Origin of the sequence: Streptomyces sp. NPDC058459 (genome assembly GCF_042721685.1) — a bacterium.
GTDB lineage: Bacteria > Actinomycetota > Actinomycetes > Streptomycetales > Streptomycetaceae > Streptomyces.
Genome location: NZ_JBHXLV010000037.1, coordinates 1 through 40,749, shown reverse-complemented (window position 1 = coordinate 40,749; position 40,749 = coordinate 1). Strand labels below are relative to the sequence as shown.

31 protein-coding genes and 1 pseudogene are annotated in these 40,749 nt (G+C 73.4%); 7 read left to right on the top strand and 25 right to left on the bottom strand.

Translation table 11 applies throughout. From position 1 onward, the window contains the following. The 4 genes from ACFWN1_RS10420 to ACFWN1_RS10405 form a co-directional block, all read right to left on the bottom strand. The coding region (locus ACFWN1_RS10420) for a PDZ domain-containing protein (protein ID WP_384359707.1) at nt 1-1,059 on the bottom strand (1,059 nt) is incomplete at its 3' end. A gap of 50 nt (nt 1,060-1,109) precedes the next feature. Next, nucleotides 1,110-1,283 carry a hypothetical protein gene (locus tag ACFWN1_RS10415; RefSeq protein ID WP_384359706.1) on the bottom strand — a complete coding sequence of 58 codons (174 nt, stop codon included), beginning with the start codon at nt 1,281-1,283 and terminating at the stop codon, nt 1,110-1,112. A 137-nt stretch (nt 1,284-1,420) separates the two neighbouring features. After that, nucleotides 1,421-1,882: a molybdenum cofactor biosynthesis protein MoaE gene (locus ACFWN1_RS10410; protein ID WP_384359705.1), complete on the bottom strand. Its 462-nt coding sequence runs from the start codon at nt 1,880-1,882 to the stop codon at nt 1,421-1,423. Between the two features lie 145 nt (nt 1,883-2,027). Next, a complete protein-coding gene (locus ACFWN1_RS10405) occupies nt 2,028-3,155 on the bottom strand; it encodes an SDR family oxidoreductase (protein WP_384359704.1) in 1,128 nt (375 codons plus the stop codon). Between the two features lie 191 nt (nt 3,156-3,346). On the opposite strand from ACFWN1_RS10405, the gene ACFWN1_RS10400 reads away from it, so the two are divergent. Then, nucleotides 3,347-4,855 carry a zinc-dependent metalloprotease gene (locus ACFWN1_RS10400; protein ID WP_384359703.1) on the top strand — a complete coding sequence of 503 codons (1,509 nt, stop codon included), beginning with the start codon at nt 3,347-3,349 and terminating at the stop codon, nt 4,853-4,855. Further along, the gene (locus ACFWN1_RS10395) at nt 4,852-5,373 is read left to right on the top strand and encodes an NUDIX hydrolase (RefSeq protein WP_384359702.1); all 522 of its coding nucleotides are present in this window, start codon (nt 4,852-4,854) and stop codon (nt 5,371-5,373) included. Before ACFWN1_RS10400 ends, ACFWN1_RS10395 begins: the two co-directional genes overlap by 4 nt. 73 nt (nt 5,374-5,446) lie before the next feature. On the opposite strand, the gene ACFWN1_RS10390 is transcribed toward ACFWN1_RS10395, so the two are convergent. The 4 genes from ACFWN1_RS10390 to ACFWN1_RS10375 all read right to left on the bottom strand — a co-directional run bounded on the left by ACFWN1_RS10390 (nt 5,447) and on the right by ACFWN1_RS10375 (nt 9,338). Then, entirely contained in the window at nt 5,447-6,202 is a 756-nt protein-coding gene (locus ACFWN1_RS10390) for an AIM24 family protein (protein ID WP_384359701.1), read from the bottom strand. Between the two features lie 15 nt (nt 6,203-6,217). Continuing rightward, nucleotides 6,218-6,898: an AIM24 family protein gene (locus ACFWN1_RS10385; protein WP_384359700.1), complete on the bottom strand. Its 681-nt coding sequence runs from the start codon at nt 6,896-6,898 to the stop codon at nt 6,218-6,220. Nucleotides 6,899-6,909: 11 nt separating this feature from the next. Continuing rightward, nucleotides 6,910-8,574 carry a TerD family protein gene (locus tag ACFWN1_RS10380; RefSeq protein ID WP_384359699.1) on the bottom strand — a complete coding sequence of 555 codons (1,665 nt, stop codon included), beginning with the start codon at nt 8,572-8,574 and terminating at the stop codon, nt 6,910-6,912. Between the two features lie 113 nt (nt 8,575-8,687). Further along, complete coding sequence (locus ACFWN1_RS10375) at nt 8,688-9,338, bottom strand: M48 family metallopeptidase (RefSeq protein ID WP_384359698.1); 651 nt, start codon at nt 9,336-9,338, stop codon at nt 8,688-8,690. A 238-nt stretch (nt 9,339-9,576) separates the two neighbouring features. Between ACFWN1_RS10375 and ACFWN1_RS10370 the strand changes: the two genes are divergently transcribed. Both ACFWN1_RS10370 and ACFWN1_RS10365 read left to right on the top strand, forming a co-directional pair. Next, nucleotides 9,577-10,842, top strand: coding sequence for a TOMM precursor leader peptide-binding protein (locus ACFWN1_RS10370; RefSeq protein WP_384359697.1), 1,266 nt, complete (start codon nt 9,577-9,579; stop codon nt 10,840-10,842). Beyond that, nucleotides 10,835-12,313: an ABC1 kinase family protein gene (locus tag ACFWN1_RS10365; RefSeq protein WP_384359696.1), complete on the top strand. Its 1,479-nt coding sequence runs from the start codon at nt 10,835-10,837 to the stop codon at nt 12,311-12,313. The genes ACFWN1_RS10370 and ACFWN1_RS10365 overlap by 8 nt, the downstream gene beginning before the upstream one ends. A gap of 166 nt (nt 12,314-12,479) precedes the next feature. Here ACFWN1_RS10365 and ACFWN1_RS10360 read toward each other — a convergent pair whose 3' ends face one another. The 4 genes from ACFWN1_RS10360 to ACFWN1_RS10345 all read right to left on the bottom strand — a co-directional run bounded on the left by ACFWN1_RS10360 (nt 12,480) and on the right by ACFWN1_RS10345 (nt 16,138). After that, a complete protein-coding gene (locus tag ACFWN1_RS10360; protein ID WP_384359695.1) occupies nt 12,480-12,806 on the bottom strand; it encodes a hypothetical protein in 327 nt (108 codons plus the stop codon). 11 nt (nt 12,807-12,817) lie between these two features. Then, nucleotides 12,818-13,186, bottom strand: coding sequence for a WhiB family transcriptional regulator (locus tag ACFWN1_RS10355; protein WP_384359694.1), 369 nt, complete (start codon nt 13,184-13,186; stop codon nt 12,818-12,820). 176 nt (nt 13,187-13,362) lie between these two features. Next, nucleotides 13,363-13,686: a hypothetical protein gene (locus ACFWN1_RS10350; RefSeq protein ID WP_384359693.1), complete on the bottom strand. Its 324-nt coding sequence runs from the start codon at nt 13,684-13,686 to the stop codon at nt 13,363-13,365. A 139-nt stretch (nt 13,687-13,825) separates the two neighbouring features. Then, complete coding sequence (locus ACFWN1_RS10345; protein WP_384359692.1) at nt 13,826-16,138, bottom strand: ATP-dependent DNA helicase UvrD2; 2,313 nt, start codon at nt 16,136-16,138, stop codon at nt 13,826-13,828. A gap of 122 nt (nt 16,139-16,260) precedes the next feature. On the opposite strand from ACFWN1_RS10345, the gene ACFWN1_RS10340 reads away from it, so the two are divergent. Beyond that, on the top strand, nt 16,261-16,518 hold the full coding sequence (locus ACFWN1_RS10340) for a mycoredoxin (protein WP_086695487.1): 258 nt from the start codon (nt 16,261-16,263) through the stop codon (nt 16,516-16,518). A gap of 58 nt (nt 16,519-16,576) precedes the next feature. Here ACFWN1_RS10340 and nudC read toward each other — a convergent pair whose 3' ends face one another. From nudC to ACFWN1_RS10315, 5 genes are all read right to left on the bottom strand, one after another. After that, nucleotides 16,577-17,521, bottom strand: coding sequence for an NAD(+) diphosphatase (gene nudC / locus ACFWN1_RS10335; RefSeq protein ID WP_384359691.1), 945 nt, complete (start codon nt 17,519-17,521; stop codon nt 16,577-16,579). A 160-nt stretch (nt 17,522-17,681) separates the two neighbouring features. Continuing rightward, entirely contained in the window at nt 17,682-19,085 is a 1,404-nt protein-coding gene (locus tag ACFWN1_RS10330) for a dipeptidase (protein ID WP_384359690.1), read from the bottom strand. Nucleotides 19,086-19,095: 10 nt separating this feature from the next. Beyond that, a complete protein-coding gene (locus ACFWN1_RS10325; RefSeq protein ID WP_384359689.1) occupies nt 19,096-22,500 on the bottom strand; it encodes an ATP-dependent helicase in 3,405 nt (1,134 codons plus the stop codon). A 166-nt stretch (nt 22,501-22,666) separates the two neighbouring features. Beyond that, entirely contained in the window at nt 22,667-25,975 is a 3,309-nt protein-coding gene (locus ACFWN1_RS10320) for an ATP-dependent helicase (RefSeq protein ID WP_384359688.1), read from the bottom strand. A 172-nt stretch (nt 25,976-26,147) separates the two neighbouring features. Then, on the bottom strand, nt 26,148-26,519 hold the full coding sequence (locus ACFWN1_RS10315) for an MGMT family protein (protein ID WP_384359687.1): 372 nt from the start codon (nt 26,517-26,519) through the stop codon (nt 26,148-26,150). 184 nt (nt 26,520-26,703) lie between these two features. On the opposite strand from ACFWN1_RS10315, the gene ACFWN1_RS10310 reads away from it, so the two are divergent. Both ACFWN1_RS10310 and ACFWN1_RS10305 read left to right on the top strand, forming a co-directional pair. Further along, entirely contained in the window at nt 26,704-29,508 is a 2,805-nt protein-coding gene (locus ACFWN1_RS10310; RefSeq protein WP_384359686.1) for a YbhN family protein, read from the top strand. A 127-nt stretch (nt 29,509-29,635) separates the two neighbouring features. After that, a complete protein-coding gene (locus ACFWN1_RS10305) occupies nt 29,636-31,180 on the top strand; it encodes an alpha/beta hydrolase (protein WP_384359685.1) in 1,545 nt (514 codons plus the stop codon). Between the two features lie 86 nt (nt 31,181-31,266). Here ACFWN1_RS10305 and moeZ read toward each other — a convergent pair whose 3' ends face one another. The 8 genes and pseudogenes from moeZ to ACFWN1_RS10265 all read right to left on the bottom strand — a co-directional run. After that, on the bottom strand, nt 31,267-32,445 hold the full coding sequence (moeZ, locus tag ACFWN1_RS10300; RefSeq protein WP_384359684.1) for an adenylyltransferase/sulfurtransferase MoeZ: 1,179 nt from the start codon (nt 32,443-32,445) through the stop codon (nt 31,267-31,269). Nucleotides 32,446-32,509: 64 nt separating this feature from the next. Further along, nucleotides 32,510-33,158 (bottom strand): annotated as a pseudogene (locus ACFWN1_RS10295) (phage tail protein). After that, nucleotides 33,146-34,105 carry an NAD-dependent epimerase/dehydratase family protein gene (locus ACFWN1_RS10290; RefSeq protein ID WP_384359683.1) on the bottom strand — a complete coding sequence of 320 codons (960 nt, stop codon included), beginning with the start codon at nt 34,103-34,105 and terminating at the stop codon, nt 33,146-33,148. The pseudogene ACFWN1_RS10295 and the gene ACFWN1_RS10290 overlap by 13 nt, the downstream one beginning before the upstream one ends. Before the next feature lie 246 nt (nt 34,106-34,351). After that, the gene (locus tag ACFWN1_RS10285) at nt 34,352-35,530 is read right to left on the bottom strand and encodes a hypothetical protein (RefSeq protein ID WP_384359682.1); all 1,179 of its coding nucleotides are present in this window, start codon (nt 35,528-35,530) and stop codon (nt 34,352-34,354) included. Continuing rightward, a complete protein-coding gene (locus ACFWN1_RS10280; RefSeq protein ID WP_384359681.1) occupies nt 35,527-37,014 on the bottom strand; it encodes a DUF3492 domain-containing protein in 1,488 nt (495 codons plus the stop codon). Before ACFWN1_RS10280 ends, ACFWN1_RS10285 begins: the two co-directional genes overlap by 4 nt. A gap of 214 nt (nt 37,015-37,228) precedes the next feature. Then, nucleotides 37,229-38,818 carry a dipeptide ABC transporter ATP-binding protein gene (locus tag ACFWN1_RS10275; protein ID WP_384359680.1) on the bottom strand — a complete coding sequence of 530 codons (1,590 nt, stop codon included), beginning with the start codon at nt 38,816-38,818 and terminating at the stop codon, nt 37,229-37,231. Then, nucleotides 38,815-39,813, bottom strand: coding sequence for an ABC transporter permease (locus ACFWN1_RS10270; RefSeq protein ID WP_384359679.1), 999 nt, complete (start codon nt 39,811-39,813; stop codon nt 38,815-38,817). The genes ACFWN1_RS10275 and ACFWN1_RS10270 overlap by 4 nt, the downstream gene beginning before the upstream one ends. Then, nucleotides 39,810-40,749 (bottom strand): ABC transporter permease (locus tag ACFWN1_RS10265; protein ID WP_384359678.1); only part of this gene is annotated, 940 nt, incomplete at its 5' end. The genes ACFWN1_RS10270 and ACFWN1_RS10265, both read right to left, overlap by 4 nt.

Here is a 40,749-nt window from a genome sequence, read left to right as displayed (position 1 = left end):
GTCCTTCAAAGCGTCTAGGGCGTCGCCGATCTTCTTCACCTTGACCAGGGTGAGGCCGCCCGGGGTGTCCTTGGCGGCGGAGGCGCAGTTGTCAGCGGGGGTCAGGAAGTACTGGGCGCCCTTGTCGCGCGCGCCGACCGTCTTCATCTCGATGCCGCCGATGGGGCCGACCGTGCCGTCGTCGTCGATGGTGCCGGTGCCCGCGATGAACTTGCCGCCGGTGAGGCTGCCCGGGGTGAGCTTGTCGTAGATGCCGAGCGAGAACATCAGGCCCGCGCTGGGACCGCCCACGTCGGCGAGCTTGATGTCGACGGTGAACGGGAAGGTGTGGTCGGTCCCGGCGGAGATCCCGACGATGGCGCGCCGGGCGCCCTTGCCGGCTGGGCTCCCGGAGGAGCCCGTGGTGGTGATCGTCACGTCCCGCGTCCTCGTCGCCGTCCGGTGCGCCTTCTCGGCGGCCGCCTGCTCCTTGGCGGGGACGACGGTGAAGACGACCTTCTGGCCCGGCTCGTGCCTGGTCACCAGCTTGGCGACGTCCGCGGGCTGCTTGACCGGCGTGCCGTCGACGGCCTTGATCACGTCACCGGCGTGCAGCGTGCCCTCGGCCGGGGAGTCCTTGATCACCGTGGAGACGATCACCCAGGACGTCACCGGGATGTGCAGCTGCTCCAGGGCGGCGACCTTGGCGCTCTCCTGGGACTGGCTGAACTCCTCGGCGTTCTCCTGGGTGGACTGCTCCTCGGTCTTGCCGTCCGGGTAGAGCGTGTCGTGCGGGACGACCTTGGTGTCGTGGGCCAGCCAGCCGTAGACCGCCTCGACCAGGTTCATCCGGAAGTCGGCGCTGGTCACCCGGACGGTGGTCATGTTCAGATGACCGTCGGCCGGATAGGTGCGGTGGCCCGAGACCTGGAGCACCGGTTCGCCGTCGTGGTCCCCGAGCGTGTTCACGGTCGGCCCCGGCGACATCTCCGCGTACGGCACGGGGATGAGCACTCCCGCGCAGAGCAGCGCGATCAGCATCAGGGTGGACGCGAGCATCGTCGCGGTACGGCGTGGCATGGCACGACAGTACGGGACACGTGTGTCAGCGCCCCGTCAGGGCACCCCTGTCAGGCGCCGGGAGCCCCTGTGTGGGACTTCTCCATGGCCTCGCGGAACCGCGCGTAGCCGTCGAGTTCGGGTCCGTCCCCGCGGGTTCTGCGGGTCCGGTTGGCCCAGCTTCCCCACAGACCGGCCGCGACCGCGGCGATCAGCGGAATCAGCAACCAGGCGAGCACCGCCATGCCGGCCTCCCAACCCCATGAGCATCCGCGAACTGAGTGATCAGCAGATTAACCATTCGCAGGATCAACGCTCACGCGCGGGGTGCGGTTACGCAACCGGAGCACCCGATGGGCCGAACGTCACCGGCCCGCCCGGGTCAGCAGGCGCCGACCCATTCCTCGGTGCCGTCCGAGAACCGCTGGTGCTTCCAGACCGGCACCTCGTGCTTGATGTCGTCGATGAGCTTCCGGCAGGCCGCGAACGCCTCGGCCCGGTGCGGGCACGACACGCCGACGACGACGGCCAGGTCACCGACGGCCAGCTCACCCACCCGGTGGACGGCCGCCAGGGCCCGCACCGGGTACTCCGCGACGACCTTCTCCGCGACGCGCCGCAGCTCGTCGGCGGCGGTGGGGTGGCAGGAGTAGCCGAGGGCGTCGACCTCCGCGCCCCCGTCGTGGTCGCGCACGGTGCCCACGAACAGGGAGATGCCACCCGCCGCCGCGTCCCCGAGGGCGGCGAACACCTCGTCCACCGAGAGCGGCGTGTCCCGGATGCCGATCAGCCTGATGGGGCTGGGGGCCGCCTGCTCACTGGGGTGTTCGTTCGCGAGTGCCATGTCTCCATGGTGCCGCACGCCGCACGGCGCCATGTCCGCGTGGTGCCGCGTGCCTCGCGGCGCCATGTCTCCGTGGTGCCCGTGCCGCGTGCCGCGCGGGAGGCGGGGCGTGAGGTCCGGCCGGGTGGGGGCGGCCCGTCGGCGCTCAGACCCGGCGCCGTGCCTTGCGGGCCCGGCGTACCACCGCCGCCGCGCCCAGCAGGGCCACGGTCGCGCCCGCCGCGCCCGCCGCCGTGGCGTCCTTGCGGCCGAGCCTGCGTCCGGCGACCGTGTGCCGTCCGGCGACCTCCTCCAGCAGCTCCGCGAGCACTTCCTCGTTGGTGCGGCTCGGCCGCCATCCGGCCGAGTGCAGCCTGCTCCCGCTGACCACCCACGGGTGCATGGTGTACGCCAGGTCGCCCGCCGGGGACGGGGTGAGCCCGATCCGGTGCAGCCGGGCGGCGGCGCCGAGGGCCACCACGGAGGGCAGCTCCATGCGCCGGATGCCGCTCAGCTCCTCGACCTCCTCCTGTTCCAGCCAGCCGTCGCAGCCGACGGCCAGTTCCCCGTCGACCTTCTCCAGCACGGCGTACTCCAGCGCCGAGCACAGGTCGTCGACGTGGCAGAACTGCCAGGCGGGCCGCGAGTCGGCGACCACGAGCAGCCGGGGCGACTCGAAGTACCGGGTCAGCGCGGTGTCCGTGCCGCCGACCAGCAGCGCGGGGCGCACCACGGTGACGTTCAGGCCGGGGTGCGCGCGGGGCGCGCGGCGGGCCAGGCGTTCGATCTCCAGCAGGTCCGCGACCCCGGTGGCGTCGGCGGTCGCGCGCAGCTCGGCGTCCTCCGACAGCGGCAGCTCGTTGTCCGGGAGCGCCCCGTAGACCATGGCGGACGTGCACAGCACCACCCGGTGCACCCCGGCGGCGGCCGCGGCGGTCAGTACGGTCTGGGTGCCGCGCACGTTGTAGGCGGTTCGGGCGGCCGCGTCGCTGCCCAGGTCCAGGTCGAGCGCCAGGTGGACGACGACGTCGGCGCCGCGCAGCTTCTCCGCGATGGCCGGGTCCCGCACGTCGAGGATGTGCCATGCGGCCTCGGCGCACTCCCCGCGCCGCTCGTCGATGGCCACCACCTGCCGGATCTCCTCGGACGCCGCGAGCCGCTCGGTGAGCAGTGCGCCGATCCCGGCGGCGGCGCCGGTGACCGCGACGACGGGCCCGCGTACGGCGGACGAGGGCGATGCGGGCGGAGATGAGGGGTTTCGCGCTGCGCGAACCTGCGGATCTGGGGAACTCACCGGGCGTCTCCAGCGGTTGTCTTCAGTACGAGCGCGGACGACGCGCCCGTACCAGGTGCATCCATCCTGCCGCAGCCCGGCTGTGGGCGAAGCACCGAGGCCCTATCCGGTCCGGGTGTCTACGCTGGGTGGTGAAGTCGGGCAGCCGCGCCGCCGGAGAGAACCGGTGGCCTTACCAGCCGAGGAACCCCGTGAGTGACACCCCATTCGGATTCGGCCTTCCGCCGGAGGAGCCGGACGACGGCGACGAAGGCAAGAAGAAGGACCAGCAGAGCGGTGGTGGGCAGGGACCGGCCAACCCGTTCGGGTTCGGCGGCCTGCCGGGAGCCGGTGGCTTCGGTGCCCCCGGCGCCGACAATCCGCTCGCCGCGATGTTCGGCTCACTGAACCCGGGAGACCTGGGCGCCGCGTTCCAGCAGCTGGGCCAGATGCTCTCCTATGAGGGCGGCCCGGTGAACTGGGACATGGCCAAGCAGATCGCCCGCCAGACGGTCGCACAGGGCACCTCGGACGGTGTCAAGGACGCGAGCGTCGGCCCCTCCGAGCACTCCGCCGCCCAGGAGGCCGTGCGCCTGGCCGACCTGTGGCTGGACGACGCGACCTCGCTGCCCTCCGGTGCGAACACCGCCGTGGCGTGGTCGCGCGCGGAGTGGGTCGAGGCGACGCTCCCGGCCTGGAAGGAACTGGTCGACCCGGTCGCCGAGCGGGTCGGCGCGGCCATGGGCGATGTCCTGCCGGAGGAGATGCAGGCCATGGCGGGCCCGCTGATCGGCATGATGCGCTCCATGGGCGGCGCCATGTTCGGCACCCAGATCGGGCAGGCCGTCGGCGTGCTCGCGGGCGAGGTCGTCGGCTCCACCGACATCGGGCTGCCGCTGGGCCCGGCGGGCAGGGCCGCGCTGCTCCCGGTCAACATGGACGCCTTGGGCAAGGACCTGGGTGTCCCCATGGAGGAGGTGCGGCTCTACCTCGCCCTGCGCGAGGCGGCCCACCAGCGCCTCTTCGCCCATGTGCCGTGGCTGCGCTCGCACCTGTTCGGCGCGGTCGAGGGGTACGCGCGCGGCATCAAGGTCGACACCGCCAAGCTGGAGGACGTGGTCGGCCAGTTCGACCCGCAGAACCCCGAGCAGCTTCAGGACGCGTTGCAGCAAGGCATGTTCCAGCCCGAGGACACGCCCGAGCAGAAGGCGGCGCTGGCCCGGCTGGAGACGGCGCTCGCGCTGGTCGAGGGCTGGGTGGACGCGGTGGTCCACGCGGCCGCGAAGCCGCGCCTGTCCTCCGCCGACGCGCTGCGCGAGACGCTGCGCCGCCGTCGCGCCAGCGGCGGTCCGGCGGAGCAGACCTTCGCCACCCTGATCGGTCTGGAGCTGCGCCCGCGCCGGCTGCGGGACGCCTCCCGCCTGTGGGCCTCGCTCGCGGACGCGCGCGGGGTCGACGGCCGGGACGCCCTGTGGCACCACCCCGACATGCTGCCGACGGCCACCGACCTGGACGACCCGGACGGCTTCGTCCACCGCGAGCAGCTGGACTTCTCCGAGCTGGACAAGATGCTCGGCGAGGCGGCGGGCGGCGGCGAGCGGAAGCCCGACCTGAGGAAGGACGAGAAGGCCGAGAAGGACGAGGGGGGCGAGGGGGCTGAGGGGGCCGAGAGGGACGAGGCCGACGGCAGGGGCGAGAGCAAGGGCGATCAGACCGAGTGAGCCTGCATGACGACGCGGTCCTCGTACTCAAGGGCTACGAGGACCATTCCGGGCTGCGCGACGCCTATCTGACCCACCTGGCCACCCAGCCGGACGGCATGTGGAAGTCCTGCCACGCGGGGCACCTCACGGCCAGCGCCCTGGTGATCGACCCCGAGCGCGACCGCGTCCTGCTCACCCTGCACAGGAAGCTGCGCATGTGGCTCCAGATGGGCGGCCACTGCGAGCCGGGCGACAGCTCCGTGGCGGACGCGGCCCTGCGCGAGGCGACGGAGGAGTCCGGCATCCTGGGTCTGACCCTGCTGCCCGGCGGCCCGGTCCGCCTGGACCGGCACCCGATCCCGGCACCGTGCCGCTGGCACTACGACGTGCAGTACGCGGTCCTGGCCCCGCACGGCGCCGAGCACGCGATCAGCGACGAGTCGCTGGATCTGCGCTGGTTCGGCTACGACGAGGTGGCGGACGTGGCGGACGACTCGGTAGTACGGCTGCTGGAGGCCACCCTCGCCCGGCTGTGACCGGAGTCGTGTGAGGGGCGCCCGCCACGGTGGGCGCCCCCTCCGTGCGTGCCGGCACGTCCGCCGCGCATGGTCAGCTCCAGACGTTGCCCTGGTTCTGCCCCCGCGCCCCCTGCTGTCCCATGCCGAACTGGGCCGCGACACCGTCGCCTGTCTGCGCGTGCTGCGGCGGCAGCAGCTCGCTGGGCTGCACCAGGGCGAAGCCGGAGCCCATGAAGCTCAGCTCCCAGCCCTCACCGGTGCTGCCGCGCCGCCGCCACACCCCGGAGGAGTGGGTCTGGGCCTGCAACTGCACCCGCAGGGAGGTGGACCAGGCGACGATGGCGTCCGCGTCGCAGTTGACATAGCGGTCCGGTGTGACCTGCATGAGCAGCGGCGCCCCGGAGGTCATCAGGGCGACCTTGCCGCGTCCGGTGATGTTGAGCTGGTACTTCCCGGAGCCGGAGATGCCGTAGAGGCTGTCCACGGCGATGACCTCGTGGTGCAGCGAGGAGTCCATGGCGAGGACGTAGGAGCTGTCGACGGTCAGGCCGTCCTGCTCGATGTCCAGGATGTGGACGTGCTGGGCGAGGTTGGCGAGGTAGACGGTGCCCTGGCCGTGACAGCGCATCAGGTCCAGGCCCTCACCGGTGTGGGCCGTCGCCCGGCGCTGGCCCTGGCTCCGGTACTCGGCGTCGAACTCGACCAGGCCCTGGTAGGCGACCATGCTGCCCTTACGGGCCAGCAGGTCGTCGTGGCCCTCCAGGGTGACGCGGAGCAACTGCGCGTTCTGCAGGCTCCAGCGCTCCTGGGTCTGGAGGTCGTTGTGCGCGAAAAGCGGACTCTGCATGGTGTGTGCTCCCCCTCAGCCCCGGAACCGCAGGCGGTCGGTGCTGTCCTCGCTGGGCTGGACGACCACGATGCCCTGCCCGGAGAACGCCATCTGGTATGCCTCGCCGCTGCCCCGGCCGATGAGCGACTGCGCCTTGAAGCTGCGCTTGCCCTTCACCTTGAGGTTCGGGGACCACGCCACCAGGGCGTCGGGGTCGACATAGGTCTCGTCCTCGCCGCCGCCGCAGTCAACGACGATCGGGGTGCCGCGCGAGGTCAGCGCGACCCAGCCCTGCCCGGAGATCCGGGTGTTCCACAGGCCCTGCCCGGTGAACTTGGCGAGTCCCTTGACCCGCTCCACGCTCCAGGTCAGCTGGGCGTCGAAGGCGAGCAGGTTGGTGGCGTTGACGGAGATGCCGTCGCCGTCGAGGTTGACCACTACCACGTCGGCGCCGTAGTCGGCGAGGTAGAGCAGGCCGTCGCCGGAGCACTTCATCAGCGGGGCGCCCTCGCCGGTCATCCAGTCACGGGCGATCTGGCGGACGGCGGGCGGGTTGGGCTCGTACTGGATGAAGCCCTCGTAGGCGATCATCGAGCCCACGCGCGCGAGGAGGTCATTGCCGGTCTGCATGGCGACCTTCAGCATGTGACTGCCGTGGTTCTCCATGCGGGCGGTGACGGGTGCGGGGGCGAAGCCCGCGAGCGGCTGGTTCATGACGGGCTCCCTCAGACCTCGTACGGCTGGACGACGATGAAGTTGCCGGGCGCGCCCCGGAACTGGAGGTTCACGCTCTCCCCGGTGTCGCCCGCGTAGGCGTTGCGGCGCATCCGGACCTGGCTGGAGACGATCACCTGTGCGCCGGCGGACCAAGCGACGACCGCGTGGCAGTCGGCGAAGGTCGTGGGCGTGACCGGCAGCACCACGGGTGCGCCGTGGGTCTTGACGACGAGCGTGCCGGTGCCCTGGAACTGCATGGTGAACAGCGCGCCGCCGGGGATGCCGTGGCCCTCGATCCGGCGGACCTCGTACTGGAGGCTCTCGTCGAAGGCGAGGACGTTCTCGGCGGAGACGCAGATCGCGTCGCCCTGGAGCTCGATCGGGTGGAGGTGGGTGGAGTTGTCGGCGAGGAACACCTGTCCCTGGCCGGTGCAGCGCATCAACTGCATCTCCTGGCCGGTGGCGTTGCCCACCAGCCGTCCGGCGAATCCGGCGCCCTTGTAGTTGAAGTCGACCTTGCCCTGGTAGAGCACCATGCTGCCCTGCCGGGCCAGCACCGGCCGGCCGTCGGCGCCGAGATCGACGCGGACCAGTTTGTGGTTCTGCTGGGTCCAGCGCTGTCCGGTGGGCGCCTCCTTGAACTTCCGCAGCGCGGGGCCCACTCCGGCCGCTCCCTGAGGCATGCCCTGCGGGACACCGTAGGAGGGGGTGCCCTGGCCGTAGCCGGGGGGCGTGGGGGCGGCCGGTTGTCCGCCGTGAGGGGGCGGGGAGTTGTAGCCGGGGGGTGCGGGGGCGGCCGATGGCTGACCGTAGCCGTGGGGCGTCGGCGGGGCCGGGGGCCGGCCGTAGCCCGGTGGCGGGGGTGCGCTCGGTGGGGCGGGCGGGGTCGATGGGGCAGACGGGGTCGGCTGCCGACCGTAGGCGGCGGGTGCCGGGCCGGGCGGCGGGACGGTGCCGGAGGGCGGGGTCAGGGGTTCGACCAGGGTAGGAGCCGCGTGCACGTCGGGCCGGGACGCCGGAGGCGGGGTGAACGACTGGGCCGCGGGGGGCGTGGCCGGTCCTGCGGGTACGGCGAAGGCGGGCGGCGCGAAGCCGGGGGCGGCAAGGCTCGCGGGCTCCGGCTGGACCGGCGCGGCCGCCTCCTCCTCGGCGACCTCGCCGCCGAAGTTCTTCAGCAGCGCCTCCAGACCGCCGTCGAAGCCCTGTCCGACCGCGGCGAACCGCCAGACGTCCTTGAGGTAGAGGTCGCCGAGCATGACGGCGCGCTCGGTGGAGAACTCGGCGCCGGTGAAGGAGTACCGCGCGACCTCCTCACCCCCCGCCACGATGCGCAGACAGCCGGGCGCGATCCGGGACATCTGCCCGTCGCCGTCGATGGTCGCGGTGAACGACAGCTTCCGGATGCCGGCCGGAATCCGGTCCAGTGTGATCCGGAACGACTCGGTGTCGCCCGCCTGGGCACCCAGCAGCTGGATGGACTCCTCGGGGGACTTCGGCTGGTTGAAGAAGACGAAGTAACGGTCGTCGGACAGGCGTTCGTCGGCGTCGAGGCCGAAGCAGCTGATGTCGAAGGTCAGTCCGGGGGCGGAGATCTGCACACCCACGTACAGATCCGTACCCGCGGTGAGGTCACTGATCCGGGCCTTGTGGCCGCGTTGGAATTCCCTGGACATGCGTTACGTCCGTCCCCCGTCCCGAAAGCAGTTACGTCGCGTCAGGCTAACCGCAAATGCCCACATCGGCCTGAGCCGGTACACACCCGGTACAGAACCGCGTTCTCCCACGCTCACACCTCCTCGTCGTCCGATGCTTCCGGCGCCATGTCCGGCAGCCCCGCCGTGGCGGCCACGCCCTCCAGATAGCCGCGGGCCCGCTCGGTACGCGGGTACGACTCCAACAGCCGCCAGAAGTCCGGGCCGTGACCCGGCACCAGCAGATGCGCCAGCTCGTGGCAGAGCACGTAGTCGATGACGTACTCGGGCATCCCGCGCAGCCGGTGCGAGAGCCGGATGGTGCCCTCCGCCGGGGTGCACGAGCCCCAGCGGGTGTTCTGGTTGGTCACCCAGCGCACCGAACCGGGCCGCGCCCGCCCCTCGAAGTACCGCTCCGACAGCCGCCCGGCTCGCTCGGTCAGTTCGGCGTCACCGCCGGGCACGGTCCGCCTGGCCTCCTTGGCGGCTAGCCGGTCGAGCATGGCGGTGACCCAGCGCCGCTCCTCCGCCTTCGACATCCGGGCAGGGATCAGCACGATGGTGCGGTCCCCCTCGCGGTACGCGGAGACGGTCCGGCGACGCCGGTCGCTCCGCCGGACCTCGACGGGACCGTGCTCGGCGCGCGACTGCCGGGCGGTGGGTTCTGCGGGATCAGTGGGATCGGTGGGTTCGGTGGGTTCGGTGGGTTCGGTGGGTCCGGTGGGATCGGTGGGTTCGCTGGGCACGTCTCGAAGGTACCCGTCGGCGCCGACAGCGGTCCGGGCCTGTGGACAGCCGAATTCCCCGCAGCCTGCTTGTACGACGATCACCCCGTGCCTGTGGACAACTCTCGGCACACATTCCGGAACCCGGTCATGCTGGCAGTCGTCGGAGCGAGCGGGACCGGCTCGGCCGACGTACGGAAGGCGCAACGACGCACGCCCGGCCCGGGTGTGCGCGACACATGGGACACGGGGGCCCGTCATGCATCCGATGGTGAAACCGGCGCTGCGCCGCGGCTGGCGCGATCTCGGCACCGTGCAGTTCGGGATGACTCCCGCGCACGCGATCACTCTGGGTCCGGTGGACCTGGCCACGGGCAGCTTCCTGGAGCTGCTCGACGGCACTCGTGACGTGGCATTGCTGCGGGAGGAAGCCCGGCGGATGGACCTGCCCGAAGGCCATGCCGACCGGCTGGTCGGCCGACTGGGCCGGGCGGGCCTGCTCGACGACACCCGGGACTGCTCGCCCGCCGCGACCGCCCTCCGGGAGAGAGGAGGGGAGGCGCTGGAGCGGCTGCGCCCGGATCTCGCCTCGCTGTCGCTGACCACGGCGGAGCCGGGCGGCGGGCTCTGCCGCCTCGCCGCCCGGCGCGCCCTGCGGGTACGGGTGCTGGGTGCGGGCCGGGTGGGTTCGGTGCTGGCGGCGCTGCTGTCCGGAGCGGGCGTCGGGGAGGTGGATGTCCGTGACGCGGGCCGGGTGCAGCCGTGGGATGTGGCGCCGGGCGGGCTGCCGGCGGAGGCGGTGGGCGAGCGGCGGGACGAGGCGGCACGGGCGGCGGTGCGCCGTGCGGCCCCGGACCGTCCACCGCGTCGCACCCGCCTCGGCAGGCTCTCCGGTCCCGGCCCCGACGACGAGCCGGGGCTGTCGCTGGTGGTCCTCGCCCCGCGTGACGAGGTCGCCGTGCACGCACCGGACCCGTTCCTCGCCGAGCCGCTCATGATCTCCGGGACTCCGCATCTCTACGCGGGCGTGGTGGAGGGCACCGGTGTCGTCGGTCCGCTGGTGCTGCCCGGCCGGACGGGCTGCGCGGGCTGTCTCCAGCAGCACCGCACCGACCAGGACCCGGCCTGGCCCAGGCTGATCACGCAGTGGCGTTCGGGGCGGGCGCGCCGGGTGGGCGCCTGTGATCTGACCCTGGCCACGACGGTCGCGGGACTCGCCGCAGCCCACGCCCTGAGCTTCCTCGACGGGGCGGGTCCAGCCGCCGTCGGCACCCGCTGGGAGGCAGCTCTACCAGCTCTGACCTGGGACGCTCACCCTGTCGCCCCGCATCCGGCATGCGGCTGCGGGGCGAAGGAGAGGAGGAGAGGGAGCACCTCGGCACGGACCGGGGAGAAAGCCGAGGGGGAGCACTCCTCAACGCGAGGCCGGCCGCGCGCGACAATGGCGGTGCAACGGCCGTCGGCCGAGCGGCGACGCGAGACCGGCGCGGCGCGGCCGACAGGGACTTGGAGGGCGCATGTCTGATCTTCCCCGGAAGGCGGTCACCCGGACCGCGAAGCTCGCCGCGCTCCCGCTCGGCTTCGCCGGCCGGGCCACTTGGGGCCTGGGCAAGCGGATCGTGGGCGAGTCCGCGGAGCTCGTCGGCCGGGAGCTCCAGCAGCGTACGGCCGAGCAGCTCTTCAAGGTCCTCGGTGAGCTGAAGGGGGGTGCGATGAAGTTCGGGCAGGCGCTGTCCGTCTTCGAGTCCGCGCTGCCCGAGGAGGTGGCCGGGCCCTACCGCGCCGCACTGACCAAGCTCCAGGAAGCGGCACCCCCGATGCCCACCCGCACGGTGCACGCCGTGCTGGAGGAACGGGTGGGCGCGGACTGGCGGGAGCTGTTCCTGGAGTTCGACGACAAGCCCGCCGCGGCGGCCTCGATCGGGCAGGTACACCGGGCGGTCTGGCACGACGGCCGGGAAGTGGCGGTCAAGGTCCAGTATCCGGGCGCCGGTGAAGCACTGTTGTCGGACCTGAACCAGCTGAGCCGCTTCGTCCGGCTGTTGGGCCCGCTGATCCCCGGAATGGATGTCAAGCCGCTGATCGCGGAGCTGAAGGACCGGGTCTCCGAGGAGCTGGACTACGAGCTGGAGGCGCAGGCGCAGGCCGCGCACGCGGCGGAGTTCGCGGAAGACCCGGATGTGCGGGTCCCGGCGGTGGTGCACCAGTCCGACCAGGTGCTGGTGACCGAGTGGATGGACGGCATCCCACTGTCGGAGATCATCTCCGGCGGCACCGAGGAGCAGCGAGACCGGGCCGGTCAGCTGCTGGCGCGCTTCCTGTTCTCCGGCCCTGCCCGCACCGGCCTGCTGCACGCCGATCCGCACCCGGGCAATTTCCGGCTGCTGCCGGAGGGACCGGACGGCGAGGACGGCTGGCGGCTCGGTGTGCTGGACTTCGGAACGGTCGACCGGCTCCCCGGCGGTCTGCCGTCGACCATCGGGGTGGCGCTGTCCATGACGCTGGGAGGCGACGCCGAGCCGGTCTACGAGATGCTGTGCGAGGAAGGGTTCATCAAGGAGTCCATGGACCTGGACCCCGACGCGGTCCTCGACTATCTGCTGCCGATCATCGAGCCGGCGCAGGTGGACACCTTCACCTTCACCCGCTCGTGGATGCGCGGTCAGGCGGCCCGGGTCGCCGACCCCCGCTCCCCCGCGTACCAGCTCGGCAAGCAGCTGAATCTGCCCCCGTCCTATCTGCTGATCCACCGGGTGACGCTGAGCACCATCGGTGTGCTGTGCCAGCTCGGCGCGACGGTGCGGCTCAGGGAGGAGCTGGAGCAGTGGCTGCCGGGCTTCGCTCCGGAGTCGGGTCCTGCGGACGCCGGTCTCCCGGAGACGGAGCTGCCGGAGGACCTGCCGGAAGACCTGCCGGAGGACCCGCCGGAGGCGGGCGAGGAGGCGGCGGAGTCCGACAGGGAGGGACTGCCGGAGGCACCCGCGGCGCAGGCATAGGTCAGGCGCAGGCGAGGGTCCGGCGCGGACGTAGGTCCGATGACGCGGACATGCCTCGGGGGCCGGTCCGTTCGGCCGGACCGGCCCCCGAGGGAAGGCTTCGCCTCCCGGGACCGGGAGGCCACCGCTTCGGGTGGGTGCGCTCAGCGTGCCGCGAGAGCAGTGCCTACTGCATGACGGCGGCGGCGAGCGCGCGGCGGGCACGCAGGGAGGCGCGCTCCGCACGGCGCTGCATCCGCCGGGCGGTGACCAGGCTCATGGCCAGGCGCTCCCGCTGGGCGTCATGCCGGAGCTCGTGCATATGCGCACGGGCCAGGGCTTCTGGGATGAGTTGCATTTCACGGGTCCTGTTCGTCTGGCGCGAGGCTGTCACGCCTCGGGTGTCGAGGTCTGGGGTCGCCGAGCCGGTGGGCTCGCTGGTGGACGGCTTCATAGGGGCCTGCTTCTTGGGGTCGTGCGTGAGGGGACGGTCGATCGTTCCGGCGGTGTTCATGCCTGCGAGCTTCATGCTGTGACCGGGTTCTTGCGCGGGCGGCCGCGGGGCCGCTTCCGGGCGACGACAACACCCTGGACGAACAGCTCCCCGCCCCAGACGCCCCACGGCTCGCGCCGCTCCCTGGCACCGGCGAGGCATGCCTCGACCAGCGGGCAGGTGCGGCAGAGCGACTTGGCGTACTCGACATCGGCCGGCGACTCGGCGAAGAAGACCTCCGGGTCGTAGGAACGGCAGGGGACGGGCACGCCGAGGTTCTCGATGGCGTCGTCGAGCGCGGTGAGCGCGGTGAGGGGGAGCAAGGCGGGGTCCTCCGTGGAGCCGAGCTGAGTGATCGCTTGTGAAGGCGGTACTGACGGGGCGTGCGCTTCGAGTTGCACGGGGTGTTGTCCTCGTCTGGTCGTTTCCGGCCGGTGGACCGGGTGTCGGCTGGGTACCGGGTTCTCTTGTCGTCCCGAGGCGCCTTCGGCTCGTCCTCCCCGTTTTGGGGAAAACAGAAGGGCCGCGGTTCCCGAGTGGGGTTCCGCGGCCCTGAAGGCGCCTGCCTGATCGACGATCAGGCTGGATCACTCCAGGGTTCTGGCCCACGGAAGGCCCACATCTGGGGGTACTGCGTCGTCTGCTTCCGGAATCCGGCACCGGCCGCCGCGAAGGCATAGGCGCCCTGCGCCTGTGCCTCTACCGCTGCCAGTGCCTTGGTCGGTCGCTCATTGCGCTCGCGGACGGGAAGATCCGCGGAGAGCAGGGAGGACGCCGGACGGCCGACATGAATGCCGGACAGACCGGTGGCCTGGAAGGGCGCGCCGAGCATGCACAGGGAGACGGCCGGACGATCGGTCAGTTTGACCGGGCTGCTGATGCTGGTCTCGATGCTGATCACTGGGCTCGCCTCCTCTCGGCGTCTTGGGGACCGGTTCGAATCGGTCTTCGGAAATGAAGTACAGCACGGAGTCACAGCCTTCGAGAAGGCCGCCGTTTCCGTGCTTAGAACCTATGGGGATTCCTGGCGCGGGCGCAAACTATTTTTCCGACGAGTTCCGATCAGTCGTCGACATGGCGTCGAGGGGGTCCGAGCCGGCCTCTTGGCCTGCGCAGATGGCCAGTACGTCGGTGCCGTAGCGGCGCAGCTTGCGGTCCAGGACGCCGGGGATGCGGGAGAGTTCGGCGGCGCAGTCGGGGCGGGTCTCGGCGATGGCCATCAGGGTGCGGTCGGTGAAGACGCAGAAGTCCGGCTGGCCGCTCCGGCCCGCCTCCGCCGCCCGCCACCCCCGCAGCCGCTCGTACAGTCCCTCGTCCATGTCGGAGGGACAGTCCTCACAGCGCATCAGCTTCATCTCGCCGGCGTCGGTGAGGGTGCGGCCGCAGACCCGGCAGCGGGCCGGGATGCGCTGGGCGCGCCGGGGGGCCGCCGGCAGGCCGCCGAGGGTGCCGCGTTCGACGCCACCGGTGCCGGTCGCGGCCCGCCCCACGGTGGCGGTGGAGCCGGGGCGCAGTCCGTCGAGGAAACGGCTCGGCCTGCGACCCGCGCGGCCGCCTGGCGAGCGGGCGAGCGACCAGGACACGTGGAGGCGTTCCCGCGCGCGGGTGACGCCGACGTAGAGGAGGCGGCGTTCCTCCTCGATCTGTTCGTCGGTCCTGGCGTAGGTGATCGGCAGCATGCCCTCGGCGACGCCGACCAGGAAGACGGCGTCCCACTCCAGGCCCTTGGCGGCGTGCAGGGAGGCGAGGGTGACGCCCTGGACGGTCGGGGCGTGCTGGGCACTTGCCCGCTCGTCCAGTTCCGCGACCAGGTCGCTCAGGGTGGCCCGGGGGTGGGCGGCGGCGAAGTCGTGGGCGAGGGCGACCAGGGCGGCCAGTGACTCCCAGCGCTCGCGGGCGGCGCCGGAGCCGGCCGGGGGCTGGCTGCTCCAGCCTTCGCCGGAGAGCACGGCGCGCACCTGGGAGGGCAGGTCGACCGCCTCGTCCAGCAGGGAGTCGTTGCCGCCGAAGCGGGCGGCGGCGCGCAGGGCGACGCCGGCCTTGCGCACCTCGGGCCGGTCGAAGAAGCGCTCGGCGCCGCGCAGCTGGTAGGGGACGCCGGCGTCGGCGAGGGCCTGTTCGTAGGTCTCGGACTGGGAGTTGGTGCGGAACAGGATGGCGATCTCGGCGGCCGGGGTCCCGGCGGCGATCAGCTCGCGGATGCGGCGGGCGGCGCCCTCGGCCTCGGCGGGTTCGTCGGTGTACTCGGTGTGGACGGGTTCGGGGCCGGGGGTGCGCTGGGAGATCAGTTCCAGCCGGTGGTCGGCGGCGCGGCCGTGGGCCTGGGCGAGCAGACCGTTGGCGAGGCGGACGACCTGGGGGGTGGAGCGGTAGTCGCGGACCAGTTTGACGACGGTGGCGCCGGGATGGCGGAGACGGAAGTCGAGGAGGTGGTCGGGGGTTGCTCCCGTGAACGAGTAGATGGTCTGGCTGGCGTCACCGACGACGCACAGGCTGTCGCGGTCGCCGAGCCAGAGTTCGAGCAGCCGCTGCTGGAGGGGGCTGACGTCCTGGTACTCGTCGACGACGAAGTGCTGGTACTGGGCGCGTACCTGGTCGGCGATGTCGTGCCGGTCCTGGAGGACGGCGACGGTGAGCAGCAGTACGTCCTCGAAGTCGATGACGGCGCGGTCGCGCTTGAGGTTCTCGTAGGCCGCGTACAGGTGGGCGATCTCGGCCGGGTCGCGCGGGGTCTCGCGGCCCGCCTTCACGGCCGCGTACGGATAGTCGGCCGGGACGGTCTGGGTGACCTTGCACCACTCGATCTCGGCGGTGGCGTCCCGCAGCTCGCCCCGGTCCAGGCGGAGCCCGCAGGCGGCGGCCGCGTCGGCGACCAGCTGGATCTTGCGGTCGACCAGCCGGGGCATGCCGCCGCCGATGGCTTTCGGCCAGAAGTACTGGAGCTGGCGGAGCGCGGCGGAGTGGAAGGTGCGGGCCTGCACGCCCTGGGCACCGAGCTGGCGGAGCCGGCCGCGCATCTCGCCCGCGGCGCGGTTGGTGAAGGTGACGGCGAGCACGCTGGAGGGCGTCAGGAGGCCCGAGCGCACCCCGTACGCGATGCGGTGGGTGATCGCGCGGGTCTTGCCCGTGCCCGCTCCGGCCAGGACGCACACCGGCCCGTGCAGGGCGGTGGCGACCTCGCGCTGCTCGGGGTCGAGCCCTTCGAGCACCGCGTCGGCCGAGTCCGGGGTCCGGGGGAAGAGAGGGGAGGGCGTTGCTGCTGTCACACGGCCATGCTGCCAGGTCGTCCGGGACAGCCGCGTCGGTTGTCCACAGGCGGGACCCGATAGTCGTTCTAATGCGGCGGGTGTCACAGCGTCCGCCGCGGCGGAGTTCGCACCCGTGGAATCTCTCCGGAATTCCGTGGGAATTCATGCCCGGTCCCGCACGTTGCCCCAGTGCACGACGTACCCCCGCCGCCTGAGGAGCGCGAGACATGCAGGGCACTGTGACGATGTACAGCACGACTTGGTGTGGCTACTGCCGCCGGCTGAAGGGTCAGCTGGACCGGGAGGGCATCCCCTTCACCGAGATCAACATCGAGCACGACCCGGAGTCCGCCACGTTCGTGGAGAAGGCGAACGACGGCAACCAGACGGTTCCGACCGTGCGTGTCGTGCCCGTCGGCGGCGGCTCCGAGGTCGTCATGACCAACCCGAGCCTCGCCCAGGTGAAGCAGGCGCTCGGCGCCTGACCCCGCTGATGTGAGAACCCCGGCCGCCCATGGAGAGGGCGGCCGGGGTTCTCCGTGTCTAGAAGGTGCTCCGGGTCGGCAGCGGCTTGCCGTACCACAGCTCGATCAGCCGGGCGGCGATGGAGATGCCGTAGGGCGGCAGCACCTCGCCGGACTCGAAGGCCGCGCCCAGCTCGTCGCGGGAGAACCAGCGGGCCTCCTCGATCTCCTCGCCGTCGGCGTCGATCTCGGTCGAGGTGGCGTGGGCGAAGAAGCCCAGCATCAGGCTGGACGGGAACGGCCAGGGCTGGCTGGCGACGTACTCGACCTCGCCGACCGTGATGCCCGCCTCCTCGAAGACCTCGCGGCGCACCGACTGCTCGATGGACTCGCCGGGCTCGACGAAGCCGGCCAGCGTGGAGAAGCGGCCCTCGGGCCAGTGCACCTGGCGGCCGAGCAGGATGCGGTCCGCTTCGTCGGTGACCGCCATGATCACCGCCGGGTCGGTGCGCGGATAGTGCTCGGCACCGCACGCCTGGCACCGGCGGATGTGCCCGGCGGCGGCGATGACGGTGCGCTCGCCGCAGCGGGAGCAGAAACGGTGGGTGCGCTGCCAGTTCTCCAGGCCGACCGCGTGCACCATCAGCCCGGCGTCGCGCGCGGAGAGCAACAGGCCCGCCTCGCGCAGTCCGGCGGGGCGCGCGGACTGGTCGATGCGGCCGGGCAGGGAGTCCTTCTGGAGCGCGAAGTAGCTGACGCCGTCCTCGTCCTCGCCCAGGAAGTAGCGGTGGGCCTCGGTGAGAGGGGCCTCGAAGGAAGGGGTCATGACGAGTTCGGTACGGCCGTCGGGCGTCTCGTCGATGAGTACCTGGCCGCCGGAGACCACGAAGCAGCGGGTCGTGGGATGGCTCCACGCCGCAGCGAGCCAGGCTTCGTCGAGCCGGTGGTGGGCGGCTCGGTCGATGCCGCTCGGGGCGGTGAGCGAGATGGGTCGGTCAGCGGTGTGGTCGGTCCGGGTGGTCACGGGTGCTTCCAACTCCCCCAATGGAGCGGTCGGTTCGGCGGGCGGTCAGGCAGGTCACGGGTCACGGGTCACGGGCACCACGGCCGGGCGGGGGCGGCCGGGCCGGGCGTTCCTTCCAGTGTGCCCGGCGCGCGGTGCCGTTCCCGAACGGCGGGCTTTCTCAGGGAGCGGGCCGCCAGGTGTCGGCGAGGTCGCTCCACAGGTGGGCGCTGGTCTCGACGCCTCTGAAGAGCAGGTCCAGCTCGACCTTCTCGTTCGGGGCGTGCCAGCCGTCGGAGGGGACGGAGATGCCGAGGAAGAGGACCGGGGCGCCCAGCACGTCCTGGAGGTCGGCGGCGGGGCCGGAGCCTCCTTCCCGGGTGAACCGCACCGGCTTCTGGAAGGCGCGGCCCATCGCGCGGGCCACGGACTGGAGCGCGGGGTGGTCGAGCGGGGTGAGGCAGGGGCGCGTACCCGGGCTGAACTGGATCTCCAGCCGGATTCCGGCGGGCACCTGCCGCTCGGCCCACACCTGCACGGCCTTCTCGACCGCGCCGAGATCCTGGCCGGCGACCAGCCGGAAGGACAGCTTCACGAAGGCCGAGGAGGGGACGATCGTCTTGCTGCCCGCGCCCTGGTAGCCACCGCCGATGCCGTTGACCTCGGCGGTCGGGCGGGCCCAGACGCGCTCCAGGGTGCTGTAGCCGGCCTCGCCGTGCGTCGCGTGCGACTTGGCGGTGCGCAGCCACTCGGCCTCGTCGAAGGGCAGCTCGGCGAAGAGTTCGCGCTCCCGCTCGGTCAGGTCCACGACGCCGTCGTAGAAGCCGGGCACGGCCACGCGCCCGTGTTCGTCGTGCAGGGCGGCGACCAGGCGGGCGGCGGCGGTGGCCGGGTTGGGCACGGCGCCGCCGAAGGCGCCGGAGTGGATGTCCTGGTCCGGGCCGTGGAACCGGATCTCGCACTCGGCGAGGCCGCGCAGACCGGTGCAGACCGTCGGGGTGTCCTCGGACCACATACCGGTGTCGGACACGATCACCGCGTCGGCGGCGAGCCGGCCGGCGTGCGCCTCGACCAGGACGCGGAAGTTCGGCGAGCCGGACTCCTCCTCGCCCTCGATCAGCAGCTTGAGACTGACCGCCGGCGCGGTACGGCCGGTCGCGGCGAGGTGGGCGCGGACGCCGAGTGTGTGGAAGAACACCTGGCCCTTGTCGTCGGCGGCACCCCGCGCGAACAGCCGGTTCCCGCGGACGACGGGCTCGAAGGGGTCGGTGTCCCAGCCGTCCTCGCGGGCGGCGGGCTGGACGTCGTGGTGGCCGTAGACCAGCACGGTGGGGGCGCCGGGGTCGTCCGAGGGCCATTCGGCGTAGACGGCCGGGGCGCCCTCGGTGGGCCAGACCTCGGCCACCGGGAAGCCGGTCCCGGTGAGTTTCGCGGCGAGCCAGTCGGCGCTGCGCCGTACATCGGGGGCGTGTTCCGGCTGGGTGGACACGGACGGGATGCGCAGCCACGCGGCGAGGTCGTCGAGGAAGCCGGCGCGGTGCCGGTCGATGTACGCGCGGACGGCGCTGTCCGGGGTCTGGCTCATGCTCACGAGCCTATCGGCCCGCACCGACATCCTCGGCGGGCGGTTCGTCACACCCGGGCATCCGCGTCGTCCCGGTTCGTTCCCCTTCGAGCAGGCGCGCCAGCTGCTCCCGGCCGGGCAGCGGGTCCGGACGGTCCACCTCGCCGGTGCGCACGTACAGGAACGCGGCGCTGACCGATTCGGGCGGTACGCCCTGCTGCTCGGCCCAGGCCAGCCGGTAGACGGCGAGCTGGAGCGGGTCGGCGCCACGGGTGCGGCCGGTCTTCCAGTCCAGGATCTCGTACGTGGCGTCGTGGCCGTCGCCGTCCTTGTAGACGGCGTCGATCCGGCCGCGTACGACCCGGCCGGCGAGGGTGAGCTGTACGGGGACCTCGACGCGGTAGGGCGTGCGCCGGGCGTACTCAGTGCGCTCGAAGGCTTCCTTGAGGGCTTCGAGGTCGGCCTCGTCGGCGATCTCGGCGTCGGTGCCGGGCAGGTCGTCCGGTTCCAGCAGGGGCAGCATCAGCTCTTCGTAGCGGGACTCGACCCAGGCGTGGAAGCGAGTGCCCCGGCGTGCGGCGGGCTGCGGGGGGCGCGGCATGGGGCGCGCGAGTTCCTGCGCGAGCCCGTCGGGGTCCTCGGCCAGCCGGAGCATCTGGGTGGCGGTGAGGACGGCGGGCAGCGGCACGTCGATGACGGCGCGCCGGGCGCGCATCAGTTCTCCGGCGAGGGCGTCGAGGTCGCGGTCCCAGGAGGCGACCGCGCGGGCCTCCTCGGGGGTGAGCCGGGGCTGCGGCTCGGGGGCGGACGCCTGGTGCGGGACGGACGCGGTGGGGCGCTCGGCGCTCCAGTGGTCCCAGTCACCGGGGTTGTCCTCGGGCTCGTCGAGATCGGCCGGCGGCCACTCGGGATCGTCGTACGCGGTCGGCTCCGGGAGTGGAGCGGTCAGATGGCCGTAGACGGTCCCGGCGGCCCGCCGGCGGCGTGCGAAGGCGAGGGCGTCCAGGGGCAGCGGCCATGCCTGGTCGGCGTCGGCGGTGTGCAGGGCCGGGTTCTCCGCGCCCTCCTCCGGGGCGTCGGCCCACACCTCGGTCTCGCCGTACCCGGCGGCGCAGTGGTCGTGCAGGGCCGTCAGGAAGCCGGAGGGGCCGCGCGGCTTCTTCTGGCTGGGGCCCCACCAGTGGCCGGAGCCGAGCAGGAGGGAGCGGGGGCGGGTGAAGGTGACGTAGCCGAGGCGGAGTTCCTCGGTGTGCTGGTGCTCCTTCATGGCCTCGTGGAAGCCCTTGACTCCCCTGGCGTCCCAGGAGTCCACGTCGGGCAGGGTGGCGGTGTCGCCGCGCAGGGCGTGCGGGAGCACCTTGGCCTGCGCGGTCCACTTCTCGCGTCCCTGGGCACTGGGGAAGGTGCCGCTGACCAGGCCGGGGACGGCGACCACCTCCCACTCCAGCCCCTTGGACTTGTGCGCGGTGAGCACCTTGACGGTGTTCTCGCCGCCGGGCAGGGCGTTGTCGAGGCCCTTCTCGTACTGGGCGGCGGTGCGCAGGAAGGCGAGGAAGGCGAGCAGGGTGGCCTCGCCGTCGCCGGCCGCGAAGGAGGCGGCCACGTCGAGGAAGTTGGACAGGGTCTCGCGGCGGCGGGCGGCTAGCGCGTGCGGGGACGCCGACAGCTCGACCTCCAGGCCGGTGACGGCGAGCACCCGGTGCAGCACGTCCATCAGCGGATCGGACAGGCTGCGGCGCAGGTCGCGCAGCTCGGCGGCGAGGCGGGCGAAACGCACGCGCGCTTCCGGGGAGAACGGCAGGTCGTCGGCGTACTTCTCCGCGCCGAAGGAGGTCTCAAGGAAGGTGTCCAGGGCGTCCGCGAGCGAGGTCACCTCGGAGGGGTCGACGCCCTCGACGGCCTCGGCGAGCCTGCGGTCGGGGTCGTCGGCGCCGTCCACGCGCGCGTGGGCGACGAGCAGCCGGGCGCGGCGGCCGAGCAGCGCCAGGTCACGGGGGCCGACGCGCCAGCGCGGGCCGGTCAGCAGCCGGACCAGGGCGGCGTTCGCGCCGGGGTCCTGGAGCACCTCGCAGACGGCGACCAGGTCGGCGACCTCGGGCAGGTGCAGCAGCCCGGACAGCCCGACGACCTCCACGGGCACGTCCCGGGCGACGAGCGCGCCCTGGATCTCCGCGAAGTCGGTCGCGGTGCGGCACAGTACGGCGATCTCGCCGGGCGGGGTGCCGGTGCGGACCAGGTGGGCGAGGGAGTCGGCGAGCCAGTCGATCTCCTCGGCGTGGGTGGGCAGCAGGGCGCAGCGGACCAGGCCGTCGCGCTCGGCGCCGGGTGCCGGGCGGAGCGCCTCCACGCCCGCGTGCAGGGCGCGCAGGGGCTCGGCGAGGCCGTTGGCGAGGTCGAGGAGGCGGCCGCCGCTGCGCCGGTTCTCGCTGAGTGCGTGCCGGGCGGCGGGGCTGCCGTCGGCGCGGGCGAAGTGCTCGGGGAAGTCGTCCAGGTTGGCGACGGACGCGCCGCGCCAGCCGTAGATGGCCTGGCAGGGGTCGCCGACTGCGGTGACGGGGTGGCCGGTGCCCTGGCCGAAGAGGCCCGCGAGCAGGACCCGCTGGGCGACGGAGGTGTCCTGGTACTCGTCCAGCAGGACGACCCGGAACTCCTCGCGCACCACCCGGCCCACCTCGGGGATGCGGGCGAGGCGGGCCGACAGGGCGATCTGGTCGCCGAAGTCGAGCAGGTCGCGGGCGCGTTTGGCGGCCCGGTAGCGCTGGACGAGCCCGGCGAGTTCCCGGCGCGCGGCGAGCGTCTCCGGGACCTTGCGCAGGTCGGCGTTGCTGAGCCTGACGCCGTCCAGGGTCGTCAGCAGGCCGGCGTCCCAGACGCGCAGTTCCTCGGGGTCGACCAGGTGCTCGGACAGCTCGGAGTCGAGCGCGAGCAGGTCGGTGACGAGGTCCGCGAAGGAGCGGGTGAGCGCCGGGTAGGGGCCCGGTGCCTCGCGCAGCACGCGGGCGGCGAGCTGGTAGCGGGTGGCGTCGGCGAGCAGCCGGGAGCTGGGCTCCAGGCCGAGGCGCAGCCCGTGGTCGGTGAGCAGCCGTCCGGCGAAGGCGTGGTACGTCGAGATGACGGGCTCGCCGGGCGGGTTGTCCGGGTCGATCGCGTCCGGGTCGGTGATCCCGGCCTTGATCAGGGCCTTGCGGACGCGTTCGGCGAGTTCACCGGCCGCCTTGTTGGTGAAGGTCAGGCCGAGCACCTGCTCGGGGGCGACCTGGCCGGTGCCGACCAGCCACACCACGCGTGCGGCCATCACCGTGGTCTTGCCCGAACCGGCTCCGGCCACGATCACCTGCGGGGCGGGCGGCGCGATGACGCAGGCCGTCTGCTCCGGGGTGAACGGGATGCCGAGCAGCTCTTTGAGCTGCTCGGGGTCGGTGAGGTGCACGGGCATGCGGGGAAGGCTAGCGGCGAGCGCCGACAACCGGGCGCCGACCCTGTGGAAAGCCTGCGGAAAGCGCAGGTCAGCGGGGTGCCGTGGTGCCGTACGTCACTCCGGCACGCGCCGTCACCGCACCTGCCGTCAGTCCACCACGCGCCGTCACTCCACCCACCTGCCGTCACTCCACCACGTGCCGGCCCTCGGGGCGGGCGCTGCACGAGGCGCGGAAGGAGCAGTGCGCGCAGTGCTGGCCGGTGCTGGGGGTGAACCGCTCGTCCAGCACCTTTCCGGCGGCGGTGGCCAGCAGGTCCCCGACCCATTCCCCGTCGAGCTGCTCCTGGGCCTGCACCCTGGGCAGCGTCTCGCCGCCGTCCTTCTTCGCCGCGCCCTGTCTGAGCTGGACGAGTTCGGCGCCGCCGGGCTCCGGGCGGGCGCCGTCGAAAGCGTCGTCCACCGCGCCCTCGGCCACCGCGAGCTGGTAGACGGCGAGCTGGGGGTGGCGGGCCACCTCGGCGGCGGTGGGGGCGTTCCTGCCGGTCTTGAAGTCCACGACGTAGGCACGGCCGTCGCCGTCCGTCTCGACGCGGTCCATCTGGCCCCGGATGCGGACCTGGTACTCCCCCGCCTCCAGGGTCACGTCGAAGTCTTGCTCGCTGGCTATGGGGGTGCGGGTGGCGCGGTCCAGGACGTGCCAGTTCAGGAAGCGTTCGAGCGCCGCGCGGGCGGTCTCCTTCTCCTGGGCGGACTTCCAGGGCGCGTCGAAGGCGAGCGCGTTCCACACCGAGTCCAGGCGTTCCATCAGGACGTCGAGATCGGCGGGGGTACGGCCGGAGGCGATCTCGTCGGCCAGGACGTGGACGACGTTGCCGAAGCCCTGGGCGGCCGTGGCGGGCGCGTCGGCCTTCACCTCGCGGCCGAGGAACCACTGCAGGGCGCAGGTGTTGGCGAGCTGGTCCAGCGCGCTGCCGGAGAGCACCACGGGCTGGTCCCGGTCGCGCAGCGGCACCTTGCTCGCGGTCGGCTCGTACATCCCCCACCAGCGGTCGGGGTGGGCGGCGGGCACCAGCGGGCGGCCGTCCTCGTCGGCGAGCGCGGCGAGCCGGGCCAGCCGGCGCGCGGCCGCGTCCCGCAGGGCGTCCGAGACAGCCGGGTCGACGGTGGTGGCGCGCAGCTCGGCGACGAGCGCGGCGACCGCCAGCGGGCGGCGCGGACGGCCGGTGACGTCACGGGGCTCGACGCCCAGCTCGGTCAGGAAGCGGGACGGCTGGTCACCGTCGTCGGCCGGCGCCTTCACGGCGGTGACGACGAGACGGTCACGCGCGCGCGTGGCGGCCACGTAGAACAGCCTGCGCTCCTCCGCGAGCAGGGCGCCCGGGGTCAGCGGCTCGGCGAGGCCGTCCCGGCCGATCCGGTCGGCCTCCAGCAGGGAGCCCCGGCGGCGCAGGTCGGGCCAGAGCCCCTCCTGCACGCCCGCGACGACGACCAGCCGCCATTCCAGCCCCTTGGAGCGGTGCGCGGTCATCAGGCGTACGGCGTCGGGGCGCACCGCCCGGCGGGTGAGGGTGTCGGCGGCGATGTCCTCGGCGTCGATCTCCTCCAGGAAGTTCAGCGCGCCGCGTCCCCCGGTGCGCTCCTCCGCGCGGGCGGCGGTGGCGAACAGCGCGCAGACGGCGTCCAGGTCCCGGTCGGCGTTGCGGCCGGCCGCTCCCCCGCGCCGCGCCGCCCGCTCCAGCCTGCTGGGCCAGGGGGTGCCGTTCCACAGCGCCCACAGCGCCTCCTCGGCGGTGCCGCCCTCGGCCAGACACGCGCGTGCCTTCCCCAGCAGCGCGCCGAGCCGCTGCGCCCCCCGCGCGTACGAAGGGTCGTGCGCCACGAGCCGCTCGGGCTCCGCGAGCGCCTGGGCGAGCAGCACGTCGGACGGCGCGGGCAGGGCCTGGCCCGCGGCCCGCTCCTCCTCCCGCAGGGCCCGGCCGAGCCGGCGCAGGTCGGCGGCGTCCATGCCGCCGAGGGGGGAGGAGAGCAGGGTGACGGCGGTCTCGGTGTCCAGCCACCGGGCGTCCGTCTCAGGGGGCGGGAAGTCGTCGGCAGCCCCCGCCTCGGCCAGCGCCACCGCCCGCAGGGCCGTCAGCAGGGGTGCGACCGCCGGTTCGTGGCGCAGGGGCAGGTCGTCGCCGTCGATGTCCAGGGGGACGCCCGCCGCCGTGAGGGCGCGCCGGAGGGTCGGGATGGTGAGGGAGCCCGCGCGGACGAGGACCGCCATCTCGTTCCACGGGACGCCGTCCTCTAGGTGGGCACGGCGCAGGATGTCGGCGATGTTGTCCAGCTCGGTGCCGGGCGTCGGGTAGGTGTACGCCTCCACGTGGCCGCCCTCGCGGACGGCGGTGGGCTCGCGGTGGACGCGCAGCTTCTCGGCGGGGAGCTGGGACAGCGGCATGCGCCGGGTGACGCGGCGGGTCGCGGCCAGCAGGCCGGCCCCGGAGCGGCGGTTGGTGCGCAGCACCTCGACGGGGGCGGGGCGGCCGTCCGCGCGCGGGAAGGCGGCCGGGAAGTCGAGGATGCCGTTCACGTCGGCGCCTCGGAAGGTGTAGATCGACTGGTCGGGGTCGCCGAGGGCGACCAGGGTGCGGCCGCCGCCGGCCAGCGCGTGCAGCAGGCGTACCTGCGCGGGGTCGGTGTCCTGGTACTCGTCGACGTACACCGCGTCGTAGGACGCGGCGAGGCGTTCGGCGGCCTCGGGGCGGTGGGCGAGGAGCACCGCGCGGTGCACGAGTTCCGCGTAGTCGATGACGCCCTGGAGGTCGATCACGTCCAGGTACTCGGCGAGGAACGCTGCCGCCGCGCGCCAGTCCGGGCGGCCGCTGCGGCGCGCGAAGGCGTCCAGCGCGCCGGGGGCGAGCCCCAGCTCGCGGCTGCGCGCGAGGACCGCGCGGACCTCGTCGGCGAAGCCGCGCGTGGTCAGGCAGGCGCGCAGGTCGTCGGGCCAGCGCACATGCGTGAGCCCGAGCCGCTCCAGCTCGGGCTGCCCCGCGAGCAGCTCGCGCACGGTGACGTCCTGCTCGGGGCCGGAGAGCAGGCGCAACGGCTGGGCGAAGCGGTCGCCGTCCTGGTGGGCGCGGACCAGGGCGTAGCAGTAGGAGTGGAAGGTGGTGGCGCGGGGCGCGCGGGCGGCGCCCATGCGCCGGGCCATCCGGTCGCGCAGCTCGACGGCGGCCTTGCGGCTGAAGGTCAGCACCAGGATGCGTTCGGGGTCGCCGCCCCGGGCGACGCGCGCGGCGACGGACTCCACCAGGGTGGTGGTCTTGCCGGTGCCGGGCCCCGCGAGGACCAGCAGCGGCCCGCTCCCGTGCTCGATCACCGCGCGCTGGGCGGCGTCCGGGCGGGGCGGCGGGGACTGTGCGGGCGGGGTGCGGAGCAGCCGGTAGGCACCACGAGGCGCCTGCCGGCCCTGGGGGTGCGGCAGGCGTCCGGTGGAGGAGGTGGTGCTCACGTGGTTCGCCGGTCCTGGTGGTGGTGCGGGGTGGTCGTGCGGGGTGGTCGTGGGGCGTACAGAGGCGGGCGGCCTCCGGGGCTTCCCGCTCCACCGAACGTACGTCATCTCGCGGACGTGCCCGATGTCCCCCGTACGAGCGGACCTGAGCCGCAACCCTTGCCGGAGGCCCTCAGCTGTGTTTCGGCGTGGCGCCGTCCCAGCGGGCCCGTCCCATGTCGAGTCGCGGCAGGTGCCCCCCGGCGCCGCGGGACGCCTGCCTCAGCGGGGTGCCCTCGGCGCGGTAGTGGCCGAGGGCGCGCTGCTCGTGGCCGGGCAGCAGCGCGCCGTCGGCCCGCACCACGCGCCACCACGGCACCGCGCCCCCGTACAGCGCCATCACCCGGCCCACCTGGCGCGGCCCGCCCTCCTCCAGCCACTCCGCGACGTCCCCGTAGGTCATGACCCGCCCCGGCGGAATCCGCTCGGCCACGTCGAGCACGCGCTCGGCGTACTCCGGAAGGGCGTCCGCGCGCTCCTCCCCGACGGGACTCTGCTCGCTCATCCACCCCATCCTGCCGTACGCCTACGACAATGGGACGAGGCAGGCCAGGGGCGTCCGGGCGGGCCCGCGGTCCGCGCGACCGCACTTTCCGCACCCCCATCCGTACCCTGATGCCCCCTCGGGCCACTCGGACGTGCCACCATCGTGCGGGCGGTGACCGGTGATACGAGACCAAGAAGAGATCATGAAGCAGCAGGGTGTGCACCCCGACGACGCGGAGGGCACCTCTGGCGCGTCCGCGCGCCCCGGCGCCTCCCGCGAAGCCCTCGACGACCCCGGCGCAGCCGCCGGGAAGGACACCGCACGCGCGCGTGAAGGCGGCCGGCCCGAGCCGGACGCCATCAGGAGCGGCGGCCTCCCCGCGCGGGCGCACGCCCCGGGCAGCGTCCCGGACGGCTCCCTGGAGACGGTCGAGGGCGACGAACCGCTGCTCCCCGCGCGCGTGCACCGCCCCTCCGACCTCATGCGGCTGCTGGTGGGCGTGCTGGCGATCGCCCTGCTGCTCGCCGTCGCCGCGTTCGCGCACGGCACCACCTCGGGGCTCGAACAGGACATCAACAAGGGCACCGGCCAGGCCCCCGACCTGCTGATCAAGATCGCGGGGCTGGCGTCCAGCATCGCCATCCTGCTGGTACCGGTCGCGTTCGCCATCGAGCGGCTGATCAAACGTGACGGGCTGCGCATCGCGGACGGCGTGCTCGCGGCGGTCCTCGCGCACGGTGTCACCCTCGCCACCGACCTCTGGGTCGCCCGCGCCGCCCCCAGCTCCATCCAGGAGGCGCTGACCCAGCCCGCCCCCGGTGACATCCATGCCCTGACCGACCCGGTGCACGGCTATCTCGCGCCCGTCATCGCCTATATGACGGCCGTCGGCATGTCCCGCAGACCCCGTTGGCGCGCGGTGCTGTGGATCGTGCTGCTGCTCGACGCGTTCTCCATGCTGGTCACCGGGTACACCACGCCGTTCGCCATCATCCTGACGGTGCTGATCGGCTGGACCATCGCCTACGGCACCCTCTACGCCGTCGGCTCCCCCAACGTCCGCCCCACCGGGCGCACCCTGATGGCGGGCCTGCGCCATGTCGGCTTCCATCCGGTCAGCGCGGTCCGCGAGGAGGGCCCCGAAGCGGAGAACGGCGACCGGGGGCGGCGCTACTTCGTCACCCTGGAGGACGGCCCACCGCTCGACGTGACCGTCGTCGACCGGGAGCAGCAGGCCCAGGGCTTCTTCTACCGCGCGTGGCGCAACCTCACCCTGCGCGGCTTCGCCACCCGTTCCAGCCTCCAGTCCCTCAGACAGGCCCTGGAGCAGGAGGCGCTCCTCGCGTACGCGGCCATCGCGGCCGGCGCCAGCGCCCCCAAGCTGATCGCCACCTCCGAGCTGGGTCCCGACGCGGTCATCCTGGTCTACGAGCACACCGGTGGCCGCACGCTGGACTCGCTGGCCGACGACGAGATCACCGACGAGCTGCTGCACAAGGTCTGGCACCAGGTGCGGGCCCTGCAGTCCCGGCGCATCGCGCACCGCAGGCTCGCGGGTGACGCGGTACTGGTGGATCGTTCCGGCAAGGTGATCCTCACCGAGCTGCGCGGCGGCGAGATCGCGGCGGGTGATCTGCTGCTGCGCATGGACGTGGCCCAGATGCTGACCACACTCGGTCTGCGGGTGGGCGCCGAGCGGGCCGTGGCGGCGGCGGTCGCGGTGCTCGGCCCGGACGCGGTGGCCGACTGCCTGCCGATGCTCCAGCCCATCGCGCTGACCCGCTCCACCCGCGCCACCCTGCGCAAGCTGGGCCGCGAGCGCGCGCAGCGGGAGCGGGAGGCGGTGCTGGAGTCGTCCCGGCTGGCCAAGCAGGCCCGGCTGGAGGCGGCCTCCGAGGAGGGCGCGGCCCTGCCGGAGAAGCCCGACAAGAAGACCGTCCGCGCCGAGCAGCGGGCCGAGAAGCGGGCCATCGACGAGGCGATCGACGACGCCCGCGAGGAGGATCTGCTCACCCAGATCCGGCACCAGGTGCTCCGGATCAGGCCGCTGGCCCCGGTCGAGCCGGCCCGGCTGGAGCGCATCCGGCCGCGCACCCTGATCAGCTTCATCGCGGGTGCGATCGGCGCGTACTTCCTGCTCACCCAGCTCACCCACATCGAGTTCGGCAAGCTGTTCGCGCAGGCCCAGTGGGGCTGGGTGGCGGCGGCGGTGGCGTTCTCCGCGCTCAGCTACGTGGCCGCCGCGATGGCGCTGCTCGGGTTCGTGCCGGAGCGGGTGCCGTTCGTGCGGACGGTGGCGGCGCAGGTCGCCGGGTCCTTCGTCAAGATCGTCGCTCCGGCGGCGGTCGGCGGTGTCGCGCTGAACACGCGGTTCCTCCAGCGGCAGGGGGTGCGGCCGGGGCTCGCGGTGGCGAGTGTGGGCGCGTCCCAGCTGTTCGGACTCGGCTGCCACATCCTGATGCTGCTGTCCTTCGGCTACCTCACCGGCACCGAGAAGACGCCTTCGCTGTCGCCGTCCCGTACGGTCATCGCCGGTCTGCTGACGGTCGCGGTGCTGGTGCTGGTGGTGACCTCGGTGCCGCTGCTGCGGAAGTTCGTCGTCACGCGGGTGCGGTCGCTGTTCGCCGGGGTGGTGCCGCGCATGCTGGACGTGCTCCAGCGGCCGCAGAAGCTGGTCACCGGCATCGGCGGCATGCTGCTGCTCACCGGGTGCTTCGTGATGTGCCTGGACGCCTCGATCCGGGCGTTCGGCGACGAGTCGGCGCACATCAGCATCGCAGGCGTCGCCGTCGTCTTCCTCGCGGGCAACGCGCTCGGCTCCGCCGCGCCGACGCCGGGCGGGGTCGGGGCCGTGGAGGCGACGCTCACCGTCGGGCTGATCGCGGTCGGGCTGCCCAAGGAGGTGGCGGCTCCGGCGGTCCTGCTGTTCCGGCTGCTGACGCTGTGGCTGCCGGTGCTGCCGGGGTGGCTGGCGTTCAACCATCTGACCCGTAAGGGGGCGCTGTAGGGGGAGGGTGGCCCTCAGGGGCGCCGCAGGGGCAGGGTGACCCGTAGGGGCCGGTGCCCCCGCGGCTCCGTACTCCTTACGGCCCGTGCCCCGCGCGGAGTGGCGGGCGCGCCGTGAGGATGGCCGTATGCCGAACCCTTCCCGGGCGCGTGCCGCCGCCCTGACGACCAGTGCCGTGCTCATGGCCGCCCTGCTGGCCGGCTGCGGCGGTGAGTCGGGGCAGGGGGATCTGACGAAGCAGAAGCTGGAGTGGAAGGACTGTCCGGCCCCCTCCGAGGCGGAGGGCGGCGGCCCGTCCCCGTCCCCGCTGCCGGGCGGTGCGAAGTGGCAGTGCTCCACCATGCTGGCACCCCTGGACTGGGGCAAGCCCAAAGGTGACACCATCGGCATCGCCCTGATCCGCGCCAGGGCGGACGGTCCGGCGAAGGACCGGATCGGCTCGCTGGTGTTCAACTTCGGCGGCCCCGGCGGCAGCGGTGTCACCACGCTGCCCGCGTTCGGCGAGGACTACGCGGCCCTGCGCACCCGGTACGACCTGGTCAGCTTCGACCCGCGTGGGGTCGGCCGCAGCGCGCCGGTGCTCTGCGAGAGCGACTCCCAGCTCGACGCGTTCTTCCAGCAGGACGCGACGCCGGAGGACACCGCCGACCAGCGGCAGCTCATCGCCCGCACCGCGCAGTTCAACGACGCGTGCGAGCGGCGGTCCAAGAAGATCCTGCCCCATGTGCGCACCACGGACGCGGCCCGCGACATGGACCTGATGCGCCAGGTGCTCGGCGACGCCGAACTGCACTACTTCGGCATCTCCTACGGCACCGAACTCGGCGGTGTCTACGCGCACTTGTTCCCCACGCACGTGGGGCGTGCCGTCTTCGACGCGGTCGTGGACCCCACCCAGACCCCGGAGCAGGGGGCGCTGAGCCAGGCGCGGGGGTTCCAGCTCGCGCTGGACAACTTCGCGGAGGACTGCACGTCCAAGGTCGAGGACTGCCCCCTCGGGGACACCGCCGACGACGTGAAGAACCGTATCGCGGGGCTCCTGGGGGACCTGCGGAAGAAGCCCATCCCCGGCATCCCCCCGCGCGAGCTGACCCAGACGGCGGCGACCAACGGCATCGCGCAGTCGCTGTACTCCAAGGACTTCTGGGAGTACCTGACCGAGGGGCTGGAGCAGGCGTACGAGGGTGACGGCAGGGTGCTGATGCTGCTGTCCGACTCGATGAACGGGCGTGCGGAGAACGGCGAGTACAGCAACATCACTCCGGCCAACATCGCCATCAACTGCTCGGACGAGAAACCCCGTTACTCCCCGGCCTACATCCGCTCCAAGCTCCCCGGCTTCCGCGCGGCCTCCCCCGTCTTCGGGGACTTCCTCGCCTGGGGCATGGCCGGCTGCACCGACTGGGCCGTCCCAGGCGCCGCCGACCACCCCGACGTTCGCGCCCCCGGCTCCGCCCCGATCCTGGTCGTCGGCAACACCGGCGACCCCGCCACCCCCTACGAGGGCGCCCGCGCCATGGCCGACGCCCTCGGCAAGGGCGTGGCCGTCGAACTCACCTACAAGGGCCAGGGCCACGGCGCGTACGACAGCAAGAACCGCTGCGTCCAGAAGGCCGTCAACGACTACCTCCTGACGGGCAAGTCCCCCGAACCGAACACGGTGTGCTCCTGACGGACGCGACGACGGCAGCACCGGACGGCGAAGGCCCACGGCTCCCAGGAGTTCAGGGACCGTGGGCCATGCGCGGACGGAACGGCTCAGTACACCGGCTTGCTCGGTTCGATCTGGTTGACCCAGCCGATCACGCCGCCGCCCACGTGGACCGCGTCCGCGAAGCCCGCGGACTTCAGGACGGCCAGGACCTCCGCGCTGCGGACGCCCGTCTTGCAGTGGAGGACGATGCGCCTGTCGTGCGGGAGGGACTCCAGGGCGGTGCCCATGAGGAAGTCGTTCTTGGGGATGAGCTGGGCGCCGGGGATGGAGACGATCTCGTACTCGTTCGGCTCGCGGACGTCGATAATCTGGATGTTCTCGCCGTCGTCGATCCACTCCTTGAGCTGCTTGGGAGTGATCGTGGAGCCGGCGGCTGCCGCCTGGGCCTCCTCGGAGACGACGCCGCAGAACGCCTCGTAGTCGATCAGCTCGGTGACCGTGGGGTTCTCGCCGCACACCGCGCAGTCGGGGTCCTTGCGGACCTTGACCTGGCGGTACTGCATCTCCAGGGCGTCGTAGATCATCAGGCGGCCGACCAGCGGTTCGCCGATGCCCGCGAGGAGCTTGATGGCCTCGTTGACCTGGATCGAGCCGATCGACGCGCACAGCACGCCGAGCACGCCGCCCTCGGCGCAGGAGGGGACCATGCCGGGCGGCGGGGGCTCCGGGTAGAGGCAGCGGTAGCAGGGACCGTGCTCGGACCAGAAGACGGACGCCTGGCCGTCGAAACGGTAGATCGAGCCCCAGACGTACGGCTTGTTCAGCAGCACGCACGCGTCGTTGACCAGGTAGCGCGTGGCGAAGTTGTCCGTGCCGTCGACGATCAGGTCGTACCGGCCGAAGATCTCCATCACGTTCTCGGCCTCGAGCCGCTCCTCGTGCAGGACCACGTCCACGTACGGGTTGATGCCCTTGACCGTGTCCCGCGCGGACTCCGCCTTCGAGCGGCCGATGTCCGCCTGGCTGTGGATGATCTGCCGCTGGAGGTTGGACTCGTCGACCTCGTCGAACTCCACGATGCCGAGCGTGCCGACACCTGCCGCCGCGAGGTACATCAGCGCGGGTGAACCCAGGCCGCCGGCGCCCACGCAGAGCACCTTGGCGTTCTTCAGCCGCTTCTGCCCTTCCATCCCGACGTCCGGGATGATCAGGTGGCGGGAGTACCGGCGGACCTCGTCTACGGTGAGCTCGGAAGCGGGCTCGACCAGGGGTGGCAGCGACACGGGGACTCCGTTGGTCGGTCGATCACTACGGGTTGTTCCTCCCGTAACACTGCCACGGCCTTCTTCATTCCGAGACACCCGTTCCGACCAGCGAGACGAATGCGTCCCAGTGGCCGGGCATGGTCTCCCACGGGTCGGCCCGGCCGCCCGGCTCCGTGCGGTCGGTGAAGCAGACCGTGCCGGCGCCCTGCCGGCGCGCGATGCGCAGCGCCTCCTCCAGATGGCCGCGCGGCACCCCGTGCACGAAGTGGCAGAAACGGCTCGCCGGGTGGTCGGCGGTCCACTCGGCCACCTGCGCCCAGCGGTAGTCGGCCCCGGCGAGCGCGGAGCGTGCCGATCACCCGGCGGACCTCGGAGAGCGCCGCCCGGTCGCCGGGACACCGCTCCAGCAGGAAGCCGTCGACGCGGTACCAGTCGAGGTGGCGGTACGCGTCGGAGACCAGGTCGGCGAAGGGGCGGATGCCGTGGGCGAGGTCGAGGTGGCCGAGGACGCGGACGCCGCCGTCGCGCAGCCGGCCCGCCGCCTCCATGCAGTGCGGGTCGGGCCGGGTGCCGGGTCCGGCGGCCACATCGAGCACCACCCAGTCCAGCGCCATGCCGGGCCGGCCCAGTCCGGCCCACCGGGCGGGCGCGGTGAGCGGGTGCGCGTAGCCGGGGACGCCGATCGCGGTGCGTACGCCGGTGGCGGCGGGCGCGCTGGTCAGATGCGGCATGCCGCCTCCATCCAGATGTCCGCGAGGGACTCCTCCAGATTGATCCGGGGCCGCCAGCCGAGCCGGTCGCGGGCGGTGCGCACATCGGCCTGCTGCCAGCTCCCGCAGCCGTCCGGGTAGGGGTAGGCGACCGGCACCGCGTGGTCCAGGTCCCCGCGCGGATGCCCGAGCTGGGCGCGGTGCGGCCCCGGCGGGGCGTCGAGTTCGTTGAGCGCACCGCCGTACCCGGCGACGCGGGCGAGGACGGTGGCGGCGTCGCGCAGGCGTACGGCGCGGCCGGAGCCGATGTTGATGACGCCCTGCGCGGCGGAGAGCGAGGCGGCGTGCACGGCTCTCGCCACGTCCCGTACGTCGACGAAGTCGCGCTGTACGCCGAGCCCGGCGAGCTTGAGTTCGCCGTCGCCCGCCTGCATGGCGCGGCGCATGGCCTCGGCGAGTCTCCCCAGGGGTGACCCGGCCGGGGTACCGGGTCCGGCGGGCGAGAAGACGCGCAGCACCACGGCGTCCAGCCCGGAGCCGAGGACCAGTTCGGTCGCGGCGAGCTTGCTGACCCCGTAGGGGCCGCCCGGACGGGGTACGGCGTCCTCGGCCGTGGAGGAGCCGGGCTGGCTCGGCCCGTACTCGGAGCCGCAGCCGGTCTGCACCAGCCGGGCCCCGCAGCCGCTGCGGCGCAGCGCCTCGCAGACGGTGGCCACGGCGACGGTGTTGTGCCGGGTGAGATCGCGGGCGCCGCCCCGGGTGGCACCGGCGCAGTTGACGACGACGCCGGGGTGCACGGCGTCCAGGAACCTGGTGAGCGCGCCGGGGCTGCCGGTGGCGAGGTCGAAGCGGACGTCGGCGTCGTCGCCCCGGCCGAGCGCGGTGAGCTGCACGGCGGGGTCGGCGAGGAGACGGTCGGCGACGAAGCGGCCGATGTATCCGTTGGCTCCGATCAGCAGAACCCTCATAGAGCGGCTCCCGAGGTGTGCGCCACGGCTGCTCCCACGGACCCGGCCACTGCGGTGACTCCGTGTCGGGAGGTGGTCATCTGGTGTTCTCCTTCTCAGGGACGAAGGTCTCAGGGACGAAGGTCTCAGGGACGAGGGGGGGAGAGGGCGGAGGGCGGTGGGGCGCCGGTCCTGTGGGGGGCTGGGGGACGGTGCGGAGAGCCTCGCGCGCGGGGCGCGGGCCGCCGGGATCACCCGCGGGAAGCCTCACCCCGGGCCCCCCGCGGGGGCGTGGGCCGAGGCTCGGGTGAGGGTGCGCAGGGCGTGGGCCAGGAGGAGCAGGGCCGCGCAGCCGCAGCTCAGTGCCGGGACGGCGGCGGCCCCCAGGGGGTCGACCAGGGCCGTCACGGGGACGGCGAGGAAGCCGCAGTCGGGGAGGCGTCCGCTCAGGACCAGTGCCGGTGCTGCCAGTTCGGCGGCCGCCGCCGCGCCCAGGACCACCGCCGGCGCGTGCCGGTGCCGGTGGACGGCGAGGAGGCGGGCGAGGAACAGCAGGGCGCCCAGGGTGAGGGCCCACGGCCAGGCGGGGTCCTCGTCCAGTACGGCGCCGGTCAGCGCGAGCAGGCCGGTCAGGGCGGCCAGGTACAGGGCGAGGACACCGAGCAGCAGGGGGCGCGCGCCGGAGGTGAAGTCCTCCAGGCCCCGGCTGCGCGCGAGCCGTCGGCGGGCGCCCAGGTCGAGGAGGTGGACGCACCAGGCGGCGGGGGCGCAGGCCAGCGCGAGGGCCAGCACGGGTGCGGTGGCGGTGGGCCAGGGCCCGTCCGGGGCGCCGGTGGGCAGCGCGTCGGGGCCGCCGCTCACCACGGCGTCCAGCAGGCCGTCGCCGAGGAGGGCGTAGCCGAGGAGGCAGACCGTCCACACGGGGGCGGAGGGCCTCGGGGCGGCGCCGGGGCGGGCCGCGAGGGGGCCCCGGCCGAGGGCGGCGCGTACGGCGAGGGTCACGGCGAGCAGTCCGCCGAGGGCGACCAGGGGGCGGGCGGTGCCCTGGCTCAGCCTCAGCCCTGCCACCGTGCCGGAGGCGACCGCGCCGGGCAGCAGGGTGAGCAGGACCCAGCCGGTACGGATGCGCGGGCCGGGGCCGGGTGCGGGCTCGGGGGGCGGGTCCGCGTCGCGGGGCACGCGCGCGTACAGCTCCTCGGCGAGCGAGAACACGTCCCGGTGCCGGTACCGGGCGGCGGAGCGGTCGGTGAAACCGTGCGACTCCAGCCCGGCGGCGATCTCCAGCGGGTCCACAGCCCGCTCGCACAGCTCCCGGTGCCGGTGCAGCAGCGCCTTCACGGGGTCGACGGCGCCCCTGCGGAGGGCACCGGCTCCCGGGGCCGCGGCGGCTCCGGAGGCCCCGGACGCGGGCACCGCCCCCGGCCCGGTTCTGTCGACGCCCCTCATCGCGTCCCCTCGGTCGCGCGGACCGGCGCCGGTGAGCCCCGGCCGCGCAGCGGGGTGCGTGCCGTGGGCATGGTCCGGTGACCGGGCACGTGGGCCTCGGCCGCCACGGCGAACGGCAGAGGCCCACCGATGTCGCCGACGGCACCCCCACGCGCCGGACAGCGCGACATGATCTCCAGGTAAATGCCGTGAAATGCCGCGATGTTCTGTTCCACGCCGAACAGCTCCAGCGCACGCGCCCGCCCCGCCGCCCCGAGCCGCGCACGGCGCTCGGGGTCGCGCAGCAGCGCCCCGCACACCTCCGCGAGCGCTCGCGGATTGCGCGGCGGTACGACGAGTCCGGTGCCGCCGACGACCTCGACCACGGCGCCCACGGCGGTGGACACCGCGGCCCGGCCGCAGAACATCGCCTCGGCCGGGCTGACCGGCAACCCCTCGACCACGCTGGACAGCACGACGACGGCACCGGCGGCGTACGCGTCGGGCGGCGTCGGCGCCTCGGGCGCCCCCACCTCCGTGAACGTCACGGGGTTGTCCCCTGCGGCCTGCGGCCCCTCCGCCTCGTCCGGGAAGAGCCGGGCGGCCGGCGCCCGGCACCGCGCGAGGTACCGAGCGGCGTCCATGCCCGGACGGACGGTACGGATGCGGGCGCGGTCGGCGCCGCACCGCTCCTGCCGGCGGCGGGCGTGGCTGCTGCCGGGGGTGAGGAGCTCCGCGCGCCGGTAGAACTCGGTGGCGAGCCGGCCGTGGAAGGCGGCGAGCAGCGCGCGCACGGCGGGGGCGGCGGTGCCGGGACCGAGCGCGAGGTAGTGGGCGCGCAGCTGGACGCCGTACTCGGTGACCAGCGGGGGGACGCCGGAGAAGTGCCGGGCGAGCAGGCCGGGAAGGGCGGCTGAGCCGCCGGAGGTGGCGTGGCAGAGGTCGACGGCGCCGAGGGCGCCGTCCCCGTACCGGTCCAGGGAGAGGGGGCGCAGGGCGCGGGCGGGGTGGCCGGTGACGGCCAGCAGGTCGGGGACGCGCGCCTCGCGCGCCGTGCGGGGCGCGCCGGGGGCGCGGCAGGCGCGCTCCAGGGCGCTGACGGCGTGGTCGGAGCGGAGGGCTCCGGTCAGGGCGCCGGTGTCGCGGGCGCGTTCGGCGAGGTTGTACAGCGCGTTGCCGAAACGGTCCGCCAGTTCGGCGGTGGAGCCCGCCTGTGTGCCGCAGACCGCGCCGAGCAGCTCGCCGTAGTGCTCGGCGAACCGCTTGCGGGCGCGCCGGCCGAGGGGGGCGCCGTCGTCCCCGGCCGTCCGCAGCCGGGCGGTGCGCACTCGCCTGACCTGCGGCGGGATCGGCAGCCGGCCGTTGTCCTCCCGCCGCCTGCCACGGCTGAGCGCGTAGATGTCGAACTCGTGCTGCCCGAGCCCGCGCACGAGCCGGTCGCACCAGAGCCCGGTGTCACCGCCGGCACACGGATAGCCACTCTCGGTAAGCAGTCCGATGCGCACGCGTGCACCCCCGATCTCCCGTGTGTGGGAGCCGCCGTCGTCCCGGCGGCTCGCAGCGGGACGAACGTACGCGGAGTGGGCGGTGGCGCGACGGACGGTTGTCCATCGCACCACCGGAAGGGGTGAACGGTCGTGACTTTCGCGGGCGAGCCGCGTTCTGGCACGCTATCTGGCACGCTAGGAGATCAGACGGTGACGTTCCGCACGCGACATCTCATGCCGGGGCGGGCTCCCGCCGGGCCGCCCGGCGCCGCGCGGCGACCTCCGGGTCCAAGGCCGGTACGGCGGCCAGGAGTTGGCGGGTGTAGGGATCGCGCGGGTGCTCGTACACCTCGTCGGCCGGCCCGGTCTCGACGATCCGTCCCCGGCGCATGACGGCGACCCGGTCGCTGACCTGGCGGACCACGGCGAGGTCGTGCGCGACGAAGACGAGCGCGAGCCCGAGTTCCCGGCGCAACTCGTCCAGCAGCTCGACCACCTGGGCCTGGGTGGTGACGTCGAGCGCGGAGACGGGCTCGTCGCAGACGATGACACGCGGGTCGGCGGCGAGGGCCCGCGCGATGCCGACGCGCTGGCGCTGTCCGCCGCTGAACTCGTGCGGGTAGCGGTCGTGGTGGGCCGCTTCCAGACCGACCCGCTCCAGCAGTCCGGTCACCCGCTCGCGTACGGCCTTGTCGTCCAGCTCCCCCTTGGCGCGCAGCGGGTCGGCGATCGAATCGCCCACCGTGCGGCGGGGGTTGAGGGAGGAGGCCGGGTCCTGGAACACCATCTGCACGGCCGGGTCGACCCCGCGGTGCGCGCGCCCGTCGTACCGGATGCTGCCCGAGGTGGGCTCCAGCAGCCCGACCAGCATGCGGCCCAGGGTCGTCTTGCCGCTGCCGCTCTCCCCCACGATGCCGAGGGTCTCGCCCCGGCGCAGGGTCAGCGAGACGTCGTCCACGGCCGTGAACGACCCGCGGCCACGCCCGAACTCCCGCCGCAGCGACGTCGCTTCGAGCACCGTCTCCCCCGCCTCCCCGGCGGGCGCCGTACGCGAGGCGTCCACGCGCGGTACGGCGGCGAGCAGCTCACGGGTGTACGGCTGCCCGGGAGAGGCCAGCACCTGCCGCAGCGGCCCGTGTTCGACGGCGCGGCCGTGCCGCATGACGAGCACGTCGTCGGCGCTCTCGGCGGCGACGCCCACGTCATGGGTGACGAGCAGCAGGCCGAGCCCGTTCTCCTGGCGCAGGGTGTGCAGCAGGTCGAGGATCTGGGCCTGCACGGTGACGTCGAGCGCGGTGGTCGGCTCGTCCGCGATGAGCAGCTCGGGTTCGCAGGCCAACGCCATGGCGATCAGCGCGCGTTGGCGCATCCCGCCGCTGAACTCGTGCGGCCGGGACCGCGCCCGGCGGACGGCGTCCGGGATGCCGACCCGGTCCAGCACCTCCACGGCACGCGCGCGTGCGGCCCGCCGGGAGGCCCGGGTGTGGACGCGGTACACCTCGGCGATCTGGTCGCCCACCGCGTAGTACGGGTCGAGGGAGGACAGCGGGTCCTGGAAGACCATGGCGGCCTTGGCCCCGCGCAGCCCCCGCAGCTCGGCGTCGGAGGCCACGTCGGTGCCCGCGACCAGGACCGAGCCGCCGACGCGCGCCCCGGTGTCCCGGTGCAGCCCCAGCAGGGCGCCGGCGACGGTGGACTTGCCGGAGCCGGACTCCCCCACCACCGCCAGCGCGGCCCCCTTCTCCAGCGTGAAGGAGAGTCCGTCGACGGCGCGCAGGGCGCCGAACTCCACGGTGAGGTCGGTGACTTCGACCAGGCTCATGCGAGGACCACCCGGCGGTCGGCCAGCGCGTACAGGATGTCCGCGACGGCGTTGGCGATGACGACGAAGAAGGCGACGACCAGGACCATGCCGACGACCACGGGCAGGTCCACGACCTTGACCGCGTGCACCAGCTCCTGGCCGATGCCGGGCAGCCCGAACAGGGTCTCGGTGAGGACCGCGCCGCCGATGGCGGAGCCGACGTTGTTGGCGTTGAGCGCGATGACGGGGGCGAGCGCGCCGCGCAGGGCGTGCCGTCCGACGATGGACCGCTCGCCGACGCCGTAGGCGCGGAAGGTGCGGATGTGGTCCTCGGCGAGGGTCTCCAGCATGGCCGAGCGGGTGAGCCGGGCGAACGCGGCCGCCTCGATCAGGGCCAGCGACAGCCAGGGCAGCAGCAGGTTCCAGGCCCACTGCTCGGGGTCGTCGCCGAAGCTCACGTACTGCGGGAAGGGCAGCAGCTGGAGTTCGCCGCAGACCACGATCATCAGCACCAGGCCGAGCACGAACACGGGCGTGGCCCAGCCGGCCAGGGTGAGCACGGTGAGCACCCGCTCGGAGAGCCGGCCGCGCCGCCAGGCGGAGAGGACGCCGGTGCCGACGCCGATGACCAGCCAGAGCACCATCGCGCCGGCCACCAGCGAGAGGCTGACCGGCAGCTTGGCCAGCAGCAGCGTCAGCACCTGCTGGTCGCTCTGGTAGGAGAGCCCGAGGCAGGGCGCCGCGCAGTGCTCGACGGAGGTGCCGGTGGAGTAGTCCTGGCCGGCGAACAGCCCTTGGAGGAAGTGGAAGTAGCGCAGGTAGAGCGGGTCGTCGAGCCGGAGCTGGGCCGCGACCTGGTGCACCTGCTCCGGGGAGCAGCGCGGGCCGCAGGTGATCTGGGCGACGTTGCCGGGGGTGGCGTAGAAGACCACGTAGACGAGGACCGAGACGGCGAGCAGGGTGATGAGCGTGCCCGCGGCGCGGCGCAGCAGGAATCCGCCGAAGCCGTTCACGCGGCGTCCTCCTTCCGGGCGCGGCCGGTGCCGACGCGCAGCCGGGAGGCGGCGCGCGGGTCGAGTGCGGTGCGTACGCCGTCGCCGAGGACGGTGAGGGCGAGCACCGTGGTGAACAGGGCGCCGGCCGGGAACAGCAGGTACTGCGGCGCGGCCTGGTACCAGACGTCGGCGGCGGTGATCATCTGTCCCCAGGAGGGCGTCGGCGGCTTGACCCCGACGCCCAGGAAGGACAGGGCGGCCTCGGCGGAGATGTTGGTGGGCACGAGCAGGGCGGCGTAGGTGATGACGGGCGCGGCGAGGCCGGGCAGCAGCTCGCGGCGGGCGACACGCACGGCGCCCCAGCCGCTGAGCCGGGCGGCGGCCACATGGTCGAGCCCCTTGAGGGTGAGGGTCTGGGCGCGCACGATCTTGGCGACGTTGCCCCAGGCGATCAGGCCGATGACGAGGGCGACCAGCACCGGGCGGGGGAAGCTCGCCGGCACGATGGCCAGCAGCGCCAGGGCCATGATCATGAGCGGCAGGGCCACGATGATGTCGGTGATCCGGCTGAGGACCTGGTCCACCCAGCGGCTGCCCATGGCGGCGGCCACGCCGACGGTGACGCCGATGAGGACCTGGACGAGGGTGGCCGCGAAGGCGACGCCGAGCGAGACGCGGGCGCCCTCCACCAGCCGGGCGAACAGGTCGCGGCCGGTCTGCGGTTCGACGCCGAGCCAGTGCTCGGCGCTGATCCCGCCGAGCGGCCCGACGGGCACCCCGCCGCGCGCGGAGTCGATGAGACCGGGGTGGTACGTGGTCGGGTCCTGCCCCTCGATCGCGGTGAGCAGCGGGGCGGCGAGCGCGACCAGGACGAGCAGCGCGACGACGGCCGCGGCGACCAGGGCGGCCCGCCGCGCGCGCAGCCGCCGCCAGAACTGACGGGCCCCCGAGGCC

Coding starts and splice junctions, on each gene's coding strand:
- ACFWN1_RS10390 (WP_384359701.1), bottom strand. CDS start 6,202: ATGCAGAGTCCGCTTTTCGCGCACAACGACCTCCAGACCCAGGAGCGC.
- ACFWN1_RS10305 (WP_384359685.1), top strand. CDS start 29,636: ATGCCGAACCCTTCCCGGGCGCGTGCCGCCGCCCTGACGACCAGTGCC.
- ACFWN1_RS10360 (WP_384359695.1), bottom strand. CDS start 12,806: ATGAACACCGCCGGAACGATCGACCGTCCCCTCACGCACGACCCCAAG.
- ACFWN1_RS10415 (WP_384359706.1), bottom strand. CDS start 1,283: ATGGCGGTGCTCGCCTGGTTGCTGATTCCGCTGATCGCCGCGGTCGCG.
- ACFWN1_RS10285 (WP_384359682.1), bottom strand. CDS start 35,530: ATGAGGGGCGTCGACAGAACCGGGCCGGGGGCGGTGCCCGCGTCCGGG.
- ACFWN1_RS10310 (WP_384359686.1), top strand. CDS start 26,704: ATGAAGCAGCAGGGTGTGCACCCCGACGACGCGGAGGGCACCTCTGGC.
- ACFWN1_RS10370 (WP_384359697.1), top strand. CDS start 9,577: ATGCATCCGATGGTGAAACCGGCGCTGCGCCGCGGCTGGCGCGATCTC.
- ACFWN1_RS10340 (WP_086695487.1), top strand. CDS start 16,261: ATGCAGGGCACTGTGACGATGTACAGCACGACTTGGTGTGGCTACTGC.
- ACFWN1_RS10315 (WP_384359687.1), bottom strand. CDS start 26,519: ATGAGCGAGCAGAGTCCCGTCGGGGAGGAGCGCGCGGACGCCCTTCCG.
- ACFWN1_RS10330 (WP_384359690.1), bottom strand. CDS start 19,085: ATGAGCCAGACCCCGGACAGCGCCGTCCGCGCGTACATCGACCGGCAC.
- ACFWN1_RS10325 (WP_384359689.1), bottom strand. CDS start 22,500: ATGCCCGTGCACCTCACCGACCCCGAGCAGCTCAAAGAGCTGCTCGGC.
- ACFWN1_RS10410 (WP_384359705.1), bottom strand. CDS start 1,882: ATGGCACTCGCGAACGAACACCCCAGTGAGCAGGCGGCCCCCAGCCCC.
- ACFWN1_RS10385 (WP_384359700.1), bottom strand. CDS start 6,898: ATGAACCAGCCGCTCGCGGGCTTCGCCCCCGCACCCGTCACCGCCCGC.
- ACFWN1_RS10290 (WP_384359683.1), bottom strand. CDS start 34,105: ATGAGGGTTCTGCTGATCGGAGCCAACGGATACATCGGCCGCTTCGTC.
- ACFWN1_RS10275 (WP_384359680.1), bottom strand. CDS start 38,818: ATGAGCCTGGTCGAAGTCACCGACCTCACCGTGGAGTTCGGCGCCCTG.
- ACFWN1_RS10365 (WP_384359696.1), top strand. CDS start 10,835: ATGTCTGATCTTCCCCGGAAGGCGGTCACCCGGACCGCGAAGCTCGCC.
- ACFWN1_RS10380 (WP_384359699.1), bottom strand. CDS start 8,574: ATGTCCAGGGAATTCCAACGCGGCCACAAGGCCCGGATCAGTGACCTC.